This window comes from Pectobacterium sp. CHL-2024, assembly GCF_044751765.1.
Lineage (GTDB): Bacteria > Pseudomonadota > Gammaproteobacteria > Enterobacterales > Enterobacteriaceae > Pectobacterium > Pectobacterium brasiliense.
Genome location: NZ_JBIXKO010000012.1, coordinates 57,094 through 114,764 on the forward strand (window position 1 = coordinate 57,094; position 57,671 = coordinate 114,764).

At 52.5% G+C, this 57,671-nt stretch carries 41 protein-coding genes (2 of these 41 only partly in view); 23 read left to right on the forward strand and 18 right to left on the reverse strand.

Going from position 1 to position 57,671, the window contains the following annotated elements:
* The 3 genes from htpG to hemH form a co-directional block, all read left to right on the forward strand.
* A protein-coding gene (gene htpG / locus ACIPUG_RS16420; RefSeq protein ID WP_180774649.1) for a molecular chaperone HtpG crosses the window boundary here: on the forward strand, positions 1-1,031 show its 3' portion. Its footprint begins 853 nt before the window's first position; only the last 1,031 of its 1,884 coding nucleotides appear in the window; the start codon falls outside the window, past its left edge; its stop codon occupies positions 1,029-1,031.
* Between the two features lie 264 nt (positions 1,032-1,295).
* Positions 1,296-1,940: an adenylate kinase gene (adk, locus tag ACIPUG_RS16425; protein ID WP_010286252.1), complete on the forward strand. Its 645-nt coding sequence runs from the start codon at positions 1,296-1,298 to the stop codon at positions 1,938-1,940.
* A 347-nt stretch (positions 1,941-2,287) separates the two neighbouring features.
* Positions 2,288-3,250, forward strand: a complete 963-nt coding sequence (gene hemH / locus ACIPUG_RS16430; protein WP_400339286.1) for a ferrochelatase — start codon at positions 2,288-2,290, stop codon at positions 3,248-3,250.
* A gap of 103 nt (positions 3,251-3,353) precedes the next feature.
* Here the strand turns inward: hemH and ybaL are convergent, their stop codons facing one another.
* Positions 3,354-5,039, reverse strand: a complete 1,686-nt coding sequence (gene ybaL, locus ACIPUG_RS16435) for a YbaL family putative K(+) efflux transporter (protein WP_400339288.1) — start codon at positions 5,037-5,039, stop codon at positions 3,354-3,356.
* 668 nt (positions 5,040-5,707) lie between these two features.
* On the opposite strand from ybaL, the gene ushA reads away from it, so the two are divergent.
* The 9 genes from ushA (at position 5,708) to ACIPUG_RS16480 (ending at position 21,620) form a co-directional block, all read left to right on the forward strand.
* Entirely contained in the window at positions 5,708-7,357 is a 1,650-nt protein-coding gene (ushA, locus tag ACIPUG_RS16440) for a bifunctional UDP-sugar hydrolase/5'-nucleotidase UshA (RefSeq protein WP_039499043.1), read from the forward strand.
* A gap of 232 nt (positions 7,358-7,589) precedes the next feature.
* On the forward strand, positions 7,590-9,605 hold the full coding sequence (locus ACIPUG_RS16445) for a discoidin domain-containing protein (RefSeq protein WP_400339290.1): 2,016 nt from the start codon (positions 7,590-7,592) through the stop codon (positions 9,603-9,605).
* A gap of 163 nt (positions 9,606-9,768) precedes the next feature.
* On the forward strand, positions 9,769-11,763 hold the full coding sequence (locus ACIPUG_RS16450) for a discoidin domain-containing protein (RefSeq protein WP_400339293.1): 1,995 nt from the start codon (positions 9,769-9,771) through the stop codon (positions 11,761-11,763).
* A gap of 163 nt (positions 11,764-11,926) precedes the next feature.
* The gene (locus ACIPUG_RS16455; protein WP_400339295.1) at positions 11,927-13,945 is read left to right on the forward strand and encodes a discoidin domain-containing protein; all 2,019 of its coding nucleotides are present in this window, start codon (positions 11,927-11,929) and stop codon (positions 13,943-13,945) included.
* Positions 13,946-14,110: 165 nt separating this feature from the next.
* A complete protein-coding gene (locus ACIPUG_RS16460; RefSeq protein ID WP_400339297.1) occupies positions 14,111-16,156 on the forward strand; it encodes a discoidin domain-containing protein in 2,046 nt (681 codons plus the stop codon).
* Between the two features lie 292 nt (positions 16,157-16,448).
* A complete protein-coding gene (locus tag ACIPUG_RS16465; protein WP_014914560.1) occupies positions 16,449-18,602 on the forward strand; it encodes a carbon starvation CstA family protein in 2,154 nt (717 codons plus the stop codon).
* Between the two features lie 145 nt (positions 18,603-18,747).
* On the forward strand, positions 18,748-18,951 hold the full coding sequence (locus ACIPUG_RS16470; protein WP_005976130.1) for a YbdD/YjiX family protein: 204 nt from the start codon (positions 18,748-18,750) through the stop codon (positions 18,949-18,951).
* Between the two features lie 16 nt (positions 18,952-18,967).
* Entirely contained in the window at positions 18,968-19,954 is a 987-nt protein-coding gene (yjiA, locus tag ACIPUG_RS16475) for a GTPase (protein WP_094370835.1), read from the forward strand.
* A gap of 283 nt (positions 19,955-20,237) precedes the next feature.
* Positions 20,238-21,620, forward strand: a complete 1,383-nt coding sequence (locus ACIPUG_RS16480) for a glycoside hydrolase family 28 protein (protein WP_039466799.1) — start codon at positions 20,238-20,240, stop codon at positions 21,618-21,620.
* A 108-nt stretch (positions 21,621-21,728) separates the two neighbouring features.
* Here ACIPUG_RS16480 and ybaK read toward each other — a convergent pair whose 3' ends face one another.
* From ybaK to copA, 3 genes are all read right to left on the reverse strand, one after another.
* Positions 21,729-22,208, reverse strand: a complete 480-nt coding sequence (ybaK, locus tag ACIPUG_RS16485; protein WP_014914564.1) for a Cys-tRNA(Pro)/Cys-tRNA(Cys) deacylase YbaK — start codon at positions 22,206-22,208, stop codon at positions 21,729-21,731.
* Between the two features lie 69 nt (positions 22,209-22,277).
* A complete protein-coding gene (locus ACIPUG_RS16490; RefSeq protein WP_205604587.1) occupies positions 22,278-23,096 on the reverse strand; it encodes a TraB/GumN family protein in 819 nt (272 codons plus the stop codon).
* 174 nt (positions 23,097-23,270) lie between these two features.
* Complete coding sequence (copA, locus tag ACIPUG_RS16495) at positions 23,271-25,994, reverse strand: copper-exporting P-type ATPase CopA (protein WP_400339300.1); 2,724 nt, start codon at positions 25,992-25,994, stop codon at positions 23,271-23,273.
* Between the two features lie 117 nt (positions 25,995-26,111).
* Between copA and cueR the strand changes: the two genes are divergently transcribed.
* Positions 26,112-26,519 carry a Cu(I)-responsive transcriptional regulator gene (gene cueR, locus ACIPUG_RS16500; protein ID WP_010284076.1) on the forward strand — a complete coding sequence of 136 codons (408 nt, stop codon included), beginning with the start codon at positions 26,112-26,114 and terminating at the stop codon, positions 26,517-26,519.
* A 36-nt stretch (positions 26,520-26,555) separates the two neighbouring features.
* Here the strand turns inward: cueR and ACIPUG_RS16505 are convergent, their stop codons facing one another.
* From ACIPUG_RS16505 to ubiG, 6 genes are all read right to left on the reverse strand, one after another.
* Entirely contained in the window at positions 26,556-27,011 is a 456-nt protein-coding gene (locus ACIPUG_RS16505; protein ID WP_014914568.1) for an NfeD family protein, read from the reverse strand.
* On the reverse strand, positions 27,011-27,925 hold the full coding sequence (locus tag ACIPUG_RS16510; RefSeq protein WP_015839389.1) for an SPFH domain-containing protein: 915 nt from the start codon (positions 27,923-27,925) through the stop codon (positions 27,011-27,013). Before ACIPUG_RS16510 ends, ACIPUG_RS16505 begins: the two co-directional genes overlap by 1 nt.
* Positions 27,926-28,192: 267 nt before the next feature.
* Positions 28,193-28,453: a class I ribonucleotide reductase maintenance protein YfaE gene (gene yfaE / locus ACIPUG_RS16515; RefSeq protein ID WP_010284079.1), complete on the reverse strand. Its 261-nt coding sequence runs from the start codon at positions 28,451-28,453 to the stop codon at positions 28,193-28,195.
* A 3-nt stretch (positions 28,454-28,456) separates the two neighbouring features.
* Positions 28,457-29,587: a class Ia ribonucleoside-diphosphate reductase subunit beta gene (gene nrdB / locus ACIPUG_RS16520; RefSeq protein WP_010284080.1), complete on the reverse strand. Its 1,131-nt coding sequence runs from the start codon at positions 29,585-29,587 to the stop codon at positions 28,457-28,459.
* Between the two features lie 122 nt (positions 29,588-29,709).
* Positions 29,710-31,995: a class 1a ribonucleoside-diphosphate reductase subunit alpha gene (gene nrdA / locus ACIPUG_RS16525; protein ID WP_039466786.1), complete on the reverse strand. Its 2,286-nt coding sequence runs from the start codon at positions 31,993-31,995 to the stop codon at positions 29,710-29,712.
* 349 nt (positions 31,996-32,344) lie between these two features.
* Positions 32,345-33,064 carry a bifunctional 2-polyprenyl-6-hydroxyphenol methylase/3-demethylubiquinol 3-O-methyltransferase UbiG gene (gene ubiG, locus ACIPUG_RS16530; RefSeq protein ID WP_203450158.1) on the reverse strand — a complete coding sequence of 240 codons (720 nt, stop codon included), beginning with the start codon at positions 33,062-33,064 and terminating at the stop codon, positions 32,345-32,347.
* 285 nt (positions 33,065-33,349) lie between these two features.
* Here ubiG and gyrA point away from each other — a divergent pair, with 285 nt between their 5' ends.
* Both gyrA and rcsC read left to right on the forward strand, forming a co-directional pair.
* Positions 33,350-35,989 carry a DNA topoisomerase (ATP-hydrolyzing) subunit A gene (gyrA, locus tag ACIPUG_RS16535; protein WP_320700009.1) on the forward strand — a complete coding sequence of 880 codons (2,640 nt, stop codon included), beginning with the start codon at positions 33,350-33,352 and terminating at the stop codon, positions 35,987-35,989.
* 115 nt (positions 35,990-36,104) lie between these two features.
* On the forward strand, positions 36,105-38,960 hold the full coding sequence (gene rcsC, locus ACIPUG_RS16540) for a two-component system sensor histidine kinase RcsC (protein ID WP_203450159.1): 2,856 nt from the start codon (positions 36,105-36,107) through the stop codon (positions 38,958-38,960).
* Between the two features lie 37 nt (positions 38,961-38,997).
* Here rcsC and rcsB read toward each other — a convergent pair whose 3' ends face one another.
* From rcsB to ACIPUG_RS16555, 3 genes are read right to left on the reverse strand one after another with little or no spacing between them, the layout of a single operon-like run.
* Positions 38,998-39,648 carry a response regulator transcription factor RcsB gene (gene rcsB / locus ACIPUG_RS16545; protein ID WP_005976164.1) on the reverse strand — a complete coding sequence of 217 codons (651 nt, stop codon included), beginning with the start codon at positions 39,646-39,648 and terminating at the stop codon, positions 38,998-39,000.
* An 8-nt stretch (positions 39,649-39,656) separates the two neighbouring features.
* The gene (gene rcsD, locus ACIPUG_RS16550; protein ID WP_400339303.1) at positions 39,657-42,347 is read right to left on the reverse strand and encodes a phosphotransferase RcsD; all 2,691 of its coding nucleotides are present in this window, start codon (positions 42,345-42,347) and stop codon (positions 39,657-39,659) included.
* 16 nt (positions 42,348-42,363) lie between these two features.
* Positions 42,364-43,533, reverse strand: coding sequence for an MFS transporter (locus tag ACIPUG_RS16555; RefSeq protein WP_400339306.1), 1,170 nt, complete (start codon positions 43,531-43,533; stop codon positions 42,364-42,366).
* Positions 43,534-43,934: 401 nt separating this feature from the next.
* Between ACIPUG_RS16555 and menF the strand changes: the two genes are divergently transcribed.
* The 6 genes from menF (at position 43,935) to menE (ending at position 51,248) form a co-directional block, all read left to right on the forward strand.
* Positions 43,935-45,251 carry an isochorismate synthase MenF gene (menF, locus tag ACIPUG_RS16560; protein WP_400339308.1) on the forward strand — a complete coding sequence of 439 codons (1,317 nt, stop codon included), beginning with the start codon at positions 43,935-43,937 and terminating at the stop codon, positions 45,249-45,251.
* A gap of 220 nt (positions 45,252-45,471) precedes the next feature.
* Positions 45,472-47,154 (forward strand): 2-succinyl-5-enolpyruvyl-6-hydroxy-3-cyclohexene-1-carboxylic-acid synthase, encoded by a 1,683-nt coding sequence (gene menD, locus ACIPUG_RS16565; RefSeq protein ID WP_400339309.1) that lies wholly within the window; start codon positions 45,472-45,474, stop codon positions 47,152-47,154.
* Entirely contained in the window at positions 47,142-47,942 is an 801-nt protein-coding gene (gene menH / locus ACIPUG_RS16570) for a 2-succinyl-6-hydroxy-2,4-cyclohexadiene-1-carboxylate synthase (protein WP_205544666.1), read from the forward strand. The genes menD and menH overlap by 13 nt, the downstream gene beginning before the upstream one ends.
* Before the next feature lie 5 nt (positions 47,943-47,947).
* The gene (menB, locus tag ACIPUG_RS16575; RefSeq protein WP_010301311.1) at positions 47,948-48,805 is read left to right on the forward strand and encodes a 1,4-dihydroxy-2-naphthoyl-CoA synthase; all 858 of its coding nucleotides are present in this window, start codon (positions 47,948-47,950) and stop codon (positions 48,803-48,805) included.
* Positions 48,805-49,776: an o-succinylbenzoate synthase gene (gene menC, locus ACIPUG_RS16580; RefSeq protein ID WP_400339312.1), complete on the forward strand. Its 972-nt coding sequence runs from the start codon at positions 48,805-48,807 to the stop codon at positions 49,774-49,776. Before menB ends, menC begins: the two co-directional genes overlap by 1 nt.
* Positions 49,764-51,248 carry an o-succinylbenzoate--CoA ligase gene (gene menE, locus ACIPUG_RS16585; RefSeq protein WP_400339314.1) on the forward strand — a complete coding sequence of 495 codons (1,485 nt, stop codon included), beginning with the start codon at positions 49,764-49,766 and terminating at the stop codon, positions 51,246-51,248. Before menC ends, menE begins: the two co-directional genes overlap by 13 nt.
* 1 nt (position 51,249) lies before the next feature.
* On the opposite strand, the gene ACIPUG_RS16590 is transcribed toward menE, so the two are convergent.
* Entirely contained in the window at positions 51,250-51,459 is a 210-nt protein-coding gene (locus ACIPUG_RS16590; RefSeq protein ID WP_400339315.1) for a catalase, read from the reverse strand.
* 252 nt (positions 51,460-51,711) lie between these two features.
* Between ACIPUG_RS16590 and ACIPUG_RS16595 the strand changes: the two genes are divergently transcribed.
* The gene (locus ACIPUG_RS16595; protein ID WP_039274709.1) at positions 51,712-52,251 is read left to right on the forward strand and encodes a YfaZ family outer membrane protein; all 540 of its coding nucleotides are present in this window, start codon (positions 51,712-51,714) and stop codon (positions 52,249-52,251) included.
* A 408-nt stretch (positions 52,252-52,659) separates the two neighbouring features.
* On the opposite strand, the gene tyrP is transcribed toward ACIPUG_RS16595, so the two are convergent.
* Positions 52,660-53,868, reverse strand: a complete 1,209-nt coding sequence (gene tyrP / locus ACIPUG_RS16600; RefSeq protein WP_039312270.1) for a tyrosine transporter TyrP — start codon at positions 53,866-53,868, stop codon at positions 52,660-52,662.
* A gap of 221 nt (positions 53,869-54,089) precedes the next feature.
* Between tyrP and ACIPUG_RS16605 the strand changes: the two genes are divergently transcribed.
* Positions 54,090-55,283, forward strand: coding sequence for a nicotinamide mononucleotide deamidase-related protein YfaY (locus tag ACIPUG_RS16605; protein WP_400339318.1), 1,194 nt, complete (start codon positions 54,090-54,092; stop codon positions 55,281-55,283).
* Between the two features lie 412 nt (positions 55,284-55,695).
* Here the strand turns inward: ACIPUG_RS16605 and ACIPUG_RS16610 are convergent, their stop codons facing one another.
* The 3 genes from ACIPUG_RS16610 to tesA all read right to left on the reverse strand — a co-directional run.
* The gene (locus tag ACIPUG_RS16610) at positions 55,696-56,556 is read right to left on the reverse strand and encodes a co-chaperone YbbN (protein ID WP_400339320.1); all 861 of its coding nucleotides are present in this window, start codon (positions 56,554-56,556) and stop codon (positions 55,696-55,698) included.
* Between the two features lie 110 nt (positions 56,557-56,666).
* Positions 56,667-57,437, reverse strand: coding sequence for an SDR family oxidoreductase (locus ACIPUG_RS16615; protein ID WP_400339323.1), 771 nt, complete (start codon positions 57,435-57,437; stop codon positions 56,667-56,669).
* 28 nt (positions 57,438-57,465) lie between these two features.
* Positions 57,466-57,671 carry the 3' end of a multifunctional acyl-CoA thioesterase I/protease I/lysophospholipase L1 gene (tesA, locus tag ACIPUG_RS16620; protein ID WP_071822632.1) on the reverse strand. 478 nt of this gene lie beyond the right edge of the window, so only the last 206 of its 684 coding nucleotides appear in the window; its start codon lies off the right edge, out of view; the stop codon is at positions 57,466-57,468.

Consider the following 57,671-nt stretch of genomic DNA (forward strand, 5'->3'; position numbering starts at 1 on the left):
CGCGTGCACCGTGGGATATGTGGAACCGCGATCATAAACATGGCTTGAAACTGTACGTTCAGCGCGTCTTTATTATGGATGACGCCGAGCAGTTCATGCCGAACTACCTGCGTTTTGTGCGTGGCCTGATTGATTCCAACGATCTGCCGTTGAACGTTTCCCGTGAGATTTTGCAGGACAGCCGTGTGACGCAGAACCTGCGTAATGCACTGACTAAACGCGTGCTGCAAATGCTGGATAAACTGGCGAAAGACGACGCGGAAAAATACCAGACGTTCTGGCAACAGTTTGGTCTGGTGTTGAAAGAAGGCCCGGCGGAAGACGGCAGCAACCGCGAAGCGATCGCGAAACTGCTGCGTTTTGCCACCACACAATCCGACAGCTCTGCGCAGACGGTGTCGCTGGAAGACTACGTTAGCCGGATGGTGGAAGGTCAGGACAAGATCTACTACATCACCGCAGACAGCTACGCGGCGGCGAAGAGCAGCCCACATCTGGAGCTGTTCCGTAAGAAAGGTATTGAGGTATTGCTGTTGTCCGAGCGTATTGACGAATGGATGATGAGCTACCTGACCGAATTCGACGGTAAATCCTTCCAGTCAGTCAGCAAAGCGGATGATACGCTGGATAAACTGGCTGATGAAGAAAACGATGCGCAGAAAGAAGCACAGAAAGCGCTGGAGCCGTTTGTTGAGCGTGTGAAAACCCTGCTGGGCGAGCGCGTTAAAGATGTGCGTTTCACCTACCGTTTGACCGATACGCCTGCGATTGTCGTAACGGATGCGGACGAGATGAGCACGCAGATGGCGAAACTGTTCGCAGCGGCAGGCCAGCAAGCACCGGAAGTGAAGTACATTTTTGAACTGAACCCTGAGCACGCGCTCATTAAACGTGCGGCTGACGTTTCTGATGAAGCGGAGTTTGGCGAGTGGGTCGAGCTGCTGCTGGATCAGGCTCTGCTGGCCGAACGCGGTACGCTGGACGATCCGAACCTGTTCATCCGCCGTATGAATCAGCTGTTAAGTGCCTGATTGTGATATCCTCCAGACCCCGGTGTTAACCGGGGTCTTCCCCCCCGATTTTACGTTTCCTTCCATTATTGGGCGTTTCTTCGTCTACACTGAATGGCAACATTGGGCAGACGGCAAACCGTATTTTTAGGTATCTTGCTTTTTTTCATCTGCCTGCGCGTTGCTGAAGCGAGCCCGTTCCTTGAGCATAAGCGTCTGGAATGGTATGGTTTAGCGTTTTTCAAATTTATTTTATAAATATTACATAGCAAGGGGATTTACGCGATGCGTATTATTCTGCTGGGCGCTCCGGGCGCAGGCAAAGGTACTCAGGCTCAATTCATCATGGAGAAATACGGTATTCCGCAGATTTCCACGGGTGACATGCTGCGTGCAGCGGTAAAAGCGGGTACTGAATTGGGCAAGCAGGCTAAAGAAATCATGGACGCAGGTAAACTGGTCACTGATGAACTGGTCATTGCTCTGGTTAAAGAGCGCATCGCCCAGGAGGATTGCCGTAACGGTTTTCTGCTGGATGGCTTCCCACGCACCATTCCACAAGCTGATGCGATGAAAGATGCAGGCATCAATGTGGATTACGTTATCGAATTTGCAGTTCCTGACGAACTGATCATCGATCGTATCATTGGCCGTCGCGTTCATGCGGCGTCCGGTCGTGTCTATCATGTAAAATTCAATCCGCCTAAAGTTGAAGGCAAAGACGACGTGACGGGCGAAGATCTGACTATTCGTAAAGACGATCAGGAAGATACCGTACGTAAACGTCTGGTTGAGTACCATCAGCAGACTGCCCCACTGGTTTCCTACTATCAGAAAGAAGCTGAAGCAGGTAACACGCGTTATTTCAAAGTGGAAGGCACGCGCAAAGTGGAAGAAGTTCGCGCAGAACTGGAAACCATTCTGGGCTAATTTTTCTACACGAATCATACCCAAACATCTGAATGCCAGACGATCGTCTGGCATTTTTTCGTTCTGAAATCCTCGTTTGCTTTGTTTCCTCTATTGATAGCATTGGCGTTATCCCTGCTATCTACCCGTATTTGTTTAGCTTTTTTTCGCTACAATATACCCGTCATACTTCAAGCTGCATGTTCGTTGGCTTCCCTTGCTCACCCCAGTCACTTACTTGAGTAAGCTCCTGGGGATTCGTGCGGTTGCCGCCTGCCTGCAACTCGAATTATTTAGGGTATGGGAATTTGATGTTACGCACTGGCGGGCTGAGAGAAAGCCTGCTTCTCCATAAAAGGAAGACGGCGATGAAACAAGAGAAATACGGCGTGCTGATGGTGAACTTAGGGACGCCCGATGCCCCGACGCCGCAGGCGGTAAGGCGTTATCTGGCGGAGTTTCTAAGCGACCGACGCGTAGTGGATACGCCGCGTCTGTTATGGTGGCCGCTGCTGCGCGGCATCATCCTGCCAACCCGCTCACCGCGAGTGGCGAAGCTCTATCAGTCGGTCTGGATGGAAGGGGGATCGCCGCTGTTGGTGATTAGCCGTCGACAACAGCAGGCACTGGCCGCGCGCATGCCGGAAACGCCCGTTGAGCTGGGGATGAGCTATGGTTCACCCAGTCTGCGTTCGGCGCTGGATAAGTTACTGGCGCAGGGTGTCACGCAGTTGGTTGTTTTGCCGATGTATCCGCAGTATTCCTGCTCAACCACTGCAGCCGTGTGGGATGGGTTAGCCGCGCAGCTGCGTGATAATCGTCAACTGCCTGCAATTCGCTTTATCCGTGATTATGCCGAACATCCTGCTTATATTGCGGCGTTGAAGCATCGTGTCGAGCAGTCTTTTGCTGAACACGGCGAACCCGACAGATTAGTGATCTCCTATCACGGCATCCCCGTGCGGTATGCCAATGAAGGGGATGACTATCCGCAACGCTGTCGGGCGACTACGGAAGCGCTGATTACCGCGCTGGGGCTGCCGGAAGGCAAAGTAATGATGACCTTCCAGTCGCGTTTTGGCCGTGAACCCTGGCTGACACCCTATACGGATGAAACCATGCAGGGGCTGCCCGCGCAGGGAATCAAACACATTCAGATTATGTGTCCCGGTTTTGCTGCGGACTGTCTGGAAACGTTGGAAGAGATTCAGGAACAGAACCGTGAGATCTTCCTGCATGCAGGCGGAGAGGCTTTCCACTATATTCCTGCGCTCAATGACGATCCGCTGCACATCGATCTGCTGGAACAGTTAGTGAGTAAAGCAGAGTAGGGGCGAGGTTGCCTTGTCTGGTGATGTTTGAAAGCATGGCGTACAGCGTAAAAAAATGGCGGGCAAATTAAGCCCGCCATTTTTGTCTCTAACGTGTAGCTATTTAGATAGGGCACGCCTGAGGTGCAGGAGGGATCTCATCCAGCCTCAGCAGCGTGATCATGCTATTGGCGATTTCCCGCTCACCCATTACCACTTCGTTGGCACCGTGCTCGGTAATGTAGCTGACTTCATCGTCATAGTGCGCGCGGGCGATAATCTCCAGATCGGCGCGCTTCTCACGGGCTGCCGCGACGATTTCACCCGCCTCATAGCCGTTCGGAATGGTCAGCAATAGCCAACGGGCGCAGTCCAGACGCGCAATATCCATGATCTCTGGCTTGGTCGCATTGCCCAATACGGCTTTGATTCCCTGCTCACGCAGTGCATCAACACGCGTACGTGAATTCTCAATGACGACGATGGGAATCCCAGCCTGATGCAGTTTGGCTCCAATCAGGCTACCAACACGGCCATAGCCAACCAGCAGCGCATGGTTGCACATATCTACTGGAATCTGTTTCTCTTCCTCAATGGCTTCTTCTACGATCTGCTCTTCGATGGTTTCATGCTTCGCCAGATAGCGCTCAAGCAGCGTAAACAGCAGCGGGTTTATCATGATGGAGAGAATGGCCCCTGCCAGCACCAGATTCCGTCCTTCTTCGGACAGCAGCCCCAACACAATGCCGAGCCCAGCCAAAATAAAGGCAAATTCACCGATTTGAGCCAGACTGGCGGAAATCGTTAATGCTGTCCGCTTGGAATGACCAAAGAGTCGAACCAGCACGAAGGCGGCGGCGGACTTACCGAACACGATAATCGCCAGCGTGATCAGCACGGAAATCGGGTCGTTCAGCAGGATCATCGGATCAAACAGCATACCGACGGAAACGAAGAACAGTACGGCGAAGGCATCGCGCAGCGGCAGCGTGTCGTGCGCCGCACGCTGGCTGAGTTCAGATTCGTTCAATACCACACCAGCGAAGAAGGCACCCAGAGCAAAGGAGACATCAAACAGTTTCACTGCGCCAAAGGCGATGCCGAGTGCCATGGCTAACACCGCCAGCGTGAAAAGCTCGCGTGAGCCGGTGCTGGCGCTTTTTGCCAATACCCACGGCACCAGACGGCGGCCGACGACAATCATCAGGGTAATAAACGCAATCACTTTACCGATGGTCCAGGCTAAATCGGTCAGCAGTTTGCTGGTGTCGGCATGCTCAGCGCCGATCATGTCGCCGAAGGCCGGTAGTAGAACTAGCGTAAGAACCATCGCCAGATCTTCTACAATTAGCCAGCCGATGGCGATTTGGCCACGCTGGCTATCAATAAGCTGTCGTTCTTCCAACGCGCGTAGCAGCACTACGGTACTGGCGGTTGAGAGGCAAAGGCCGAAAACCAGGCCGCTCGCCAGGCTCCAACCCAGCATGGTGGATAACCCCATTCCAAGTAGCGTTGCCACGGCAATCTGGGCTATCGCACCGGGAATGGCGATGGACTTTACCGCCATGAGATCTTTCAGCGAGAAGTGCAGACCAACACCAAACATCAGCAGGATGACGCCAAGTTCAGCGAGTTCTGATGCCAGTGAGGTATCGGCAACGAAGCCGGGGGTAAAAGGACCGACAAGTACGCCTGCGGCAAGGTAACCAACAAGGGGAGAGATACGCAGGCGGTTTGCCAGAATACCAAGGAGGAAAGCAAGAACCAGCCCCCCAGCGATAGTAGAAATTAGCGGTGTTGCAGCATGCATCCCAACTCCTTGTGCCATAGGTGAAACGTCATTGAGCGGATTTACCCTTCTTGCCTTGAAGTTACAGCGTGGTTAGCGGCGCTTACGTACCCTTATCACTCTTATTATGTACCGAAAAGCGTATTGGGATTCGTTCGTTTGCTGTCTGGCTGCAACGCCAATTATTCTGGGTATACACAAATTCTATTGCATATAGCGAAATGTTGCTTGGATAAAAGTGGTATTTTATGAAAAATATCAGTTTCTCCAGTTAAAGGTAGTGTAACACAGATTTAAGGATGGTTTCTCGCGATAAGCATTGATAAACATGCGTAATTATTCTGATAGCGTGATGTTCTTGGCAGTAATGCCTTACTGCTTTCCTGTGTATTCAGCGGAATAATTTTATCCACCGGCGTAAAACGCCGGAAAACAGAGGATAAACGGTGTGATGCTGGATTATTCCGATGAAGCATTCATATTAGCAAGAGTTCGTGACGGCGTGACGACAGTGCTAAGCCAGCGTGATATCACTCTCTCTGCTATACCTCATCTGATTTTGTCGGCTATCGCACATTGCTGGCGGACAGCGTGAATACGCCTCGCGCATTGTTCATCTTGCTGTGCTAATTTGTGTGGTGAATTTCTCAGTGGTTCCACTGGGTCTTTAAAATAAACGGAGATTTATCATGCGCTTTTCAATAAAAGCTCTGGGATGTGCGATGGCGGTATCGCTCGCACTAACACCTGTAATGTCAATGGCTTGGGAAAAAGACAAAACATACGCCATCACTATTTTGCATACCAATGACCATCACGGCCACTTCTGGCATAACGATCACGGTGAATATGGATTGGCCGCACAAAAAACGCTGGTCGATCAGATCCGTCAGGAAGTGGCGAGTAAAGGTGGCAGCGTACTGCTGCTTTCCGGTGGTGATATTAATACCGGTGTGCCTGAGTCCGATTTGCAGGATGCCGAGCCAGATTTCCGCGGTATGAACATGGTCGGCTATGATGCCATGGCACTCGGCAACCACGAATTCGATAATCCGCTGTCTGTCCTGCGTCAGCAGGAGAAATGGGCGAAATTCCCGCTGTTATCGGCCAATATCTACCAAAAAAGCACCAGTCAGCGCTTGTTTAAGCCTTATGCCCTGTTCGACAAGCAAGGTGTGAAAATCGCGGTTATCGGCCTGACAACGGATGATACGGCCAAATTAGGCAATCCTGAGTATTTTACCGATATCGAATTCCGTAACCCTTCTACGGAAGCGAAGCAGGTTGTTGAGCAATTGCGTAAGAGCGAAAAGCCGGATGTGATTATTGCCGCGACGCACATGGGGCACTATGACGACGGTAATCACGGTTCTAATGCGCCGGGTGATGTGGAAATGGCGCGTAGCCTGCCTGCTGGATATCTGGACATGATTGTCGGCGGCCACTCGCAGGATCCGGTCTGTATGGCGCAGGAAAATAAAAAGCAGGTGGATTATGTTCCGGGTACGCCTTGTGCTCCCGATCGTCAGAACGGCACCTGGATTGTTCAGGCGCATGAGTGGGGTAAATATGTCGGCCGTGCCGATTTCACATTCCGCAATGGTGAATTGAAACTTGAGCATTACCAGCTGATTCCGATCAACCTGAAGAAAAAGGTAGAGAAAGACGGCAAGACTGAGCGTGTTTTCTATACGCATGAAATCACGCAAGATCCTGACGTCATGAAAATGCTGACGCCGTTCCAGGAAAAAGGGCAGGCACAGCTGGGTATCAAGATCGGTAGCGTGAAAGGCAAGCTGGAAGGCGATCGCAATCAGGTGCGTTTCCGTCAGACCAATCTGGCGCACGTGCTGCTGTCTGCACAGCTTGAGCGTGCAGGAGCTGATTTTGCCATCATGAGCGGCGGCGGTGTACGCGATTCAATTGAATCCGGTGATATCACCTATAAAGATGTACTGAAGGTTCAACCGTTTGCCAACACGCTGGTTTATGTGGATATGAAAGGCAGCGACGTCGAGAAGTACCTTGCTGTCGCGGCAAATAAAAAGGTGGATTCTGGTGCCTATGCGCAATTCCTTAACGTCAGCCTGACAGCAGACGGGCAGGGCGTGCAGAACGTGAAAATCAAAGGCGAGCCGTTGCAGGCAGATAAAGTTTACCGTATGGCAACGCTGAACTTTAATGCGATGGGTGGCGATGGTTATCCGCGCCTTGATAATCTGCCGGGCTATGTGAACACCGGTTTTGTCGACGCTGAAGTGCTGAAGCAATACATCGAGAAGCATTCCCCGCTGGATGCGGAAGCCTACGCGCCGAAAGGTGAGATCGTTTATAAGTAACAAGTAATGATGGCGGTTCTTGTCTCTTCACTGATGACATAAACCGCCATTTTTTGGGGTATCCTGAGATAATCATGCCGCAGTTAAACCTTTAATTCCCATAAGGGATTAAATCTAATTTGCTGATTTAATTTATTAAATAATTTTATGTTTAGTAAAGCGCTTTAAAATAACAGACCAGACAAATACACGATACTCCTGATACACCCTAACTAACGGAGTAGTCGGTACTATGAAAAACGTAAATATTGAAATCAACGTCTGTGGCAGCACGGGAAAATCAACATGTGCTGTTAATCCTCCTACTCAAGCTGATTCCCACACTTGCTGCCATGTGGATATGGATAATCAGTGCGAGCCGCAACCCGGTGTTTCTGGCGTTACCTCCGTATTCGGGCGTACTGGCGTTGTCACTGCACAAGCGGGTGATTATACCGCCGATCAGATCACTGAAACTGCCACCAGAAAATTTGCCACGCCGGATGAAAAAGCAGTCTGGAATGCAAAGCAGGATGCATTAATTTCTGGCACCACTATCCGCACGCTCTTCGGTCAGTCGCTGCTGGGCAACGGTGATATCTCACTGACGCCAGCACAAATGGGCGTTGCCGCCGCCGCTCACACGCACACCACAGCGGACATCACCGACTACACGCAAAAAACGAAACAGCTTATCCATTCCTCGCTGGAAGCGGGGGCCGGTGTGACGCTGAGTTATAACCCGGTGAATGAGAAAACCATCATCAGTGCTGCTGGGGGTTCCGGCAGCGGCGGTTCGGGTTATATCGTTGCCGAGCGTCAGGGCGCAACGGCAGGGCAAAATCATTCGTTCAGCATTAGTCCACAAAATACGTTTAATCTCGCGGCGTATGCGCTGAAAGAAGAAGCCGGTGCGGCGAATCAGACTTACGTTGTTGATGACTTTAATGCGTCGAGTGAGCCGAATTACAACGCGACAAATGCAGTTATTTGGGATGGTACGATGCATCCAGATACTGGCGGAAGCGTTGAACTTGCTAAAGACGGTGAGTTTTATTCATCAGCAATTAAAACTGGCAATCGTGCGGTCTCAATTAGTATACCAAGCGGGTCAATTGTACCTGCAATGACTGCCGATTCGGATCATGGCTATGTTGCATCTGCGTCCTCAATATATTCTCCGTCATATCCTGCATATATTGCATTTGATAGAAATGATTCTAGCCCAAATAACGTGCGTGATTGTTGGGCATCAAATCAGAGACCGACAAACAGTAATCCACAGTGGTTGTGCTTAACATTCCCGAGTCAGCAATTTATTACTGAATATGCAATCACAAACCGTGTATATGCTGGACTGTCAAATCCCAGATCGTGGCAATTACAGGGTAGCAATAACGATAACGATTGGATCACTCTACATGCTGTATCAAATGATGAAAATAACACATCGGGCGCTGTTCGCCGATTTACAGTATCTACGCCAGGGCGATACGTGTCGTATCGATTATTGTTCACGGCATCAAATGGCGGTGATAATTTTGTGTGTATCAAAGAGTTATCATTGTTCACTGGCTCAAAGATGTTACTGAAAGATGGTGAACAATGGTTTACCGTGAAAAATGGCGTTTTGTCTAATGTTCCGGTTCCAGCCAGCGTTAGTGATTTTATTCGTGATGGCTTTACCGCATCAGGAAATATCCAACAATATCCATCTGGCAATATATATTCAGCGGAAGGGATCAATGTTGACGTTCGTTACACGCCACAATCCCAGATAGCAATTCAGCGTGCTCGGCTTTCTGCTGGTTTTTGGTCAAAAATCAATGCCGCAGCATTAACCGCAACGCAGACGGGCAACGGCAAAGTACGCGTCGCTGTGACGCGGGACTTAGTGAACTGGCATGTCTTGCGGAACGGGGCGTGGGTTGATGTTGGCGTGCTGCCAGCCGATACGGCAGGCGCAGAAGCACTGATTGCGGACGGTATGACGCCAGCCGAGCTCGGCGGTATTACGACGGCACAGTGGGCGCAGCTGTTTGCATCCAATAACGGCGTGCCGGACTCACTCGCGTTTGCGTTTGCACTCGATATCACCGATCCGGTCACCGACGTAGCGACCATTGATCGACTGGTGTTGAACGTCAATGATGCGTCCAGCTGGAAAGCGCAGTCATCTTCGGAAGTGGAAATCCGCTGGCGCACGGACAGCGTGACATTCCGCACCGCGACGGCAGGTAATTACAAGCTGGCGTATCAGATTCCGTAATTATTTTTCAGATTATATCGTTTGGATGGCCGCATATTTGCGGCCTTTTTCATTTTGGGTTTTATATAAAAGGAAACGATGGATTAGTAAAGTACGTTGAAATAATGCACTGTGAAAATAAGAGATACTCCTTATTCTTTTTATTAACGGAGTCATCAATACTATGAAAGATATCAATATTGAAATTAATGTTTGCGACAGTACAGGAAAATCAACCTGTACGGTTCATCCCCATACGTGTTGCCATCCAGACAATGGCGGCGGTCAGGAGCTAGGTGTTTCGGGCGTTGCTTCCGTATTCGGACGGACTGGCGTTGTCACTGCACAAGCGGGTGATTATACCGCCGATCAGATCACTGAAACCGCCACCAGAAAATTTGCCACGCCTGATGAAAAAGCAGTCTGGAATGCAAAGCAGGATGCATTAATTTCTGGCACCACGATTCGCACGCTCTTTGGCCAGTCTCTGCTGGGCAGCGGTGATTTTTCACCGACGCCAGCGCAAATGGGCGTTGCGGCCGCAGATCACACGCACACTACAGCGGATATTACCGACTATACGCAAAAAACGAAGCAGCTTATCCATTCCTCGCTGGAAGCCGGGGCGGGTGTGACGCTGAGCTATAATCCGGTGAATGAGAAAACCATTATCAGTGCTGTTGGTGGTTCGGGCACAGGCGATTCGGGTTATATCGTTGCCGAGCGTCAGGGCGCAGCGGCAGGGGAAAACCACGCATTCAGTATTCGTCCACAAAATACGTTTAATCTCGCGGCGTATGCGCTGAAAGAAGAGGCAGGTGCGGTAAATCAAACTTACGTTGTTGATGACTTTAATGCATCGAGTGAGCCGAATTACAATGCGACCAATGCGGTTATTTTTGATGGCGCAATGCATGAATATACCGGCGGTCTATTCACACTTAATAACCATGATGGTATTTATTCTGCACCAGTTCGAGCTGATGGAAAGTCGATTAATCTTTCCGTTGTTGCAAAATCTGTTGTTCCGAAAATGACATCAAATACAAATCCAATCGGATATGTCATTAGTGCCAGTGATATGTCCAGACCTCAATTTTTACCCTACTTTGCATTTGATAATGACAATAATTTATCTAGTAATGAATATGATTGTTGGGGAGGGTTAAATGCTGCGACTGTAGCCAATCCTCACTGGATTAGGGTTGACCTACCAACTCCGACAACAATTTCCGGTTATAGCTTTGCTAACAGAACGGTCATTTATAATAATGGTCCGAAAGACTGGATTTTTCAGGGCTCTAATGATGGGGGGGCAAGCTGGGATGACTTACATGTTGTAAATAATGATGTCAATAATACGCTCGGCGCTGTCCGTCGCTATAATTTCTCGCCTGCGGGAGAATATAAGAGTTTTCGGCTGTTTGTTACCGCTGGTGGCAATAACAATAACTACCTGACATTAAAGAAATTTAACCTATTTCAGTCTGAAAAAGTTTTAATTAGCAGCAAGGGTAAATGGTATTCTGCAAATAATGGTTCATTGACTGAGGTTTCCTCGGCTGATTTTGACAGTGGGTTTACTCATTCAGGCTGGATTTCAAATGAATCAATCTCTGATTTGCTGCCAATCAAGATTGTTGGTAGTGCTCAAATTGATTTACGGTCGTCGTATATTCCTTATACGCAGATTGCTATTCAAAAATCACTGACGTCTGCTGTGTGGTCAAAAATCAATGCCGCAACATTAACCGCAACGCAGACGGGCAAGGGTAAAGTGCGTGTCGCTGTGACGCGGGACTTGGTGAACTGGCATGTCTTGCGGAACGGGGCGTGGGTTGATGTGGGTGCGCTGTCAGCCGATACCTCAGGCTCAGAAGCACTGATTGCGGATGGTATGACGCCAGCCGAGCTCGGCGGTATTACGACGGCACAGTGGGCGCAGCTGTTTGCATCTAATAACGGCGTGCCGGACTCACTCGCGTTTGCGTTTGCACTCGATATCACCGATCCGGTGGCCGATGTTGCGACCATTGATCGACTGGTGTTGAACGTCAACGATGCGTCCAGCTGGAAAGCGCAGTCATCTTCGGAAGTAGAAATCCGCTGGCGTACCAACAGTGTGACATTCCGTACCGCGATGGCAGGTAATTACAAACTGGCGTATCAGGTTCCATAATTCTTCTCCCGATGACATCCTCAAATGGCCGCATATTTGCGGCCTTTTTTCATTCTGGATTTTATATAAAAGGAAACGATGGATTAGTAAAGTGCGTTGAAATAATGCACTGTGAAAATAAGAGATACTCCTTATTCGTTTTATTAACGGAGTCATCAATACTATGAAAGATATCAATATTGAAATTAATGTTTGTGACAGTACAGGAAAATCAACCTGTACGGTTCATCCCCATACATGTTGCCATGTTAATAACGAATGCGAACCGCAACCCGGTGTTTCCGGCGTTGCCTCCGTATTCGGACGGACTGGCGTTGTCACTGCACAAGCGGGTGATTATACTGCCGATCAGATCACTGAAACCGCCACCAGAAAATTTGCTTCGCCGGATGAAAAAGCAGTCTGGAATGCGAAGCAGGATGCATTAATTTCTGGCACCACTATCCGCACGGTCTTCGGTCAGTCGCTGCTGGGCAACGGTGATTTTTCACCAACACCTGAACAAATGGGCGTTGCGGCCGCGGGTCACACGCATACCACCACGGATATCACCGACTACACGCAAAAAACGAAGCAGCTTATCTATTCCTCGCTGGAAGCCGGGGCGGGTGTGACGCTGAGCTATAACCCGGTGAATGAAAAAACCATCATCAATGCTGCTGGTGGTTCCGGCAGCGGCGGTTCGGGTTATATCGTTGCCGATCGTCAGGGCGCAACGGCAGGGCAAAACCACGCATTCAGCATTAGTCCACAAAATACATTTAATCTCGCGGCGTATGCGCTGAAAGAAGAGGCGGGTGCAGCAAATCAGACTTACGTTGTTGATGATTTCGGGGCATCCAGTAAAGCAAATTATGATGCAACGGATGATGCTATTTTTGATGGTACGGTAAATTTGTATCGCGGCGAGACTTACTCATTAATTAGTGATAATGCGTTTTATTCATCACAAATCAAAACTGGTGGTGAGTTGATATCAATTAATACAGTAAAGAAAACTGTAATACCTAAAATGACGTCAAATAGCCAGGACGGCTATACCGTGTCTGCATCTACATCAAGTCTGCCCAATTTCCCTCCATACAGAGCATTTGATGGAATTACGCAAACAACAGCTCCGGGTGATTGTTGGGCATCAGAAAACGTTCTGAATTCAACTAATCCGCAGTGGCTACGAGTTGATTTTCAAAAGCCAATGATGATTGGTTCATATATGATAAAAAATAGAGGAGCAAAAAACAGAACGTTCGTAGACTTTACAACGCCGAGAACATGGGAGTTACAGGCTAGCAATGACGGGAATTCATGGAAAACAATGCATTCCGTTATTAATGATATAAATACTGAAACTGCGGGGGAGAGATTTTTTACTATCCCCAATCCCGAATATTTTACGTCATATAGATTATTTGTCACTCTAACTAATGGGAATGGGCTCGGAGTGACAATAGGCGAGTTTCAGCTATATTCACAAAATAGTGTTTTGATTAAATCCCGCTCAAACGACTGGTATTCATCACGTTCTGGAATACTATCTGTAGTACCTGAACCGCATGACGCGAATGATTTTTTAATGTCTGGGTTTGACTCATCGGGAGAAATTCAGAACTCGCAACTAAACGATCTCATGCCGATAAAAATATTTTCGGCTAACGAAATCGATGTGGAAACACTATATACACCGTACTCGCAAATCATTATTCAAAAATCACTGACGTCTGCCGTGTGGTCAAAAATCAATGCCGCAACATTAACCGCAACGCAGACGGGCAAGGGTAAAGTGCGTGTCGCTGTGACGCGGGATCTGATTAACTGGCATGTCTTGCGGAACGGGGCGTGGGTGGATGTTGGTATGCTGTCAGCCGATACCACAGGCGCAGAAGCACTGATTGCGGACGGCATGACGCCAGCCGAACTCGGCGGTATTACTGCGGCACAGTGGGCACAGCTGTTTACATCCAATAATGGTGTGCCGGACTCAATCGCATTTGCGTTCGCACTCGATATCACCGATCCGGTCACCGATGTGGCGACCATTGACCGACTGGTATTGAGCGTCAACGATGCGTCCAGTTGGAAGGTGCAGTCGCCTGCGGAAGTGGAAATCCGCTGGCGCACGGACAGCGTGACATTCCGCACCGCGACGGCAGGTAATTACAAGCTGGCGTATCAGGTTCCGTAATTATTTTTCAGAGTATATCGTTTGGATGGCCGCATATTTGCGGCCTTTTTTCATTCTGGGTTTTATAGATAAATGAACAGTGAGTTACTAAATCGCTTTAAAATAATACGGGCGTCAAATAAACGATACTCCTGATGCACCCTCACCAACGGAGTCATCAGCATAATGCAAAGCGTAAATATTGAAATTAATGTCTGTGACAGTACGGGTAAATCAACCTGTACTGTTAATCCGCCTATTCAGCTTAATCCTCACTCTTGCTGCCATTCAGATAGCGGTGGCGGTCAGGAACCCGGAGTTTCTGGTGTTGACTCGGTATTTGGGCGAACTGGCGTTGTAACCGCACAGCCCGGCGACTATACGGCCGATCAGATTACCGAAACCGCCACCAGAAAATTTGCCACACCGGATGAAAAAGCAGTCTGGAATGCAAAGCAGGATGCACTAGTTTCTGGCACTACTATCCGCACGCTCTTCGGTCAATCGCTGCTGGGCAGCGGTGATTTTTCACCGACGCCAGCGCAAATGGGGGTTGCGGCCGCAGATCACACGCACACCACAGCGGACATCACCGACTACGCGCAAAAAACGAAGCAGCTCATCCATTCCTCGCTGGAAGCGGGGGCGGGCGTGACGCTGAGCTATAACCCGGTGAATGAGAAAACCATTATCAGTGCTGCTGGTGGTTCCGGCAGCGGCGGTTCTAGCTATATCGTTGCCGATCGTCAGGGCGCAACGGCAGGACAAAGTCATACGTTTAGTGTTAGTTCACAAAATACATTCAATCTCGCGGCGTATGCGCTGAAAGAAGAAGTCGGTGCAGCAAATCAGACTTACGTTGTTGATGACTTTAATGCGTCGAGTGAGCCAAATTATCACGTGACGAGTGCGGTTATTTTTGATGGCATGGCGAGTCTTTATACTGGTTCAAACTATCAGTTCATCCCTGACGGGGATTTTTATTCTGCTGAAATAAAAGCCGATGGAAAAGAGATAGACATTTCGTTAATAAATGCATCTTCTTCGTCTGTCATTCCTTTAATGACGTCTAATACATTACCTGTAGGTTATACAGCGAGTGCGTCTAATGAGTCTCTAGGGACCTATAAAGCCTTTATCGCATTCGATGGCTCTAATAATTCAGGCCCACCGCCTAACTGCTGGGGAACTGATGGCACATGGGTACCTTCTGTTGCACGTCCTCACTGGCTACAAATTGATTTACCATCTAAAGAAGCCATCGGTGGTTATCAAATTACCAACCGTAGCCAACTGGATATGGGGAATGTACGAACATGGAAACTTCAGGGCAGTAATGATAACGGTGTAACATGGAGTGATTTACATTCCGTTACCGACGATATGAATAATGATCCCGGTGCGGTGAGAAACTTTACTCTCTCACAATCCGCTAGTTACAAAACTTACCGTCTGTTAATTACGGCTATTAACGGTAGTAGCCCATATGTCACTATTTCAGAATTAAAATTTTTCTCACCGAATGAAAAGTTCGTCATCAACACGGGTGGGAAAAACTATGGTTTCTCAGGTAACGTACTGACTGAAATCACTGGTGAGCTGACTTCTGAAAAAATAAGTCTGTTAGGTGTATCAAGTGTTGATTCATTAAATACGACACTGCCTAATTTCACTACTTCTGTAAAACTGATTTCTGCTCAGCCGATTAGTGTACGTACAATATATACTCCATTAGCACAGTCAGTAACTCAGAAATTATTAACATCAGCGGGCTCATGGTCACAGATTAATGCCGCAACATTAACCGCAACGCAGACGGGCAACGGCAAGGTGCGTGTTGCTGTGACGCGAGACTTGGTGAACTGGCATGTTTTACGGAACGGGGCGTGGGTGGATGTCGGTGCGCTGTCAGCCGACACCGCAGGCGCAGTGAAACTGATTGCGGACGGTATGACGCCAGCCGAACTCGGCGGTATTACTGCGGCACAGTGGGCGCAGCTGTTTACATCCAATAATGGCGTGCCGGACTCACTCGCATTTGCGTTCGCACTCGATATCACCGATCCGGTGGCCGATGTTGCGACCATTGACCAACTGGTGCTGAACGTCAACGACGCCTCAAGCTGGAAAGTGCAGTCGCCTGCGGAAGTGGAAATCCGCTGGCGTACTGATAGTGTGACATTCCGTACCGCGACGGCAGGTAATTACAAACTGGCGTATCAGGTTCCGTAATCGTTCATCACATTTAACACTCTACTGGCCGCGAACGTCGCGGCCTTTTCGTTTTATACCGCCCAATTTATCCCCAGCCACTTACTGCGTCATTCTAACCGCTTAGCTCGCTATTCTGCCGCCTACCCAAATACCTGCTCCACGCGCGTACGCGATGGCGTAATGTGCCGCCACTATTTTCCTTTATCTGAAATACGCGATAACCCGCGTTATCGCACGACGCATTACCAGGGTTTATTTTTCTAAAGCTAACAAAATCAAACGATTGTGATTTTTAATTGAAGGATGTCTTATGAAGAGCAGTTCCATTCTTAAACACATCCCCTGGATGATTCTTGGAATCATCGGGGCTGCCTGCCTTGGCGTAGTCGCACTACGCCGCGGTGAGCATATCAGTGCATTATGGATTATTGTTGCTTCTGTCGCCGTTTACCTCGTGGCTTATCGATACTACAGCCTGTATATCGCACAAAAAGTCATGCAGTTAGATCCGACCAGAGCAACCCCCGCCGTTGTGAATAACGACGGTCTTAACTATGTACCGACGAACCGTAACGTCCTGTTCGGGCACCACTTTGCCGCTATCGCAGGGGCGGGGCCGCTGGTTGGGCCGGTGCTGGCCGCGCAGGTCGGCTACTTGCCGGGCACCTTATGGCTGCTGGGCGGCGTGGTGTTGGCGGGGGCCGTGCAGGACTTCATGGTTCTGTTTATTTCGACCCGTCGTAACGGCGCGTCGTTAGGCGAAATCGTTAAGAAGGAATTAGGCCCGGTACCGGGTACGATTGCGCTGTTCGGTTGCTTCCTTATCATGATCATCATTCTTGCCGTGCTGGCGCTGATCGTGGTGAAAGCACTGGCAGAAAGTCCGTGGGGCGTCTTTACCGTGTGTTCTACGGTGCCGATCGCGCTGTTTATGGGCGTTTACATGCGCTTTATCCGTCCGGGTAAAGTCGGTGAAATCTCGGTGATCGGGATCGTGCTGCTGGTGCTGGCAATCTGGTTTGGTGGCGTAGTGGCACATGACCCGTACTGGGGCCCGGCACTGACCTTCAAAGATACGACCATCACCTACACGCTGATTGGCTATGCCTTCGTGTCCGCACTGCTGCCAGTATGGTTGATTCTGGCACCACGTGACTATCTGGCGACCTTCCTGAAAATTGGTGTCATCGTCGGTCTGGCGATTGGTATCGTAATTCTGAATCCTGACCTGAAAATGCCAGCGGTAACGCAGTTTGTGGATGGTACAGGCCCGGTCTGGAAAGGTACGCTGTTCCCGTTCCTGTTTATTACTATCGCCTGTGGTGCCGTATCTGGCTTCCACGCGCTGATAGCTTCCGGTACTACGCCTAAACTGATGGCTAACGAAAACGATGCGCGTTTCATCGGTTACGGTGCCATGCTGATGGAGTCTTTCGTGGCAGTGATGGCGCTGGTTGCGGCATCTATCATCGAACCGGGTCTGTACTTCGCAATGAATACCCCGCCGGCGGCGTTGGGTATTACGATGCCGGATCTGCACCGTCTGGGCACAGCAGATGCGCCGATGATTCTGGCACAGCTGCAGGACGTATCCGCACACGCGGCGGCGACCGTGAGCTCCTGGGGCTTCGTGATTTCTCCTGAGCAGATTCTGCAAACGGCGAAAGACATCGGTGAACCTTCCGTTCTGAACCGTGCAGGCGGTGCACCTACGCTGGCTGTCGGTATCGCACACGTGTTCCACCAGATCATTCCTGGTGCCAACATGGGCTTCTGGTATCACTTCGGTATTCTGTTTGAAGCGCTGTTCATTCTGACAGCACTGGATGCGGGTACGCGTGCAGGCCGCTTCATGCTGCAAGATCTGTTGGGTAATTTCGTTCCGTTCCTGAAGAAAACCGACTCCCTGGTTGCCGGTATGATCGGTACAGCCGGCTGCGTCGGTCTGTGGGGCTACCTGCTGTACCAAGGCGTGGTCGATCCGCTGGGCGGCGTGAAGAGCCTGTGGCCGTTGTTCGGTATCTCTAACCAGATGCTGGCTGCGGTAGCGCTGGTGCTGGGTACGGTTATCCTGATTAAGATGAAACGTACGCAGTACATCTGGGTAACGCTGGTTCCGGCGATTTGGTTGCTGATTTGTACTACCTGGGCGCTGGGTCTGAAACTGTTCAGCGACAATCCTCAGTTGGAAGGCTTCTTCTACATGGCGAACATGTTCAAGGGCAAAATTGCGGAAGGCGGTGCGGATCTGAGCGCGCAGCAGATTTCGAACATGAACCATATCGTGACCAACAACTATACCAACGCCGGTCTGAGCATTCTGTTCCTGATCGTGGTGTACAGCATTATTGCGTACGGTATTAAAGCGGCACTGGCTGCACGTAAAGTGGCTGAGCGTACCGATCAGGAAACCCCGTATGTTCCGGTTCCTGAAGGTGGCGTGAAAGTCTCTTCCGGCCACTAAGCGACTCGCGCCCGTCAGATTTTGCGAGACAGCTAGCAAGGCTGAACGTGAAAGATGACGGGTACAGATACCCTGTATAATGTATAACGTTATACAGGGTATTTTTTATCTAGCCGCTATTGCAGGCGATAGTCTGGAGGTAATGATGTTTGGTAATCTGGGAAAAGCAGGAAAATATTTGGGCCAGGCGGCGCGTATGCTGGTCGGTATGCCAGATTATGATACCTATGTGCAGCATATGCAGACTAATCACCCCGATAAACCTGCGATGACGTACGAAGAATTCTTCCGCGAACGCCAGCAGGCGCGTTACGGTGGAGACGGCAAAGGCGGGATGCGCTGCTGTTAACGACTTGGAACCTGTTATGACTCAACCTTTATCCTCTGATGTGACTAAACCCGTGTATGTCACGATTCTGACCGGGTTTCTCGGTGCAGGAAAAACGACTTTATTGCGGCATATTCTGAATGCTGAGCACGGCTACAAGATTGCCGTGATTGAAAACGAATTCGGCGAAGTCCCGATTGATAATACGTTAATCGGCGAACGGGCCAGCCAGATTACGACGCTGAGCAATGGCTGTATCTGCTGCACGCAGTCTAATGAACTGGCCGATGCGCTGCTCGATCTGGTCGATGGCGTGGATAACGGTACGTTGGACTTTGATCACGTCATCATTGAATGTACCGGTATGGCCGACCCAGGGCCGGTGGCGCAGACCTTCTTCTCGCATGACGTTATCTGTGAACGCTTTGTGCTGGACGGGATTATTACGCTGGTGGATGCCGTACATGCGCAGCAACAGCTCGATCAGTTCACTATCGCCCAGTCGCAGATTGGCTATGCCGACCGCATACTGCTAACCAAAACCGACGTGGCAGCCGAAGACGAAACGCTGCTACCGCGTCTTCAGCGGATCAATGCGCGTGCACCGATCTACTCTGTGGTACATGGCGATATCGATCTGAGCGTGCTGTTTAACATCGACGGTTTTGTCCTCAGCGACAAGCTGGACGTGAAAACGCCGGTATTTCGCTTTGTTGCTCCTACGCAAAATAACGTGCAATCAATCGTTGTGTATCTCGATAAGGCGGTTGAGCTTCAGTCTGTTTCCGATGTGATGGAAAACCTGCTGCTGCAATTCTCCGATAATCTGCTGCGTTATAAAGGTATTCTGGCCATCAACAGTGATGACCGTCGCCTGCTGTTTCAGGGCGTTCAGCGCTTGTATAGCGCTGACTGGGACAGAGAATGGCAGCCTGATGAAGAAAGAAAGAGCGTGCTGGTGTTTATCGGTGTGGATTTACCTGAACAGGAAATCCGTGACGCTTTCGCTCGCCTGACGGCATAACGCCATTTATCTTCTCTGTGCTGGTCGTTCAGGCCAGCACGATTCCCCCTCGGTCCTGCTTTCTTCTGCCTCCCTTGCACTGCTTATGCGATGCACTACCTGACAAGGTCGGCTTCTGTCATACGTCAATTCTCTTGGTGTGAATAGGGCAATTGCACTAAAAAACTCCTACCTTATTGTAATTATTACGAATACATCTAAAACGTGATCGTCTCTCGCTTTTTAATGGAATAGGAGTGGTATTTTATTAAAACGATATTTCATTTTTTTAGTGAGGTTAAGTATGCGTAGTGGTCTTGCCCTGTCATTAATGGCTTCCTGCATCACGTTGGGTATTCAAGCGGGTACCGCACAAGCGGCCAGTTCAGTGAAATTTCCCGATAAAACCTGTGACGTAACGCAATACGGGGCCGAAGGCCACCGCCTACAGATCGCACTGAATACCCAGGCTTTTCAGAAAGCCATTGATGATTGTGCTGCGGCCGGCGGCGGAACGGTACACGTTCCTCGCGGTAACTATCTGGTCGATCCGCTGTTCCTGAAAAGTAACATCAGATTGGATCTGGCAAAAGATGCGACCATCGTTGCGTCGACCGAAGAAGCGGCGTATCGCGCGACGGAAAAAACCAAGTACGCTGAAGCGGAAAATGGCTGGCTTCCCTTTATCAGTATTGCCGATGCACAGAATGTGGCTATCACTGGGCAGGGCACGATTGATGGACAAGGTGCTGTCTGGTGGGAGCGCTGGCGCGAGAATATTCGTGCAACCGGTAAGAAAGGTGGCACCGATCGTCCACGTCTGATTTATATCAAAAGCTCTAGTAACGTGCTGGTGGACGGCGTTACGCTCACGCATTCCCCGAGTTTCCACGTTGTGATGCGTTACTCGCATGATGTGGATGTGAACGGTACCCGGATTTTGTCGCCGTGGCATGCACCAAATACCGATGCTATCGACCCGATTGACAGCCAGAATATCCGTATTACCAACAACTATATCGACTGTAATGATGACCACATCGCGATAAAAGCCGAGAAGCCGGATAGCCGCTTCCCGAATGGCGTCGTGGATAACATCTATATCGCCAACAATATCCTGAAGCAGGGGCGCGGCATCTCTATCGGCAGCGAAACCTCCGGTGGCGTGAATAACGTGCTGGTCGAAAATAACCAGTTCGAAGGTTCTATGTACGGTATTCGTATTAAAACCCATCGTGGTAAAGGCGGTGAAGTGAAAAACATCACTTACCGTAATACCAAAATGGTGGATGTCGAGATCCCGCTGGTCTTTGCCGCTTACTACAAAGCCGCGCCGATTGTGCAGGCGGAAGTAGATAAGATGCTGGCCGAAGGCGGCTTCACGATGGGTGAGCAGATTTACCCGCCAGATACCGATCCAGAGCAGCCGTTTGATCAGTACAAGACGCCGCATTTCAGCAATGTGACGATCGAGAATCTGGAGTCGACCGGTAAGACCAAGGCCGCCGCATACATTATCGGTGTACCAGAAGCGCCGCTCAGTGGTTTCCACTTTGATAACGTGCGCATTGATGCAGATAAAGGGATTCGCGTAAGGAATGCGGAACTGCAAACCAAAGGCCTGACGCTGAATGTGAAAGAAGGCCCGGTGATGCAGTTGGATAAAGGGGCGAAAGTCGATCAGTAATCGGTTATGAAGCGGTAGCAGGGGACACACTGGCCGTGGAGTCCTCTGCTATCTGCTTCGCTTTGATGCTACATCGCCTGGCTGATTATGTTCGTTTAATGGCGGGCATTAATCATGCTTGGCGATATCGGCAAAAGTGGCGCGCAGCAGGCGTGCCAGATCGTCAGCCGACAGCTCAATATCCAACCCACGTTTACCACCGGAAATGAAAATAGTACCGAACTGGCGCGCGGGTTCATCAATCACGGTCGGCAGCAGTTTCTTTTGCCCCAGCGGGCTGATTCCTCCTACCAGATAACCTGTTACGCGCTGAGCGATGATCGGATCGGCCATATCGGCTTTTTTAGCCGACAGCGCGCGAGCGACTTTTTTGAGATCCAGCATGCCGGCGACTGGCGTGACGGCCACGGCGAGATTTTTCGCATCACCATTCAGAGAAACGAGCAGCGTTTTATATACCTGTTCTTTATTCAGCCCCAGCTTTCTGGCCGCTTCTTCGCCAAAATTGGTTTCGTCGCTGTCGTGGTGGTAGCTGTGTAGCGTAAAGGCGACCTTGTTCTTTTCGAGCAGATTGACTGCGGGTGTCATGATTTCACTATCCTTAACCCTGTAGCGGGCTTTATCTTGCGGACGCGGCTACGCGCCATAATGTGTTTTTCATGGAATTGCGGTATGACCGTTTTTGAGCAGCGTGGGTAAATTCTCATCGCCATACAGATGCAGTGCACCTACGGCCACAACATAATTGCCGGGTGGCAACGCCTGAAGCTGCTGTTGCCAGCGGCGGTTACGCTGCCCCATCAGCAGGTCGGTCATTTCATTGCTGAACGTCGCGGGGATATCTGGCGTATATTTGCCGGGCCTGCTGTCTAACCACCAACCGACCATCGTTTGTAGCAAATGCGCGTTGGTGCGCCAGTGTTTAATCGTATCCTCTAGCAACAGCAGGCCGCCCTGCGGCAGTTGTTGTAATAAATCAACCTGCGTCTGCTGACCTTCCAGCTCGATAACCTGAATACCGTGAGATTTTGCGGCGTTGATTAACTGATAATCGATGCCGTAGTCGGGACGTAAGCCCAGCAGCTGCGCCTGTCTCGCTTGCAGCATCAGTGCGGCCTGCCAGGCCGGCAGCGTACTGATATTGCTCTCATCAAAAGAGAGCGACTCACAAATTTTTTGCAGTTGGTGGTAGTTTTCTGGGCTGAGGCGCTGCATGAGCGGCGGTTCTACGTCACTGTGTCCGAAGGGGGAATGTGAATCGGATATATCAGCTTCGACGATAAGTGCGGTCGCCTGCCGGAGCTGTTGCAGCAGCGTATCGGGCAGCGGTGCCATATCTTTGCTACCCATATGAATACTGCCAACCAGATGCAGCTGCCGTTCATTGGCAAGTTGAACGTCTATCGCCGGATAGGCATAAGCCAGCGGTGAGATAAAGCCAAGAAAAGTCGCGATTCTACGCAGCAGTTGCCCCATTGATTCCGTCTCCTGATGTGGAATAACTATGCTAAACGCTAGACGCGGAACAATACAAGGTATACCGAAGCTGGATTGAGCGCGGTGGAATTGGTCTGATTGCAGCGGTAAAAATCGTGACGATATTTGGCATAATGAAAACGCGGCACGTTGTTGAGACGTGCCGCGTTTTCATTACTGACGTTTAGGTTTAAAACGCAGCAGGCGATTGGCGTTGCTGACCACCGTGATGGAGGAGAGCGCCATCGCGGCACCGGCTACCACTGGGCTGAGTAGCGTTCCAGTCAGCGGATAGAGTACGCCCGCGGCAATTGGAATCCCCAGCGAGTTATAGATAAACGCGCCCAGCAGGTTTTGCTTCATATTGCGTAGCGTGGCATTGGAGAGCGCCAGCGCATCGGCAACACCGTGCAGGCTATGGCGCATCAGCGTGATGGCGGCGGTTTCAATCGCGATATCGCTGCCGCCGCCCATTGCGATGCCGACATCGGCCTGCGCCAGTGCCGGAGCATCGTTGATGCCGTCGCCAATCATCGCCACACGTTTGCCCTGAGCCTGTAGCTTTTTGATGGCTTCCGCTTTGCCGTCTGGTAGCACCCCAGCGATCACCTGATCGATACCCGCGTCTTTCGCGATGCTCTTCGCCGTGAGCGGGTTATCCCCCGTTAGCATGACGAGCTGGTAGCCCTGCTGGTGGAGGCGCTTTAAGGCGCTGACGCTATCCGCTCGCAGCGGATCGTGGATAGATAACACCGCAATGATGTGACCATTCGCCGCAAGCAGTACCGGCGTGATGCCGTGCTGAGCCTGTTCATTGATCAGCGCTTCGCCTGCGGTGATATCGACCTGATGCTGTTTGAGCAGGGCTGGATTCCCCAACAGCAGGTCGGCGTCGCCGATCTTGCCGCTGACGCCGAGGCCGCGCAGCGTACGGAACTGTTCGGCTTGCGTGAGCGTCAAATTCTCTGCGCGTTCAAGAATCGCTTTTGCCAGTGGGTGATTCGAGCCTTGTTCCAGCGAAGCCGCCCAGGCCAGCGCCTGTGCTTCCGTTACGTCATCGAAAGTATGAACTGCCACGACGCGAGGCTGTCCTTCGGTTAGCGTACCGGTTTTGTCAAACACCAGCACATCCAGCTTGCTGGCCTGCTGCAAGGCATCGGCATCACGCACCAGCACGCCAAACTCTGCTGCCCGCCCGACGCCGGAAATAATCGACATCGGCGTTGCCAGCCCAAGCGCACAAGGGCAGGCAATGATCAGAACGGTCGTGACGATAATGAGCGTGTAGACAATCTGCGGCTGTGGCCCCACGAAGAACCAGATCGCGCCGCTGAGAAGCGCGATAGCCACGACGACGGGAACAAACACGGCAGAAATACGATCCGCTAGCTGGCCGATAGCGGGTTTGCTGCTTTGCGCCTGCCTGACCAGTCGGATGATTCGCGATAGGGTCGTTTGGTTGCCGATCGCGTCTGCCCGGAAGAGCACGCTGCCGTCGGAAACCAGCGTGCCGGCGTGAACGGTATCGCCGGACGTTTTGGATTGTGGGATCGGTTCCCCGGTCAGCATGGCTTCATCTACCCACACTTCACCTTGCAAAATCTCACCGTCGACAGGAATACGATCGCCGGTTGTCAGGCGCAGCGTCATGCCGGACTGCACGTCGGACAGCGGAATGGATTTCTCACCTTCCGGCGTCACGACGCGGGCGGTGGGGGGCGTCAGATCCAGCAGCCGTTCCAGCGCACGAGAAGATCGCTGACGAGCGCGTTGTTCCAGCGCATGACCGAGGTTGATTAAACCGATGATCATCGCGCTGGCTTCATAATAAAGGTGACGCGCCGCCATCGGGAAAAGATCCGGCCACAGGTTAACGGTAATAGAGTAAAGCCAGGCGGCACCCGTTCCCAGCGCGACCAGCGTATCCATGGTAGCCGTGCCATTTTTCAGGCTGCGCCAGGCGTTACGGTAAAAATGACTGCCAGCGAACACCATCACCGCCAGTGTCAAAATACCGATGACCAGCCACGGCGTTTGGCTTTCTGGCGTCAGACTCATGCTGCCGCCCAGCACGCCCCACAGCATCAGCGGTACACCGAGCAGTAACCCCAGTGCGGCCTGCCATTGGAAACGGCGAATAGCCTGCTGAGCCGTTTGCTGCTGGCGCGCGCGGCGTTCTTCTTCGTCCTGAATAATTTCCGCGCCATAACCTGCTTGCTCAACGGCAGCAATCAGCGCTTCCGGCTCGGCATGGCCGCTGACCAACGCACTGCGTTCGGCCAGATTGACGCGTGCCTGCGTGACGCCGCTGACGTTTTGCAGTGCTGTCTGTACACGGTTTACGCAACTGGCGCAGCTCATCCCCTGAAGCAGGAGCTGCACGCTGTCGTCATCGCGGGTGGCGTGTATTGTCGTTGCCGGAAGAGTACTCTCGGCCGCTGGCAGCGCTTCCGGCGTCGTCGCTACCTGTGCCAGCGGCTCAGTTTTTGGGTGAGCGTTCTCCTGCACGCTGGCGTGATAGCCGGCTTCTTCAATCGCGCTAATCAGTACCGTGGTCTCAACATTGCCATAAACGGCAGCCTGCTCTGTAGTGACATCCGTCGCCACAACGCCGGGAATGGCTTCCAGCACTTTACGCGTGGCGGCGACGCAGTGGTTGCAGCTCAGGCCGGAAAGCTGGAGAGAAACATCCGGCGTGGTAGCAAGCTGTGCTTCGTAGCCAGCCTGCTCAATGGTGTCGATCAACGTCTGCGAATCAATGTCGCCGCTGACGCTGGCGTACTGTTGGGTGACGTCGGTTTGTTCGACCGCAGGCAGCGCATCCAGTGCTTTTTTAACACGCTGGACACAGTGTCCGCAGGTCAGTCCCTGCAATGACAACAAGACAGTTTGTGACATAGTAATTTTTCTCCCGTGATCACAGCCGGCGGCGAAAGACATTGACCGGCCATCTGATTTCTACTAGTTATTGGGTAAGGTAAACCTTCTAGCAAGGGGAGGGTCAAGGGGGAAATCATGAATATCAGTGATGTTGCGAAAAAAACCGGTCTTAGCAGTAAAACCATTCGCTTCTATGAAGAGAAAGAACTTCTGACTACGCCGCTGCGTTCTGAAAATGGTTACCGCAGCTACGATGATCATCACGTCGAAGAGCTGACGCTGCTGCGTCAGGCGCGTCAGGTTGGTTTTAATCTGGATGAATGCCGAGAGCTGGTTACGTTATTTAACGATCCGCTGCGGCGAAGTGCGGATGTCAAAGCGAGAACCTTGCAGAAAGTGCAGGAAATAGAGATGCATATCGAAGAGCTGAAAACGATGCGTGAACATCTGCTGGCGCTGGCCGAACAGTGTCCGGGGGATGGGGGAGCAGACTGTCCGATAATCAATAATCTGGCGGGCTGTTGTCAAAAGAGAAAAGAGTGATAAAGGGGAGACAGGCTCCCCCAATAATGCGTTATGTTAGCGCTCAACCGGTCGCACATGCAGCGTGATACCATCAATGGCAATCACTTCAACATGCGTACCGACGGGCAGATCCTGTTCTGATTTCACGCGCCAGCTGCTGTCACCGATGTTTACCCGGCCGAAACCGTTGATAACTGGATCGGTCAGCGTAGCGCGCAGGCCAATCAACTGCTGCCCGCGCTGGTTGAGTGTCGATTGCGGGCGCGACAGCGTCCGTTTGCGCAGCCAATACCACCAGAGCAGTGCCGTAACGATCGTCAGAATGGCAAAAATCGTTCCCTGCCATGGCCAGCCCATCGGCATGACCCACGTCAGTAGCCCGACCAATACCGCCGATAAACCGCTCCACAGCAAATAGCCACTGGCGCCCAGCATTTCGGCGGCTAACAGCAGGCCGCCGAGCGACAGCCAGAACCAGTGTGCATTTTCCATCACCAGTTCAATGCCCATTATTTACCTCGGCTTTCTTTGCTGTCTTTAACCAGTTCTGCAATCCCGCCGATGGCGCCCATTAAATTGCTGGCTTCCAGCGGCATCATGATGACTTTGCTGTTATTGGAAGAACCAATCTGTTGCAGCGCGTCGGTATATTTCTGGGCGATGAAGTAGTTCACTGCCTGAATGTCGCCTGCTGCGATGGCTTCGGACACCATTTTGGTCGCTTGTGCTTCCGCTTCCGCCGCACGCTCACGCGCTTCGGCCTCCAGGAACGCGGACTGACGCAAGCCTTCTGCCTTCAGGATCTGCGACTGTTTTTCCCCTTCGGCTTTCAGGATCGCGGCCTGACGTACCCCTTCGGCTTCCAGAATATCGGCACGTTTGTTACGTTCCGCTTTCATCTGCGCGTTCATCGCGGCAATCAGCTCTGTCGGCGGACGGACGTCGCGGATCTCAATACGCGTGATTTTAATGCCCCACGGGTTAGTCGCTTCGTCCACGATGTGCAGCAGGCGAGTATTAATGCTATCGCGCTGAGACAGCATTTCGTCCAGCTCCATAGAACCCAGAACGGTACGGATGTTGGTCATCGTCAGGTTGACGATAGCCTGTTCCAGATTGCTGACTTCATAGGCGGCACGCGCCGGATCGATAACCTGAATAAAGCACACGGCGTCGATAGTGACGTTGGCGTTATCTTTTGAAATGATTTCCTGTGAGGGAATATCCAGCACCTGTTCCATCATATTAATTTTGCGGCCGACGCGATCCATAAATGGCACGACCAGATTCAGCCCCGGCATCAGCGTTTTGGTATAGCGACCAAACCGTTCCACAGTCCATTGATATCCCTGAGGTACAATTTTGATGCCTGACCAGACGATGATGAGCGCAACAAAAATCAAAATAGGAATGACGGTGAGCATGTTTTAAAACCTCCAGGTTGTTTTATCCCCGTCATACTTCAAGCTGCATGTGCGTTGGATTCCCTTACTCACCCCAGTCACTTACTTGATGTAAGTTCCTGGGGGTTCGCTCGGTCTCCGCCTTCCTGCAACTCGAATTATTTAGGGTATATATCAGTCAAAAGACGATTTCAGCGGATAGTGTAACTCACTTGAGTATGAAAGCGGGCAGGAAATACGCCCGCCAGCGCGAGCGATAGGGAGATTAGCCTATGGGGAAGAACGGGGCTAAATATCGAGTTCGATGTCGCCCTGCGGCATACAGCAGCAGGGGAGGATTTCATCCTGTTGGATGCAGGCCAGCGGGGTTTGGCGATACGCTACTCTGCCTTTTACCAGACGCAGCCGACAGGAACCGCAATAACCGGAGCGGCACTGATATTCAATGCTGACGCGGTTAGATTCCAGCACATCCAGCAGGGAAGGGCCGTCGTCTGAACAGGAAAACTGCGCACCGGATGTGCGCAGCGTGATCGTTGGATTGCTCATCGATTACAGCTGGAAATCGCTCAGATCGTCGTCGCTGATTTCTGAATCGATCTGACCGACCAGATAGGAACTGACTTCAACTTCCTGTGGCGCGACCTGTACGTTATCAGACACCAACCAGGCGTTGATCCATGGGATTGGGTTGGTGCGCGTCTGGAACGGCAGCGGTAGCCCAACCGCCTGCATGCGGATGTTGGTGATGTATTCCACGTACTGGCACAGAATATCTTTGTTCAGACCAATCATCGAGCCGTCGCGGAACAGGTATTCAGCCCACTCTTTTTCTTGCTGAGCAGCAAGCACGAACAGGTCATAACACTCTTGCTGACACTCTTCGGCAATCTGCGCCATTTCTGGGTCGTCATGGCCGGAACGCATCAGGTTCAGCATGTGCTGCGTGCCGGTCAGGTGCAGCGCTTCATCACGGGCAATCAGCTTGATGATTTTGGCGTTGCCTTCCATCAGTTCGCGTTCTGCAAAAGCGAAGGAACAGGCAAAGCTGACGTAGAAGCGAATCGCTTCCAGCGCGTTCACGCTCATCAGACAGATATACAGCTGCTTTTTCAGCGTATGCAGATTCACGGTCACGGTCTTGCCATTAACCTGATGTGTCCCTTCACCCAGCAGATGGTAGTAGCTGGTCATCTCAATCAGCGAGTCGTAGTAACCGGAGATATCCTTGGCACGTTTCAGAATCTCTTCGTTCGTTACGATATCGTCAAACACCAGCGACGGATCGTTCACGATATTACGAATGATATGCGTGTAGGAGCGTGAGTGAATGGTTTCCGAGAACGCCCAGGTTTCCACCCAGGTTTCCAGCTCAGGGATAGAAATCAGCGGCAGCAGCGCCACGTTCGGGCTACGTCCCTGAATGGAATCCAGCAGCGTTTGGTATTTCAGGTTGCTGATGAAGATATGCTTTTCATGATCGGGCAGCGCCTGATAGTCGATGCGATCGCGGGACACGTCGACTTCTTCCGGACGCCAGAAGAAGGACAGCTGCTTTTCGATCAGCTTTTCGAAAATTTCATACTTTTGCTGATCGAAACGCGCGACGTTAACTGATTGACCGAAGAACATCGGTTCGAGCAATTGGTCATTTTTGTTCTGTGAAAAAGTGCTATAGGCCATGAGTCTCTCCAAAAAAATGCCGTGAGCATTTTTTAACGCCGCTTGTGAAGGCCCATAAGGGACGGGCAGCGACGCCTGCTATAAAAGATGAAAGGCTGCATCGGCAGCCTTTCATTATTGGCTTAAATCTTACACGCGCCGCCTTCGCAGCCGTCGTCCTGTGGTTCTGCTAACAGGTCGTCTTGTGCGTCTTCAGCGCCGTCACGGGTGTTTTGGTAATACAGCGTTTTAACACCGAATTTGTAGGCCGTGACCAGATCTTTCAGCAGCTGTTTCATCGGTACTCGACCTGATGGGAAACGTGACGGATCGTAATTGGTGTTAGAGGAGATCGCCTGATCGACAAACTTCTGCATCAGACCCACCAGTTGCAGATAGCCGTCGTTATTTGGCATATCCCACAGCAGTTCGTAAGCATCTTTCAGCGTTTCGTACTCTGGCACAACCTGGCGCAGAATGCCGTCTTTGGATGCTTTGACGCTGATATGGCCGCGCGGTGGTTCAATACCGTTGGTGGCGTTGGAGATCTGAGATGACGTCTCAGACGGCATCAGCGCAGACAGCGTGGAGTTACGCAGACCGTACGCTTTGATGTCGTTACGCAGCGCTTCCCAGTCGAGATGCAGCGGTTCGTTACAGATCGCATCCAGATCGCGCTTATAGGTATCGATAGGCAGAATACCCTGCGAATAGGTGGTTTCATTGAACCACGGGCAAGCACCTTGTTCGCGTGCCAGCACATTCGACGCCTTCAACAGATAGTATTGAATCGCTTCAAACGTTTTGTGTGTCAGGCCGTTGGCGCTGCCGTCGGAGTAACGCACGCCATTTTTCGCCAGATAGTACGCGAAGTTGATCACGCCAATACCCAGCGTGCGGCGACCCATCGCACCACGCTCTGCCGCGGTAATCGGGTAATCCTGATAGTCCAGCAAAGCATCCAACGCGCGTACGGCCAGCGTCGCCAGCTCTTCCAGATCGTCTAAGCTGTTGATGGCACCGAGGTTGAAAGCCGACAGCGTACACAGCGCGATTTCACCGTTTTCATCATTCACGTCGTTCAGTGGCTTGGTCGGCAGTGCGATTTCCAGACACAGGTTGGACTGGCGAACGGGCGCAATTTGCGGATCGAACGGGCTGTGCGTGTTGCAGTGGTCAACGTTCTGAATATAGATGCGACCCGTAGAAGCACGTTCCTGCATCATCAGAGAGAACAGTTCGACCGCTTTGATGCGCTGTTTGCGGATGCTGTCATCCTGCTCATATTGCACATACAGACGCTCGAATTCATCCTGATCGGCGAAGAAGGCATCGTACAGTCCGGGTACGTCAGACGGGCTGAACAGCGTGATGTCTTCACCTTTTACCAGACGTTGATACATCAGTTTGTTCAACTGCACGCCGTAGTCGAGGTGACGAACGCGGTTGCCTTCTACGCCACGGTTGTTTTTCAGCACCAGCAGGCTTTCCACTTCCAGATGCCACAGCGGATAGAACAGCGTGGCAGCCCCGCCGCGTACGCCGCCCTGAGAGCAGGATTTCACTGCCGTCTGGAAGTGTTTATAGAAAGGAATACAGCCAGTGTGGAAGGCTTCACCGCCGCGAATTGGGCTGCCGAGTGCACGGATGCGGCCCGCGTTGATGCCGATACCTGCACGCTGGGAAACGTATTTTACGATCGCGCTGGAGGTCGCGTTGATGGAATCCAGGCTGTCGCCGCATTCGATCAGGACGCAGGAGCTGAACTGACGCGTTGGCGTACGCACGCCCGCCATGATTGGCGTCGGCAGAGAAATTTTGAACGTAGAGATCGCGTCATAAAAACGTTTAACGTAATCCAGACGCGTCTCGCGTGGGTAGCCGGAGAACAGGCAGGCGGCGACCAGAATGTACAGGAACTGGGCGCTTTCGTAGATATCACCGGTGACGCGGTTTTGTACCAGGTATTTCCCTTCCAGCTGTTTCACCGCCGCATAGGAGAAATTCATGTCACGCCAGTGATCGATGAAAGCATCCATCTGGGCGAATTCTTCCGGGCTGTAGTCTTCCAGCAGGTGTTTGTCGTACTTGCCCAGTTCTACCATTTTGGTGACGTGAGTCAGCAGAGCTGGCGGCTCAAACTGGCCGTAGGCTTTCTTACGCAGATGGAAGATAGCCAGACGCGCAGCCAGATATTGATAATCCGGGCTTTCGCGCGAGATCAGATCGGCTGCGGCCTTAATGATGGTTTCATGGATATCAGAGGTTTTGATGCTGTCATAAAACTGAATGTGAGAACGCAGTTCCACCTGAGAAACGGAGACATTGTGTAAACCTTCTGCGGCCCAAGTAATGACGCGGTGGATTTTATCCAAATTGATCTTTTCTTTACTGCCATCGCGTTTGGTAACGAGCAAGCTCTGGTTCATGTTGGGATTTACCTGTTGGTGAAAATAAAAAATATCCCCTGTTTATTCACAGAAATGCCTCTGTGACTAACTCTGTGGATAAATACTAGATATAGATATTTTTTAATAAATGGCTACTACATGGTGAGTATTCTAGTCTGGATTCGTTTGAGTACAAGGCTTGATTTTGGTGTTAATTTCAGGTTGCCGAACCGTTGGTTTCTCGAAATCCTGATTTTGTAAGGGCTAAGAGGATGTCAATATTCTGTAAAAAAAATAAGTCGTGGTCATTTTGTTGGTTTTTCAGGTAAAACCTGGAAAATTGCGCGGTGAAAAACCACGCAACTTTTAAGAGTATTCTTAATCGGTTCTATTTATCGTGGCGAGTGTGCAGCATGTAGTTCACGTCCACGTTTGGACCTAGCTTAAAATGGTCCGTCAGCGGGTTGTAGTGCAGCCCGGTGATATGTTTTTCACGCAGTGGTGTACTGTCAACCCAGTGCATCAGTTCTGCTGGTCGAATGAACTTCTTAATGTCGTGCGTGCCACGCGGCACCATTTTTAGCACGTACTCAGCACCGATAACGGCCATCATCCACGCTTTCGCATTGCGGTTGATGGTGGAGAAAAAGACGTGCCCACCTGGCTTGACCAGCTTAGCGCAGGCCTGCACCACGGATTGCGGGTCAGGCACGTGCTCCAGCATTTCCATGCAGGTGACGACATCGTAGAGGCCCGGATGCGCGTGTGCATGCGCTTCTACCGTTTCCTGCACGTAATCGACGGCGACACCGCTTTCCAGGGCATGTAAACGCGCGACCTGCAACGGTTCTGCGCCCATATCGAGCCCGGTGACGTCCGCGCCTTCACGCGCCATGCTTTCGGCCAAAATGCCGCCGCCGCAGCCGACATCCAGCACTTTCTTGCCAAACAGGCCTTCCGCGTGCTGTGAAATATAGCCCAGACGCAGCGGGTTAATGCGGTGCAAGGGTTTGAATTCACCGTCTAAATCCCACCAGCGTGAAGCGATAGCCTCAAATTTGGCAATCTCCTGATGGTCAACGTTCGGAGTTTGATTTTCTACATTCATGTGTCATCACTGCCTTTCGTCATCTTTATACTGCCGCGAGTATACTCTCTTCGCGCTGCAACGTGCAGCGGTGTCGCTTTTCTCCGCGGGATACTTTTCTCTAGCAAGGTGCTTTTCTCTGCAAGGTAACGTTCATTGGGAAAACCGTCTGTTCAGAGCGGAAGGGAGTTTCCCCCGAAACGGCGCTTTGTGATATAATTTTTCACCTTTTGAACAGTTCACCTTATCTGAACGGTTCACTTTTCTGAACACGGGTAGATGCCTAAATAGAGGGATAGCGGCTCCATGAGCGACCTTGCCAGAGAAATCACACCGGTCAACATTGAAGAAGAGCTGAAAAGCTCGTATCTGGATTATGCGATGTCCGTTATTGTCGGGCGTGCATTACCAGATGTTCGTGATGGACTTAAACCGGTACACCGCCGCGTACTGTATGCGATGAGCGTACTGGGCAACGATTGGAACAAACCGTATAAAAAATCCGCCCGTGTCGTCGGGGATGTCATCGGTAAATACCACCCACACGGCGACTCTGCCGTTTATGAAACCATCGTGCGTATGGCGCAGCCTTTCTCACTGCGCTACATGCTGGTTGATGGTCAGGGCAACTTCGGTTCGATTGACGGCGACTCCGCAGCGGCAATGCGTTATACCGAAATTCGCATGTCGAAAATTGCTCATGAACTGCTGGCCGATCTCGAAAAAGAGACGGTCGATTTTGTGCCGAACTATGACGGCACCGAGCAGATTCCTGACGTCATGCCAACGCGTATTCCCAACCTGCTGGTTAACGGTTCTTCCGGTATCGCCGTCGGGATGGCAACGAACATTCCACCGCACAACCTGACGGAAGTTGTGAATGGCTGTCTGGCATATATCGACGATGAAAACATTACCCTTGAAGGGTTGATGGAACACATCAAAGGCCCAGATTTCCCAACGGCGGCGATCATCAATGGCCGACGCGGCATTGAAGAAGCCTATCGCACCGGGCGCGGTAAAATTTATATCCGTGCGCGTGCTGAAGTGGAAGCGGACGCGAAAACCGGACGTGAAACCATCATCGTGCATGAAATTCCGTATCAGGTGAACAAAGCGCGCCTGATCGAGAAAATTGCCGAGCTGGTCAAAGATAAGCGTATTGAAGGCATTAGCGCACTGCGTGACGAATCCGATAAAGACGGTATGCGTATCGTCATCGAGATTAAGCGTGACGCCGTGGGCGAAGTGGTCCTGAATAATCTGTATTCCCAGACGCAGCTTCAGACGTCATTCGGCATCAACATGGTCGCTCTGCATCAGGGCCAGCCGAAGATCATGCCGCTGAAAGACATTCTGGTTGCGTTTGTGCGCCACCGCCGCGAAGTGGTGACGCGTCGTACCATTTTTGAACTGCGTAAAGCCCGTGACCGCGCCCATATCCTGGAAGGTCTGGCGATTGCGCTGGCGAATATTGATCCGATTATCGAACTGATTCGCCGTGCGCCGTCACCTGCTGAAGCGAAAGCCTCACTGATCGCACAAGCGTGGGAACTGGGCAGCGTGGCTGCGATGCTGGAACGTGCGGGCGATGATGCCGCGCGTCCTGAGTGGCTGGAGCCAGAGTTCGGCATCCGTGACGGTCGCTACTACCTGACGGAACAGCAGGCGCAGGCGATTCTGGATCTGCGTTTGCAGAAACTGACCGGCATGGAGCACGAGAAGCTGCTGGATGAGTATAAAGACCTGCTGGCGGAGATCGCCGAGCTGCTTTATATCCTCAATAGCCCTGAGCGCCTGATGGAAGTGATCCGTGAAGAGCTGGAAGCGATCAAAACGCAGTACAGCGACGAGCGTCGCACGGAAATCACGGCGAACACCGCTGACATCAACATCGAAGACCTGATCAACCAGGAAGATGTTGTCGTCACGCTGTCTCACCAGGGTTACGTGAAGTATCAGCCGCTGAGCGATTACGAAGCACAGCGCCGTGGTGGCAAAGGTAAGTCTGCCGCACGTATAAAAGAAGAAGACTTCATCGATCGTCTGTTGGTGGCGAACACCCACGATACGATTCTGTGCTTCTCCAGCCGTGGCCGTCTGTACTGGATGAAGGTGTATCAACTGCCGGAAGCCAGCCGCGGTGCGCGCGGTCGTCCGATCGTCAACCTGCTGCCGCTTGAGGCCGATGAGCGTATCACCGCGATTCTGCCGGTGCGTGAATACGAAGAAGGCCGCCATATCTTCATGGCAACCGCGAGCGGTACCGTGAAGAAAACGGCGCTGACGGAATTCAGCCGTCCACGTAGTGCGGGGATCATCGCGGTTAACCTGAATGAAGGTGACGAGCTGATCGGCGTTGACCTGACCGACGGTAGCGATGAAGCGATGCTGTTCTCTGCGGAAGGTAAAGTGGTTCGCTTCTCCGAGCAGGCGGTGCGTTCCATGGGCCGTACGGCAACAGGTGTCCGTGGTATCAATCTGCAAGGCGAAGATCGCGTCGTTTCTCTGATCATTCCTCGCGGCGAAGGCGATATCCTGACCGTCACGCAAAATGGCTTTGGTAAGCGTACTGCTGTGAGCGAGTACCCGACCAAGTCGCGTGCGACGAAAGGGGTTATCTCTATCAAAGTCAGCGAACGTAACGGTAAAGTGGTTGGCGCGGTTCAGGTTGATGCTGCAGACCAGATCATGATGATCACCGATGCGGGAACGCTGGTGCGGACGCGCGTGTCTGAAGTCAGTATTGTTGGCCGTAACACGCAGGGTGTTACGCTGATTCGTACGGCGGAAGACGAACATGTTGTCGGCCTGCAACGCGTTGCCGAGCCGGTAGAAGATGAAGAGCTGGATGGCGTGGTAAAAGTTGAAGGCGAAGTTGCCGAAGACGATGATGCTATCGACGACATTGATGGCGATGATGATATCGCTGAAGATGACGAATAAGCCTTTTCATTAAACCGGAATGAGTAGAGTAAGCCAGCGCGATGCGCTGGCTTTTTTTATCGACTCTCGGTAGTGTATCAGCCAACTGGTTCTTCCATTATTCAACGGTATCCATTTGAAATATCTCGCCTCATTCCAGACCACATTAAAGGTGTCCCGCTATTTGTTTCGGGTTCTGGCGGTCATGCTGTGGGTATTGGGCGCGCTGATATCCGTTTTTTATGTCACTAAAGTATTGAATGAAAAAGAATCAGAGCTGCGGCAGGAGTATAACCTCAGCTTTGATCAGTCGCAGGGTTACATCCGACACGCGTCGGATATTGTGCGCGAACTCCAGTATCTGGCGGCAAATCGCCTGATGCTGGCAAGAGAAAAGGCAGAGCCGCCAGCGGAAGGGGGCCCCGGTGTCTCCGTTTATGCACTGGCTCCCGGCGCAACCTGTTCCACACAATATGGTGGGAATGCGGCGCTGCTCTCATTGAGCCATTTTTTCAACGGCTGGCAGGATAATTTCTCTGCCGTCTACGATCTTAACCGGGTCTTTTTTGTCGGTGGCGATCGGCGCTGTATGGTTGATTTTGGCATCCGTAACCAGTCACTCGACCGTGATAACTTGCTTAAAAATGTGCAGGATCGGTTTCAGGATCAGAAGAAGAGCCGCACCCAAAGCGGACGCGATGAAACGATCTATTGGATTACCCCTGCTTCGATCCCCGATGTCGGCTATTTATATGCGCTGACGCCGATTTATGTGGATAACAAGCTGGAAGTCATCATGGGGATTGAACAGACGATTCGTCTGGATGACTTCGTCACCATGGGTAAATTTCCGATCAGTGCCCGGCTGCTGGATCAATATAATCAGGTTGTTTTGCAGTTTTCCGATGATAAAGAGCGTTACGCTTCTTCGGTAGACGGCTATCCTTCCGATCATAACTATTTCGGTTATGTGAATGGGTATGATGAACTCATTCTGAAGAAGTCGCTGCCGCCGACGTCATTCAGCATCGTATATTCGCTGCCGTTGAAGGTACTGCTCTCCCATATCAGTGCCTTGATGATCAACATGCTGGTGCTGAATATGCTATCGGCTATCTTGCTGTTTGTATTGGCGCTGGTGTTTGAGCGGAAAATGCTGTTGCCAGCAGAAGTGAATGCGTTCCAGTTGGAAGAAAACGAGCAATTCAACCGCAAGATTGTCGCATCGGCACCGGTAGGCATTTGTATCCTGCGTATTAATGACGGCACGAACATCCTCAGTAACGAACTGGCGCACAACTATCTCAACCTGCTTACCCACGAGGATAGGCTGCGCATTACCCGCATCATTTGCGAGCAGCAGTCCAAGTTTGTGGATGTCATGACCAGCCGCAATCATCACCTGCAAATCAGCTTTGTCCATTCGCGCTATCGTAATGAAAACGTGGCGATTTGTGTGCTGCTGGACGTCAGCGCGCGCGTCAAAATGGAAGAGTCGCTACAGGAAATGGCGAATGCCGCCGAGCAGGCAAGCCAGTCTAAATCGATGTTCCTTGCCACCGTCAGCCATGAATTGCGTACGCCGCTGTACGGGATTATCGGTAACCTCGATTTACTGCAAACCAAATCGCTGCCGCAGGATGCCAATCGTCTGGTTGCCGCGATGAACAACTCTTCCTCACTGCTGCTGAAAATCATCAGCGATATCCTCGATTTTTCCAAGATTGAATCGGAGCAGTTGAAGATTGAAGCGTGTGAGTTTGCGCCGCATGAAGTCATCAGCCATATCACCAGCAACTATCTCCCGCTGGTGGTCAAGAAACGCCTGACGCTGTACTGCTTTATCGATCCGAATGTGCCGGTCAGCCTGTTCGGCGATCCCGTACGTTTGCAGCAGGTGTTATCTAACCTGCTGAGTAATGCCATCAAATTTACAGACACGGGCTGCATCATTTTCGAAGTCGGCTGCCGCGATGGTTATCTGGAATTTGTGGTGCGTGATACCGGCGTGGGGATTCAACCTCGCGAGGCGGTGAAGCTGTTTGATCCGTTCTTCCAGGCAGGGAGCGGTGTTCAGCGCCATTTTCAGGGCACGGGCTTAGGGCTGGCGATTTGTGAAAAGCTGGTCAATCTGATGGATGGAGACATTACCATCGAATCGGAGCCGGGGCTCGGTAGTCTGTTTGGCGTCAGAATTCCGCTGTATAAAGCGCACTATGCCCCAGCGGCGATCAATGCCAGCCTGCAAGGGAAAACGTGCTGGTTGAGGATACGCAATGCCCGGCTAGAGGCTTATCTGCTGACGCTGTTGCAGGATCAGGGGTTGCAGGTGGCGCGTTATCAGAATCAAACCGTGTCGCCTGATGATGTGATGATTAGCGATTACGCGTCAGAAGAGGACGTTAACGTTCGGGCGCATATCGTGATGAGTGGCTCGCATAACGGGTTAGCGCAGGAAGTGAGTGATGGGCACTGGGTGCAAGGGACGTCCACGCCTCAACATCTGCCGGATTTGCTGGAGAAAATCTATCGCTCAGAAAGCGAGGACAGACATCGCATCGAGATTTCACCGCCGCTGACCAGCTACGTACGGGTTGAGAATGGCGACATTATGATTCTGGTGGTTGACGATCACCCCATCAACCGTCGACTGCTGGCGGATCAGCTCAGTTCTCTGGGCTATCAGGCGATGACGGCGAATGATGGCGTGGACGCACTGGGCGTATTGAGTAAAAACCATATCGATATCGTGCTGACGGATGTCAACATGCCGAATATGGATGGTTATTTGTTCACACGACGTATGCGTGAGCAGGGGTTACGTTTCCCGGTTATCGGCGTAACGGCAAATGCGTTGGCGGAAGAAAGAGAGCGTTGCCTCGGGGCTGGGATGGACCACTGTTTGTCAAAACCGGTTACGCTGGATACGTTGCAGCAGGCGTTGGCGCATTACAGTAACGTGGTGCGTCAGGCGAGAACTTCTGAGGAATAACCTGCACCAGCGGCTGCCGGTGCAGGAGAGGAAATCCTTAGTCTACCTGCGTCGCGCCGCCGTTAACGGAGGACAGGTAATTCAGCAGGGCGATATCGTTCTCGACGCCCAGCTTGGTCATGGCTGACTTCTTCTGGCTACTGATCGTTTTGATACTACGATTCAGTTTTTTGGCGATTTCGGTAACCAAAAAGCCTTCTGCAAACAAGCGCAGCACTTCACTTTCTTTCGGGGACAGGCGTTTGTCGCCGTAGCCGCTGGCGCTGATTTTCTCCAGCACTTTGGATACGCTGTCCGGCGTGAATTTCTTCCCTTTTTGCAGGGCAGCCAGCGCCTTGGGTAAATCGGTCGGCGCACCTTGTTTCAGTACGATGCCTTCGATATCCAAATCCAGCACCGCGCTCAGAATTGCCGGATTATTGTTCATGGTAAGAACAATAATAGAAAGGTGAGGAAAATGGCGCTTAATGTATTTAATGAGGGTAATACCATCGCCGTATTTATCGCCTGGCATGGATAAATCGGTGATTAAAACATTAGCGTCCAGCTTAGGTAGGTTATTGATCAGCGCTGTTGAGTCTTCAAATTCGCCAACCACATTGACCCATTCAATCTGCTCAAGCGATTTTTTGATGCCAAAAAGAACAATAGGATGGTCGTCGGCAATAATTACGTTTAAGTTACTCATCGTTTTGGTTACTCATCTTGTTGGCTACCTTGCTGCCCTTTAGGTTCTGCTGGGGATAGTAATGCACTGACAAACCTCTCAATTTCATGAAGGTTAGCCTCGATCTGTTCACTATCATGCGCGGTAATATGCTGTTCAAGCTGTTCACACAACTGCTTGCCAGGATGCAGATTAAGCATGGCAAACACGCCTTTCAGCCGGTGTGCCGTCTGCGAAAGCGACGGAAAATCGCCTGCTTCCACTTCAGTATACAGCCTCTTTAAATCATCCGGTACTGTCTCCACGAACAGCGAATAATAGTCGCTTGCTGCTAATTGTGCGGCGTAAAATTCGACATTATCCGGTTCCCCTTCCTGTAGCGCATCGGGTGATGTTTCCAGTTGTAGCTCAATCAGCTTAAGTAATGCCTCCAGCAGGAGGTGGCTGATATTATAATTCACCCGCAAACGGCGCGGGCCCAAAGGCGTTACTGTGTCATCGTCATGACTCAACAGCAGCGTATAATCTGCTTTTTTCTCCGGGTCGTCAGTCATGCAAATATCCGCTTCCTGATTAATCTGGCGTTCATCGCTAACCAGATAATTCGCACCCCAGCCCGTCAGCATATTGCCGACAATATGCTGTACTTCATCAGACGTCACATCCAGCAGAACGGTAATACCATCCAGCAGTTTTTCTTCCTCAACGGGAAGCGCTTCCGGCTCCAGTTTTAGCGTCAGAATATAGTGTGTGCCTAATCCGGCCTTACTGTTGATCGTTAACGCGCCGCCCAGTTTATTACAGAGTTGATTGCACAAAAATAAGGTCAATCCTGAATTTTGTCCGAAACGATCGGACGTTGCAGGATGCAGGAAAGGGTGTCGAATATTTTCCTGTTCTTTGCCTGAAACATTCGTTCCCGTATCGCTGATCTGAATAATCAGCGTATCCGACTCATTATTTTTTCTATCAATCGATACCGTAATCTTGCCGTAATCCGTATTGGTCACCGAATAATTCAGCAACAGCGTCAGCGTCTTTTTCAACAGCTCGGCATCGCCCACGTAGGTTTGATCCATATCCAGATTGTAATGATGGAATAGGGTCAGACCTTTTTGATTCAATCGTGGCAGCAGCTCAAGGAGAACATGGTCGATAGCCGTTAGCAGTGAAAAACTTTCGTTGACCACATTCCATTCCTGCGCTTCCAGTTTTTCGTGCAAGGCAATATTTTCCAGCAGCTCAATCGCGCAGCGGGTATCTGCCGTTAGCTGATCCAGCGTGGGTGTCGGTACGGTTGCTGTCTCGCTGTGGCGTAGCGCATGAATATGCTGCCGTAGTGAAATCAGCGGCTGTTTGAATTCGCTGAGCAGGTTTTGGAATAACCGTTTTCTGGCATGAATATTCTTTTCGTATTCACGCTGGGCGAGCAGCAGTTTGCGCTGTACCAGAATCTCTTTATCCTGTTCACGCAGCAGGAAGAGGCAATAGTCAGGCGAATATTGGCTGCGGATTTGGCGTATTTCATACATCTCATTATTAATCGTGACCTGAATAACGCCCTGATGTTCGTCCGCCATATTGGTGATTTTTTGCAGACTCAGGTGCGGAAGCAACTGCTCTGCGCGCTCATTCTGTATGACGACTTTATTGTTGCTGAAATCATAAACCAGCACGCCCATTGGGATTCTGCCCGTCGTTTCGCGGTAAATATTCAGCGTCTTTTCCAACTGGCGAGAGACATCCTCACCGGGATGCGCATACTGCCGACGGAAAAGATAAAAGCCGACGATGGACAAACTCAGCAGAACCAGATTCAGCAGCAGAAGCCAGACGTTATTACGCAATGAATCAATAATCAGGGCTTTTACCGGCACCTGAAAAACGATTTTTATCGGTGCATTGACGAGCGTGGCGGAGATTTCAAGATTAGAGCCATGAAGCTGAACGTCAGCCGTGCCTTCGCCATTATTGTTGTCCATATTGCTGGCCGCCGGCGTATCCGGCTTCAGCATAAGATGCTCACGCGGAATGGTGTCTGGGATTAAATCGTTAATCGGTAAATCGAACGCCAGAATCGTCGCCAGATGGCCCGGCTGATTGAATGTGGTGCGCAGCGTAAAATAGTAGTCGTTATAGAAGCGTAATTTACGCAGCGGGGAAAAACTTTCGCGTTCGTCTAATACATTCGCCTGTTGCAGCATTTCCGTCCGGCGGGCTTCGGCGATGACCGTAATGTAATTACCTCGGAACTGTGAGGAGATATCTTTCAGCGTCTGCGTGGAAATCATCGTCAGGCTGTTGTCGATACCATTCAGGTAATACATGGAATAGACGCTATTCTCCGCTCCCCAGAGAATATCAAGATAACGTGATATCCGGCGAACCGAGGTGAGCGTCCCTTTATCGTGTTGCCCAAAAATCAGCGCGTCCGTTTTCTGACCGTTTTTTTCTACGTAGAAAACATTCGGCATTAGATTAATGGCGGTAATGTTGGTGTCGCTAGCGCTAGCGGCTGGCTCGCTGTTCAGGCTGCCGTATATTTGATAGGTGAAAAAACGATAGGTATCGACGCGTTTTTGTATGCCCTGAGCGATGGTCGTCAGCGAGTGCTTTTTGTCCGCCAGCAAATCGTTGATGTAGTTATAGCCAAACGTTCCGGTAATCAGGAGCGAGAGCACGGTAAGGAGTGAAAAATAACGCAGGATCATGGCTGGCATCAATTAACGCTCCTGATTAGCGGATAACGGCACGTGCGCTGGCGCTAACGCCCAGCAATAGCAGTGCGACAAACCCGAATGCGGTAGCCAAATTGCTGAACTGTGCAATAAAGCCAAGAATGGTCGGGCCGATCAGAATACCTGCATAGCCTACGGTAGTAATGGAGGCGATGGCCAGATTCGGCGGCATGATCTTTTGATTCCCCGCTGCGCTGAATAGGATCGGCACCACATTCGATGCGCCAATACCCACCATCACAAAGCCCAGAATGGCGGTGATAGCATTATCAATGCTGATCGTTAACACCAGACCAAGTGCGGCGCAGAGGCTGCCACCGGTCAGAATCGCGTAGCGGCCGAGCGCGTTAACAATACGATCGCCGTTCAGCCTGCCCAGCGTCATCGCGACGGAAAATGCTGCATAGCCCATGCCCGCCTGCGCACCGCTCAGGTTGCGTTCAACCGTTAAAAAGAGCGCGCTCCAGTCCAGTATGGACCCTTCGGCTAAGAACATGATGAAGCACAGTGAGCCAATGAACATCACCCAGCCGCGCGGGATGACAAACAGTGGGCCGCCTTCATCTTGATTTGTAGTGCGCAGCAGGTGTTGATGCGCGGTTGCCATCACTAGCAGCATAAGTGCGACAATCGCCAGGATTGCTATCAGCGGGGACAGGCCAAGCCACAGCAGGGCGCTGACGCCGCCTGCGCCGACAATCCCCCCGATGCTAAAGAAACCATGAAAACCGGACATCATCGCCCGGCCGCTCGCCCGTTCGACGATGACAGCCTGAATATTCATCGCGACATCGATCATCCCCATGGACGCGCCGAAAAAGAGCAGCGTTATCGCCATCAGAGGCAGCGTTTCTGCCTGTGTCAACGCGGGCAAGACCAGACAAAGCAGCGCGCTTGCCAGCAAAATAACGCTGCGGCACCCCAGTTTACTGGTGAGAAAACCGGTCAGCGGCATAGCTAAGAGTGAGCCAATACCGAGAGAAAGCAGCAACATCCCCAAAGAGGCATCACTGATAGCCAGCCGCGTTTTGACAAAGGGCACCAGCGGCGCCCAGGACGCCATAGCAAAGCCCGCAACAAAGAAAACGATGCGCGTGGCCGCCTGTGCTTTCTTGCCTGGCAGATTCTGATTAATGCATAACGGGTTGGAATTCAGCGTTGTACTCATCCTGATGAGGCTATCCGGTCGACGTAACAAAGGCCTATTTTTACCATAGTTAGCGGTCTGAATGGAAAGAATCCTGATGTACGGTTTTGGCGTGAGGGAAGAAGGAAGAGGCGGGGCAGTGGCGCGGGCAAAAAAATGCCGATTAGATAATCGGCAAAAGAATCGGTCAATTGAAGCAATAATGATGATGGAAGAGGATTTTAGAGCGATGCGCGCGACCCGTTTTGCCGTTTGGTGCGATTTTAGCCCGTGTTCACCGTTATGGTCATGAAGATAACCCTAAAAAGTGCGGTGGGACGTACCCTGCTGAGGGTAGCCTGTTGGTCTTGCGTAACCTCTCACCCACGACGTGTTTTTTTCCCGTATAATCCCCTACTTTGTGTTAGGTCTCCGGGGTAACGGTGAAACAACTTTCCGACTTGCTGCAGCATCTACAGCAGGATTTGCGCGAGCCACAGCCTGAACGCGCAGGTTTCAGACAAATAACGCGTTCGTTGACCCTCAGCGACGCGTCTGAGCTATTGCCGTGGCTGGCGACTCAGCCAGTGTACCCCCAGTTCTATTGGCAGCATCGTCAGGATCGTGAAGAAGCCGCCGTGTGCGGCAATGTGTGCGGGTTTCACCACATTCAGGATGCTGAGGCATTCCTTGTTCAGCAGCAGTGCGATCCCGATGTGCGTATCTGGGGGCTGAACGCGTTTAATCAAACGAAAGAGGGCGGTGCTTCTTCACCTAGCTACCTGTTTTTGCCCCGGGCGGAACTGCGGCGTCAGGATGATACACTTAGCCTGACTATTAACCTGTTCAGTGACACGTCATTGCAGCAGGATGCCATTGAAGCCTCGGCGTTTATTAACCTGCTTCTGCCGCCCGCTCCGCAGCCTCTTTTGCATGCGGAAGTGCAGTCTGTCGGGCATCAGCCGGAGCGTCAGGGATGGATCGATTTGCTCCAGCGGGCGCTGCATGACATCAATACTGGGCTGATGGAAAAAGTGGTTCTGGCGCGGGCGACCACACTCACGTTGACGCAGCCGCTACAGGCCACCACCTTTATGGCCGCCAGCCGAGCGGCAAATCACCACTGTTTCCATTTCATGCTGGCGCACGATGCGCGTCATGCGTTTCTCGGTTCCAGCCCGGAGCGGCTTTATCGCCGTCGGGGCAGCGAACTGGAAACGGAAGCGCTGGCGGGGACGGTGGCAAGCGATGCGCGCAAAGCCACGGAACTGGCCGACTGGCTGATGAATGACACCAAAAATCAGTGCGAGAACATGCTGGTGGTGGATGATATTTGTCAGCGATTACAGCAGTCCGCGCTGTCGTTGGATGTGATGCCGCCGGAAATTGTGCGCCTGCGTAAAGTACAGCATCTGCGCCGTACCATCCACGCCACGCTGCACACCGCATCCGATAGCGCGTGCCTGAATGCGTTACAGCCCACGGCTGCCGTTGCGGGTCTGCCGAGGCAAGAAGCTCGCCGTTTTATTGCTGAACATGAACCGTTTGAACGCGGCTGGTATGCGGGTTCCGCAGGTTACCTTTCGCGTCAGCAGTCTGAATTCAGCGTGGCGCTACGTTCGGCAGAAGTGCGGGATCATGTTTTAACGCTTTATGCCGGAGCCGGAATTGTGGCAGGTTCTGATCCAGAACAAGAATGGCAGGAGTTAGAAAACAAAGCAGCAGGGCTAAGATCCCTGTTAGACGGTGATATGTCATAGTTTTGTTTTATGGTTGTTGTGCGAGGTACTGGTTTATATCAAAGTCAGCGCGATAAAAAAAAATATAATAAGGCTGATCTCGATGTTTGCTGAAGGTCAACCAGGCCGACAACAGTTTGATCATTCGTATTTTGCCTATATCCATCATTTTCTGTGAGCATACAGCCAGTACACAGGAAGATGGCGGGAATAACCTGCAACCTGAGTTGTTGAGTACAACATGTCAACAAGTGTATTTAATCGCCGCTGGGCTACATTACTGCTGGAATCGCTGACCCGCCACGGTGTCCGGCATGTCTGCATCGCGCCTGGTTCTCGTTCCACCCCGCTGACGCTGTCTGCGGCGGACAATCACGCACTGATTTGCCACACGCATTTCGATGAGCGGGGGCTTGGGCATCTGGCGCTGGGGCTGGCAAAAGCCTCGCGTGAGCCGGTTGCGATTATCGTGACGTCAGGCACCGCCGCGGCTAACCTTTATCCCGCCATCATCGAAGCTGGGTTGACCGGCGAACGGTTGGTGGTGCTGACAGCCGACCGCCCGCCGGAACTGATTGATTGCGGTGCGAATCAGGCGATTCGCCAACATGCACTGTATGCTTCACACCCCACGCTGGCGCTGGATTTACCGCGCCCCACGCCCGACATTCCGGCTAGCTGGCTGGTTTCCTCTGTGGATAGCGCAATGGCGCGACTGACGCACGGCGCGTTGCACATTAACTGCCCTTTTGCTGAACCGCTGTACGGTGCCGATGATGGCACGGCGTATCAGGGCTGGTTAATGACGCTCGGCGACTGGTGGAACAGCCGTGAACCCTGGCTGCGTGAAATGCGCCAGAGTACGCTGGCGGTGCAGCCGGACTGGCCGCAGTGGCGACAGAAGCGGGGCGTTGTCCTCGCCGGTCGCGTGACGCCAGAACAAGGCGCGCGACTCGCGGCGTGGGCGAACGAACTGGGCTGGCCGCTGATTGGTGACGTCTTGTCGCAAAGCGGGCAGCCGTTACCCTGTGCGGATATCTGGCTGGCGCATCCTGATGCGGCGGCTCGTCTGCGGCAGGCGGAAATTGTCTTGCAGTTCGGCGGCAGCCTGACCGGTAAGCGCCTGCTGCAATGGCAGGAACAGTGCCAGCCGCAAGAATTCTGGTTAATTGACGATTTGCCGGGACGGTTGGATCCGGCTCACCATCGCGGGCGCCGTCTGGTGGCAGACGTGGGCGAATGGCTGTCTGCACATCCGGCACATAAACAAGCGCCGTGGGCGGATTTGTTGGCGGATATTGCCGACAAAACGCAGCGGCAGATCGACGCGCATCTGGCTTCCCGTTTTGGTGAAGCGCAGCTGGCGCAGCGCATACCGGCGCTGTTGCCGCCGGATGGACAGCTGTTTGTCGGCAACAGCCTTGTGGTACGCCTGATCGACGCGCTGGCGCAACTCCCGCAGGGATATCCGGTGTACGGTAACCGCGGAGCCAGCGGCATCGATGGCCTGATCTCCACGCTGGCCGGTGTACAGCGTGCCACGTCAAAAGCCACGCTGGGCATCGTCGGCGATCTTTCTGCGTTATACGATTTGAATGCGCTGGCGCTGCTGCGTCAGGCTCCCGCACCGCTGGTGCTGATTGTGGTGAACAATAACGGCGGCCAGATATTTTCCCTGCTGCCGACGCCGGTTGCACAGCGTGAAGCGTTTTACTGTATGCCACAAGATGTGGAATTCGGGCACGCGGCCGCGATGTTTGGCCTGAATTACGTGCGCGCCGAGAGCTGGGAACAGCTGGCGAATACGGTGGCGGATTGCTGGACTCAGGGCGGCGTCACGCTGCTGGAAGTGGTGGTTGAACCGAAGGACGGCGCAGCAACGCTTAATGAACTGGTCGCGCAGGTGGCGACGTGGGCGCACTAGAGTTTCAAGGGCTAAGCTGCCGGAAGGTGACGCATGGCGCGGTGGATTCTGGGCAGCCGTGGCTGGTGTGCCTGCATGGTTTATTAGGCTGTGGCGAAGACTGGCTGCCCGTTCTGCCGTTTTGTCGCGACTGGCCGGTGTTGCTGGTGGATTTACCCGGACATGGTGCATCGCGAACGATTTCCACAACAGATTTTGCCGATGTCAGCCGCCAGTTAAGCAAGACGCTGTTGGATCAAGGCATTGAGAATTACTGGCTGCTAGGCTATTCGCTCGGTGGGCGTATCGCGATGTATCACGCCTGCAACGGACAGCATGACGGCATGCTGGGGCTGCTGGTCGAAGGCGGTCATCCCGGTCTGGCAACGCCGGAGCTGCGTATGGAGCGTATCCAGCATGATGCACGCTGGGCGCAGCGCTTTCGTCAGGAGCCGCTGCCCACGGTCTTGCAGGACTGGTATCAGCAGGCGGTGTTTGCCGATCTGGATTCAGCGCAGCGTGAACAGCTGATCGCGCGCCGCAGCACGAATCACGGTGCGTCCGTTGCGGCAATGCTGGAAGCGACCTCGCTGGGGCGACAGCCCTTTTTAGCGGAACAGCTCCGGCACCTGTCGATACCTTTTGTTTACTTATGCGGTGCCAGCGACGTGAAGTTTCAAACGCTGGCGGCGCAATACGGCCTGCCGTTACTGAGCGTGGCTCAGGCGGGCCATAATGCTCATCAGGCGAATCCAACGGCCTATGCCGAGCGGGTTCGCTCTTTTCTTTTGCATCACGTTAAGGATTGATAACTATGCTTTATCCGAGTGAAGATCTGCTTTACGCACCGATTGAATGGCACGATTGCAGCGGCGACTTCGCCGATATTCTCTACCATAAATCCATCGATGGCATTGCCAAAATCACGATTAACCGTCCTCAGGTTCGCAACGCATTCCGTCCGCAAACGGTAAAAGAGATGATTCAGGCGCTCGATAATGCCCGTCACGACGACGGCATCGGAACGATCATTCTGACTGGCGCTGGCGATAAGGCATTCTGCTCCGGCGGCGATCAGAAAGTACGCGGCGACTACGGCGGTTATCAGGATGACAGCGGTGTGCATCACCTGAACGTGCTGGATTTCCAGCGTCAGATCCGTACCTGTCCGAAGCCGGTTGTTGCGATGGTCGCGGGCTATTCCATCGGCGGTGGACACGTTCTGCACATGATGTGTGACCTGACGATTGCTGCAGAGAACGCGATCTTCGGTCAAACGGGTCCACGCGTCGGTTCTTTCGACGGCGGCTGGGGCGCGTCTTACATGGCGCGCATCGTGGGTCAGAAGAAAGCGCGTGAAATCTGGTTCCTGTGCCGCCAGTACGATGCGGCGCAAGCGCTGGATATGGGACTGGTTAACACCGTGGTTCCGTTGGCAGATCTGGAAAAAGAGACGGTACGCTGGTGCCGTGAAATGCTGCAAAACAGCCCGATGGCGCTGCGTTGCCTGAAAGCGGCACTGAACGCAGACTGCGACGGTCAGGCTGGCTTGCAGGAACTGGCGGGGAACGCCACCATGCTCTTCTACATGACGGACGAAGGGCAGGAAGGCCGTAACGCGTTCAACGAAAAACGTCAGCCTGACTTCAGCAAATTCAAACGGAATCCGTAATGCGTCAGGTCACTCTCTATCGTTACAGCGTGCCGATGGAAGCCGGAGTGGTGCTGCGCAATCAGCGTCTGAAAACCCGCGATGGGCTTATCGTTCGCCTGCAAGACGGCGAGCGATTGGGCTGGGGCGAGATTGCGCCGCTGCCGGAATTCAGTGTGGAAACGCTGGCAGAGGCGGAATCAGCCGCGCTTGAACAGCTAAAATCGTGGGCGGCAGGGGCGGCATTTTCTGACGATCTTCCGCCTTCTGTTGCTTTTGGCTTGAGCTGTGCGCAGGCCGAGCTGGATCAGCGTCTGCCGCAGGCGGCGGACTACCGCAAAGTGCCATTGTGCAGCGGCGATCCTGACGAGCTGTTTGACATGCTACAGGCGATGCCGGGCGAGAAAGTGGCAAAGATCAAAGTCGGCCTGTACGAAGCGGTGCGTGACGGCATGATCGTTAACGTGCTGCTGGAAGCCTTGCCGGATCTGAAACTCCGTCTGGATGCTAACCGCAGTTGGACGCGTGCCAAAGCGGACGGCTTTGCCCGCTACGTTGCACCGTCATTGCGTTCGCGCATTGCGTTTCTCGAAGAGCCTTGCAAAACCCGTGAGGAATCTCGTGAGTTTGCGCGGGAAACGGGTATCAGCATTGCCTGGGACGAAAGCGTGCGCGATGCGGATTTTCGGGTGGAAGCCGAGCCGGGTGTGAGCGCGATAGTGATCAAGCCTACGCTGGTCGGTAGCCTCGCTCGCTGCCAGCAACTGGTGCAGGAAACGCATCAGGCTGGATTAACGGCGGTGATCAGCTCCAGCATCGAATCCAGTCTGGGCTTAACGCAGCTGGCGCGTTTGGCGCATTGGCTGACGCCGGACACGATCCCAGGGTTGGACACGTTGGATCTGATGCAGGCGCAGGTGATTCAATGCTGGCCGGAGAGCGCGTTACCGCTGCTGGCTGCTGAGCAACTGGACGTGGTATGGCAATCCTGACTGACTGGCCGTGGCGACACTGGGCTAACCAGACGTCCCAGCTTGTTTCGTTGAATAAACCTGTTTCGTTGAATGAGTCTGTCGCCTTGATTGACGACGAAATCCGCTGGAGCTGGCAGTCGCTTGCCCAGCGGGTGGATCATCTGGCAACGCATTTCACACAGCAAGGCGTGATGGCCGAGAGTACGGTTGCGCTACGCGGGAAGAATAGCGTCCAGATGCTGTTCAGCTATTTGGCGCTGTTACAGTGCGGTGTGCGCGTGCTGCCGCTGAATCCACAGTTACCTGATGCACTCACCGAGGCGCTGCTGCCCACGCTGAATGTGTCGTATGGTCTGTGCCTGAATGATAAACCGTTGCCGAATGCGATACGCACGCTTTCTTTACCGCCAATTTCTTTGTCATCAGACTCTTCGCCATCAGGCGATACCGAAGAAAGTCACTGCATCGACCGATTACGCTGGCAGGCCGATCGGCTGGCGACGCTGACGCTGACATCCGGCTCCAGCGGGATGCCAAAAGCAGCGGTGCATTCATTTGCTGCCCATCTCTCCAGCGCGGAAGGTGTGGTGCAGATGATGGCATTTTCCTCCAGCGACAGCTGGCTGTTGTCACTTCCGCTCTTTCACGTTTCCGGGCAGGGCATTGTCTGGCGCTGGCTTGCGACTGGGGCAACGCTCGTTGTCCGCGCACATCAGCCTCTGGATAGTGCATTGCGCGATTGCACCCATGCTTCTCTGGTGCCAACGCAACTGTGGCGACTGCTGTCAGAGGGGACATTCCCTTCGGCATTGAAGGCCGTATTGCTTGGCGGCGCAATGATTCCGCAGGCGCTGACGCAACAGGCGGAAGCGCGAGGCGTTAGCTGCTGGTGTGGCTATGGTCTGACGGAACTGGCGTCTACGGTCTGTGCGAAACGCGCTGACGGGCGTTCGGGCGTCGGCGTGCCGCTGCACGGGCGAGAGATTCGGCTGGCGGAGGATGAAATTCTGCTGCGTGGCAGCACGCTGGCCGCAGGCTATTGGCGTGACGGAAAACTGATTCCACTGGTCGATGATGACGGCTGGTTCCACACGCGGGATCGCGGGCGATTTACCGAGGATGAATGGCACATTCTCGGGCGTCTGGATAACCAATTCTTCAGCGGTGGAGAAGGGATTCAGCCCGAGAATATCGAAGCCGTATTGTTGGCGCATCCTGATGTTCAACAGGCCTGCATTGTGCCTGTTGACGATGCGGAGTTCGGCCACCGTCCTGTTGCGGTATTGGAGGTGGCACAAGCCACGACGCTTGATGCAATACGCGATTGGCTACAGCCACAGCTTGCCGGATTTCAGCGTCCGGTCGCGTATTATGCGCTGCCCGCTGAACTGAAAAATGGTGGGATTAAGCTCTCTCGCCAGCAGGTGAAAAGCTGGGTCAATACCATGCACCATTCGCCCAACACAACAGGCCGCGCAGCGCGGTCATAGGTTAGTTGTCCGGTGCGCTGGTGCCGGATTTCGCCACCTTTCGCGGATGATTGGTCTGATTATTGGCGCTGGTTTCACGATCAAACAGCGCCAGCTTCTCCAGAAACCACATGTCCTGAAACCGCATCGGGCTGTGCCTGTCGGAACTCATCGTGTGAGGGGTATCCATCGCCGTAGCGCGCTTTTCTGTGGCTAATTTTCCTTCTCTCATCATCGTTTCCTTCTGCCTGTTTTATCGTCATCCATGGTGATTACTATTATTCACTTTGTCTTTTTTGAGCAAATAGGCCGCGCTTATTGCTGCTATTGTCAGCAGCGCTGAAGGCAAACTTTCATGATTATTAAAAGAATAAATCGCTGCTCAGGGCAATTTCATGCTGGAGTGAGGGGGCGTTTCGGGTAGAATCGGCAACGATAACACCTTTACACGCGCGTTTAACGACGGTTTTTAAGGATATTGAAAATGAAAAAGTTTGTGATTGCCTGTGCAGGAAGCTTGTTACTTGCAAGTGCTTCTGTACATGCCATTAGCCTTTCCGGGGAAGCAGGTCGCGATTACGCTGGTGCCAGTGCGGGCTTCGGTCTGGGCATTCCTGGGCTTGCGGGCAATGTGAGCTATGCCCACGGCGACAACAACAATGATGTATACGGCTTCGGCCTGGGATACACCATTCCTGTTGGTCCACTCAAGCTGACGCTGGGTGGTAAAGCGCTGTACCTGAATCAGGATCACGGTAATGATGGCTATGGCGTCGCATTGGGCGGTGGCGTGCAGTGGCCGCTGAGCCGTCAGTTCTCGCTGTATGGTGAAGGTTACTATTCACCGGATTCCTTCTCCAGCCATGTCGACCACTATGTTGAAGGGAAAGCAGGCGTACGCTGGCAGGTGTTTGCACCGCTGAGCGTTGATGTCGGCTACCGCTACATCAACATGGCGCGTGAGAACGGCCCGGATAACAGACTGGCGGATTCTGCCTATATTGGCGTTGGTCTGAGCTTCTAATATACCCGTCATACTTCAAGCCGCAGGCGTGTTGGCAATACTCGGCTCATCTCTGGGCCTCGCCCTGAAGGGCCGCCGCAAGCGGCGTTCAAATTGGCTAAGCCAATTTGTCCTCGCTCACCCCAGTCACTTACTTGTGTAAGCTCCTGGGGATTAATGGACCTCATAAATGAGGTCCACCCTTCGGGCCAGCATTAGCGCTGTTCAAATCGGTATCTAACCGATTTGTCACTGCGTCGCCGCCTGCCTGCAACTCGAATTATTTAGGGTATCGTGGTTCGAAAGAAAAAGAGCGTGAATGTTGAGTTCACGCTCTTTTTTTATGACGGACATCCTTGTCCGTCACCCTATGAGCATAAAAAAACGCTCCCAGCGTTTTTTTATGTCTTGGATTAACCAATGAGAAGGTTAACTAATCGACGGTAGCCAGCCTGCTACCATCGCCAGTTGGATCAGGATAATCGCTACGCCGCTGGCGAAGACCAGTGCCAGGACCGGCGCGCCACCGCGCGTTGCGCGTATTTCAGGACGCTGTTTGCGTACCTGCCAGCTCAGCAGAACGGGAATAAGCAACGCCAGCACGGCCAGCGCAATCGCCGCATAGCCTAGCGCCATCACAAAACCTTGCGGATAAAAGAGAGCAAACACCAGCGGGGGAATAAAGGTCAGCAAGCCCGTTTGCGCACGCCCGATGATGCTATTTTTACGTTTAAACAGATCGGCTAAATAGTCGAACAATCCAAGCGCCACGCCGAGGAAAGAGGTCGCCAGTGCCAAATCGGCAAACAGGTGGACGGCCAGTTCAACGTGCGGTGAGGCAACTAGCGTGCGAATCGCCTGCATCAACCCATTCAATCCCGCCTGATCGGCCAAAATAGCGTTGAATGTTGAAGAACTGAGGCTGCCTAGCATCACAAGCTGCCAGAAAATATAGGCAATCAGCGGTATCACGCTACCGATAAGGAATATTCGGCGCAGCTTACGACTGTCGCCACCCATGTAGTGCACGATACTGGGGATACTGCCGTGAAAGCCGAACGACGTCAGGATAACGGGTAATGCCGAGAGCGTCAGACCCTGTTGCAGCGGCAGCGTTAGTAGGTTGACGCGCTGAATATGCGGCACCATGACGGCCAGCATGATGACAAGCATCAGTACTTTGCCGCTAAACAGGATACGGTTAAACAAATCGACGGAGGAGGTGCCGATACAGACGACGCCGCCGGCAACCAGCGTGAAGAGCAGAATGCCTGCGGACAATGGAAGTGAGTAGCCACTCCACTGGCTGATGCTGCTGGCGAGCAGCTCGCCTGCGCCGCTGATATACGCTGCCGTGAGCGCATACATCAGAAATAGCATGCTGAAACCGGTGATCCACTGTCCCCAGCGGCCGAGGTAGATTTTTGCCAACGTGCCTAGCCCGGTGTGCGAAGGCTGATGCTGATACACTTCAACCAGCAATAAGGCGCTGTAACACATCAGTGCCCACAAACCGATTAATATCATCAATGTAGTACCAAACCCGACGCCGGCGGTTGCTAGTGGCATCGCCAACATTCCAGCTCCGATAGTGGTGCCTGCAACGATAAAAATGCTGCCAAGAGTACGATTTTTCACCTATTCCTCTATAAATAGCGTGGCTATCCAGATATTTTTGGCAGCAGGGTAGAGTATTCAGTGATTTCTGTCAAAACGCCGTTACGAGGGGTGTAATTTTATATTTACACTGGAGTGAGGTTCGTCGGCGTTGGCGTATTCTTCGGCGGGCTGAAAGAAATATTGTGTTTGTTCATCCGACTTTTTAAAGTGGTTTCAGGATCGTCACGAGGAATAAAAAAATGCTTAGGGTCGAGATGTTATGTACCGGCGATGAAGTGCTGCATGGTCAGATTATTGATACCAATGCGGCCTGGCTGGCGGATTATCTGTTTCAGCAGGGATTACCGATGACCAGCCGGATGACGGTGGGGGACGATCTCGATGCGCTGGTGACGGCGATAACGCAGCGTAGCCAGATAGCCGATATCCTGATTGTGAACGGCGGCTTAGGGCCGACCAGCGACGATCTCAGCGCGTTGGCAGCGGCTACCGCAGCAGGAGAAGGGCTGGTTGAGCACGCGGAATGGCTGGCGCGTATGGAGGCGTTCTTTGCCGAGCGTGGCAGAGTGATGGCACCGAGCAACCGTAAACAGGCGCAAATCCCCGCCAGTGCGGAAATGGTGGATAACCCGGTTGGCACCGCCTGTGGCTTTGCACTGCAATTGAACAAATGCCTGATGTTTTTTACGCCGGGCGTGCCATCTGAGTTTAAAGTCATGGTCGATCAGCAAATTATGCCGCGCCTGCGTGAGCGTTTTGCTGTCGCAGATGCCCCGCTGTGCCTGCGCCTGACCACCTTTGGCCGATCCGAGAGCGATCTGGCAAGCCAGTTGGACGGCATGGCGTTACCGCCGGGCGTGGTGCTGGGCTACCGCTCTTCGATGCCGATTATCGAGCTCAAGCTAACCGGCCCTGCTGCACAGCAGGAAAACATGGAGCAACTGTGGGAAACGGTGCGCACCGTGGCAGGGGAAAATACCATTTTTGAAGGAACCGAAGGGTTACCGGCACAGCTGGCACGGCGTCTGGTCGAACGTGATATGACGCTGGCAGTGAGTGAAGATTTCACGGCAGGATTGCTCAACTGGCAGCTCCAGTCGGCAAATACGCCGCTGGCGGGCGGAGAACTGCTGGCAAAGGTTGAGGATACTAACCTGTCTGGGCTAGCGGACTATGCTCGCCATCTGGCGGAGCGTCAGGGGGCGTCGTTAGCGCTGGTTGTGGGGAGCCGGAATGATGCGGAGCTGTCATTAGCGCTGCATACGCCGGAAGGATCTTTCGCCCAAACGATACAGTTCAACGTACAGCGCTACAGCCTGAAAACGCATCAGGAAGTCGTTGCGATGCTGGCGATGAACATGCTGCGCCGCTGGCTAAACGGCTGGTCAGTGTACGGCGGACACGGTTGGATTACGGTGCTGAAGACGCTGTAGTCAGCGGTGGGATCCAGAGTGCCTCTGAATCGCATTTTTATGCCGCTATTGAAGCTGTTTCGTGCGCGATGATACCGTTATTTTCATGCTACCTCGTAGCACGCGCCCGACACGGGACGGCTCAATCGCCGCTCGCCCCGTGACCCCAGGCTTTCGGCGAGAATTATGTCGCTACGCGATACCTTCGTCGGTATCTGGCTTAACGGACTGCTTGCGACACGTTCCCGACGTGGCGCAAGCTTTCGCCGCGTCCTGCGGCTCATCCGAAGCCAGCTATCTCCTCAGCATAATTTTTTACGCCGAGTTAGTACGCCCGAAACTATCACAGCAATTCAGCATAAAACGATAAGACGGGTATTCGCCTGAAAATAAAAAGGCCAGAATCAACGTTCTGGCCTTTTCCACAAGAGAATCAATACAGCAACGAGTAGAGCTGTCGACGGTAGCGGGCGGCGAGGGCGTCGCTGGTGCCGAGGGCGGCCATGATGTCCATGAGCGTTTTACGTGCGCTGCCGTTAGCGGCGGCCAGATCTTTCTTCAGGAAGCCCATCAGCAGTTCGAGCGCTTCTTCGTTACGCCCAACCTGATGCAGTTGCAGCGCCAGCTGTACTGCCAGCTCCGCATTTTGCGGGTCGGCGTCCAACTGCTGCTGTAGATGCTGAATTTCTGGCGTATCTGCTGCCTGTTTCAGCAATTCAATCTGGGCAACAAGGCTGTGATAGCGGGTATCCCTGTCTTGCAAAGGAATGGTGGCCAACACGGCTTCCGCATCTTCACTGCGGTTGATCTGAATTTGTACTTCTGCCAGCATCAGACCGATATCGCTGCGCTGCTGGCTGAGTTGCCAGGCGTCTTTCAGCAGTTGCATCGCTTCCGGCAGTTTGTCTTCCTGAATCAGCTGCTGCGCCTGTGCGACTTTCAGCTCTTCTTCTTTCGGCAGCGCGCGTTTCAGCAATTCACGAATGGCTTCTTCCGGCTGTGGCCCCTGAAAACCGTCCAGCGGCTGAGCATCTTTAACTAGATACACGGTTGGGATTGAGCGCAGGCCAAACTGAGCCGCGACGCGCTGTTCGGCATCACAGTCAACCTTCGCCAGAACAAACTGTCCTGCATATTCCTGCGCCAGCCTGTCCAGCACCGGTTCCAGTTCCAGACAGTGCTGGCTACGCGCCGACCAGAAGTAAAACAGGACTGGCAGTGTCGTGGAGTGTTCCAACACCTGATGCAGGTTGGATTCATTGACGTCAACGATAGTCGCTTGTTGTTCTAACATGAGTAGTCTCTCTTACTTCTTGAATTCATTTGACTCTTAGATGGGGCCTGTCGGTGTCACTTACAAGCCTTGTGCAGAGGTGAGTGCGCAATACATCGCCCTCTGCGACCTTATCCTCGTAATACCTTATCCAGAAGACACCCCGGTAGCAAACGACGCAGCCAGGTTAAGGCGTGAGCCACCAGCGTCACGGGATAGCGTAATTTAGGCCGTGAGCTTTCCAGCGCATGATGGAGCTTCGGTAATATCGCTTCCGGCGGCAGCGTGAAGCGCTTGGCGATGCCGGGGTTGGTCACCGGTTTGTCCGTCTGCGTCTGTGCGACATTGCTGGTAAAGCGCGTACTGATCGGGCCGGGCTCGATCAGGCTGACGTGCAGACCGCTGCCGTGTAATTCCATACGCAACGCATCTGACCAGGCTTCCAGCGCATATTTGCTGGCGGCATACGCACCGCGACCCGGCGTTGACACCAGTCCCAGCACGGAACTGGTCTGGATGATGCGGCCTTCACTGTGCGGCAGCATCGCAGGTAATAACAGCTGCGTGAGCTGATGCGTGCCGAACAGGTTGCTGGAAAACTGCCGTTCAAGCTGCTGGCGCGAAATGGTATTCAACGGACCATACAGGCCGTATCCGGCGTTATTAAACAAACCGTACAGGCGGTTATCGGTCAGCCTGATCACCTCCGCAGCGGCTTGTTCCACGCTGGCGCTGTCATCCAGATCGAGCGTAATCGTTTCCAGACCGAGCGCAGTCAGGCGAGCGACATCCTCTGTACGGCGGCAGGCTGCAATCACGCGATAGCCACGTTTTTGCAGATCCTGAGCGGCAATCAGGCCAATGCCGCTGGAGCAACCGGTAATGAAGACCGTTTTTTGCATAACTTTACCTAATTCAAAAGCCTATTTATTAAGACTCATGGTTAACTAAGGGTTCCAGCTGCTTCGCCATCCATTCTGCGATAAACGGTTGGGCATCCCGGGTTGGATGGATGCCATCTTCCATCATCCACTCCGGTTTAAGATACACCTGCTCCATAAAGAAAGGCAGCAGAGGAAGCGCAAACTGCTCCGCCAATTTGGGGTAGATATTGCTGAATGACTCGGTGTAGCGAC

Coding starts and splice junctions, on each gene's coding strand:
- adk (WP_010286252.1), top strand. CDS start 1,296: ATGCGTATTATTCTGCTGGGCGCTCCGGGCGCAGGCAAAGGTACTCAG.
- hemH (WP_400339286.1), top strand. CDS start 2,288: ATGAAACAAGAGAAATACGGCGTGCTGATGGTGAACTTAGGGACGCCC.
- ybaL (WP_400339288.1), bottom strand. CDS start 5,039: ATGCATGCTGCAACACCGCTAATTTCTACTATCGCTGGGGGGCTGGTT.
- ushA (WP_039499043.1), top strand. CDS start 5,708: ATGCGCTTTTCAATAAAAGCTCTGGGATGTGCGATGGCGGTATCGCTC.
- ACIPUG_RS16445 (WP_400339290.1), top strand. CDS start 7,590: ATGAAAAACGTAAATATTGAAATCAACGTCTGTGGCAGCACGGGAAAA.
- ACIPUG_RS16450 (WP_400339293.1), top strand. CDS start 9,769: ATGAAAGATATCAATATTGAAATTAATGTTTGCGACAGTACAGGAAAA.
- ACIPUG_RS16455 (WP_400339295.1), top strand. CDS start 11,927: ATGAAAGATATCAATATTGAAATTAATGTTTGTGACAGTACAGGAAAA.
- ACIPUG_RS16460 (WP_400339297.1), top strand. CDS start 14,111: ATGCAAAGCGTAAATATTGAAATTAATGTCTGTGACAGTACGGGTAAA.
- ACIPUG_RS16465 (WP_014914560.1), top strand. CDS start 16,449: ATGAAGAGCAGTTCCATTCTTAAACACATCCCCTGGATGATTCTTGGA.
- ACIPUG_RS16470 (WP_005976130.1), top strand. CDS start 18,748: ATGTTTGGTAATCTGGGAAAAGCAGGAAAATATTTGGGCCAGGCGGCG.
- yjiA (WP_094370835.1), top strand. CDS start 18,968: ATGACTCAACCTTTATCCTCTGATGTGACTAAACCCGTGTATGTCACG.
- ACIPUG_RS16480 (WP_039466799.1), top strand. CDS start 20,238: ATGCGTAGTGGTCTTGCCCTGTCATTAATGGCTTCCTGCATCACGTTG.
- ybaK (WP_014914564.1), bottom strand. CDS start 22,208: ATGACACCCGCAGTCAATCTGCTCGAAAAGAACAAGGTCGCCTTTACG.
- ACIPUG_RS16490 (WP_205604587.1), bottom strand. CDS start 23,096: ATGGGGCAACTGCTGCGTAGAATCGCGACTTTTCTTGGCTTTATCTCA.
- copA (WP_400339300.1), bottom strand. CDS start 25,994: ATGTCACAAACTGTCTTGTTGTCATTGCAGGGACTGACCTGCGGACAC.
- cueR (WP_010284076.1), top strand. CDS start 26,112: ATGAATATCAGTGATGTTGCGAAAAAAACCGGTCTTAGCAGTAAAACC.
- ACIPUG_RS16505 (WP_014914568.1), bottom strand. CDS start 27,011: ATGGGCATTGAACTGGTGATGGAAAATGCACACTGGTTCTGGCTGTCG.
- ACIPUG_RS16510 (WP_015839389.1), bottom strand. CDS start 27,925: ATGCTCACCGTCATTCCTATTTTGATTTTTGTTGCGCTCATCATCGTC.
- yfaE (WP_010284079.1), bottom strand. CDS start 28,453: ATGAGCAATCCAACGATCACGCTGCGCACATCCGGTGCGCAGTTTTCC.
- nrdB (WP_010284080.1), bottom strand. CDS start 29,587: ATGGCCTATAGCACTTTTTCACAGAACAAAAATGACCAATTGCTCGAA.
- nrdA (WP_039466786.1), bottom strand. CDS start 31,995: ATGAACCAGAGCTTGCTCGTTACCAAACGCGATGGCAGTAAAGAAAAG.
- ubiG (WP_203450158.1), bottom strand. CDS start 33,064: ATGAATGTAGAAAATCAAACTCCGAACGTTGACCATCAGGAGATTGCC.
- gyrA (WP_320700009.1), top strand. CDS start 33,350: ATGAGCGACCTTGCCAGAGAAATCACACCGGTCAACATTGAAGAAGAG.
- rcsB (WP_005976164.1), bottom strand. CDS start 39,648: ATGAGTAACTTAAACGTAATTATTGCCGACGACCATCCTATTGTTCTT.
- rcsD (WP_400339303.1), bottom strand. CDS start 42,347: ATGCCAGCCATGATCCTGCGTTATTTTTCACTCCTTACCGTGCTCTCG.
- ACIPUG_RS16555 (WP_400339306.1), bottom strand. CDS start 43,533: ATGAGTACAACGCTGAATTCCAACCCGTTATGCATTAATCAGAATCTG.
- menD (WP_400339309.1), top strand. CDS start 45,472: ATGTCAACAAGTGTATTTAATCGCCGCTGGGCTACATTACTGCTGGAA.
- menB (WP_010301311.1), top strand. CDS start 47,948: ATGCTTTATCCGAGTGAAGATCTGCTTTACGCACCGATTGAATGGCAC.
- menC (WP_400339312.1), top strand. CDS start 48,805: ATGCGTCAGGTCACTCTCTATCGTTACAGCGTGCCGATGGAAGCCGGA.
- menE (WP_400339314.1), top strand. CDS start 49,764: ATGGCAATCCTGACTGACTGGCCGTGGCGACACTGGGCTAACCAGACG.
- ACIPUG_RS16590 (WP_400339315.1), bottom strand. CDS start 51,459: ATGAGAGAAGGAAAATTAGCCACAGAAAAGCGCGCTACGGCGATGGAT.
- ACIPUG_RS16595 (WP_039274709.1), top strand. CDS start 51,712: ATGAAAAAGTTTGTGATTGCCTGTGCAGGAAGCTTGTTACTTGCAAGT.
- ACIPUG_RS16605 (WP_400339318.1), top strand. CDS start 54,090: ATGCTTAGGGTCGAGATGTTATGTACCGGCGATGAAGTGCTGCATGGT.
- ACIPUG_RS16610 (WP_400339320.1), bottom strand. CDS start 56,556: ATGTTAGAACAACAAGCGACTATCGTTGACGTCAATGAATCCAACCTG.
- ACIPUG_RS16615 (WP_400339323.1), bottom strand. CDS start 57,437: ATGCAAAAAACGGTCTTCATTACCGGTTGCTCCAGCGGCATTGGCCTG.